The 57671-nt window shown below is 60.7% G+C and carries 48 protein-coding genes (1 of these 48 running past the window's edge); 29 read left to right on the forward strand and 19 right to left on the reverse strand.

What is annotated here, in order from left to right; genetic code table 11:
- On the forward strand, positions 1-2694 hold a 2694-nt coding region (locus R0J92_RS00005; RefSeq protein WP_411050283.1), incomplete at its 5' end, for an Ig-like domain-containing protein.
- A gap of 269 nt (positions 2695-2963) precedes the next feature.
- Complete coding sequence (locus R0J92_RS00010) at positions 2964-3257, forward strand: DUF6916 family protein (protein WP_411050284.1); 294 nt, start codon at positions 2964-2966, stop codon at positions 3255-3257.
- Here the strand turns inward: R0J92_RS00010 and R0J92_RS00015 are convergent.
- From R0J92_RS00015 to R0J92_RS00045, 7 genes are all read right to left on the reverse strand, one after another.
- Positions 3250-3696 (reverse strand): GNAT family N-acetyltransferase, encoded by a 447-nt coding sequence (locus R0J92_RS00015; protein WP_411050285.1) that lies wholly within the window; start codon positions 3694-3696, stop codon positions 3250-3252. The two genes, R0J92_RS00010 and R0J92_RS00015, sit on opposite strands and share 8 nt — an antisense overlap.
- A gap of 142 nt (positions 3697-3838) precedes the next feature.
- Complete coding sequence (locus R0J92_RS00020; protein WP_411050286.1) at positions 3839-4369, reverse strand: phage tail protein; 531 nt, start codon at positions 4367-4369, stop codon at positions 3839-3841.
- A gap of 12 nt (positions 4370-4381) precedes the next feature.
- Positions 4382-4900: a phage tail protein gene (locus R0J92_RS00025; protein ID WP_411050287.1), complete on the reverse strand. Its 519-nt coding sequence runs from the start codon at positions 4898-4900 to the stop codon at positions 4382-4384.
- A gap of 18 nt (positions 4901-4918) precedes the next feature.
- On the reverse strand, positions 4919-5431 hold the full coding sequence (locus R0J92_RS00030) for a phage tail protein (protein ID WP_411050288.1): 513 nt from the start codon (positions 5429-5431) through the stop codon (positions 4919-4921).
- 476 nt (positions 5432-5907) lie between these two features.
- Positions 5908-6681, reverse strand: a complete 774-nt coding sequence (locus R0J92_RS00035) for a TIM barrel protein (protein WP_411050289.1) — start codon at positions 6679-6681, stop codon at positions 5908-5910.
- Positions 6682-6684: 3 nt separating this feature from the next.
- Positions 6685-7686 carry an inositol 2-dehydrogenase gene (gene iolG / locus R0J92_RS00040; RefSeq protein WP_411050290.1) on the reverse strand — a complete coding sequence of 334 codons (1002 nt, stop codon included), beginning with the start codon at positions 7684-7686 and terminating at the stop codon, positions 6685-6687.
- A 24-nt stretch (positions 7687-7710) separates the two neighbouring features.
- Complete coding sequence (locus tag R0J92_RS00045) at positions 7711-8826, reverse strand: Gfo/Idh/MocA family protein (protein WP_411050291.1); 1116 nt, start codon at positions 8824-8826, stop codon at positions 7711-7713.
- Between the two features lie 80 nt (positions 8827-8906).
- On the opposite strand from R0J92_RS00045, the gene R0J92_RS00050 reads away from it, so the two are divergent.
- The 14 genes from R0J92_RS00050 to R0J92_RS00115 all read left to right on the forward strand — a co-directional run bounded on the left by R0J92_RS00050 (position 8907) and on the right by R0J92_RS00115 (position 26908).
- Positions 8907-9737, forward strand: coding sequence for a MurR/RpiR family transcriptional regulator (locus R0J92_RS00050; protein ID WP_411050292.1), 831 nt, complete (start codon positions 8907-8909; stop codon positions 9735-9737).
- Between the two features lie 161 nt (positions 9738-9898).
- Positions 9899-10825, forward strand: a complete 927-nt coding sequence (locus tag R0J92_RS00055) for a sugar ABC transporter substrate-binding protein (protein WP_106161953.1) — start codon at positions 9899-9901, stop codon at positions 10823-10825.
- A gap of 88 nt (positions 10826-10913) precedes the next feature.
- A complete protein-coding gene (locus R0J92_RS00060; RefSeq protein ID WP_411050293.1) occupies positions 10914-12020 on the forward strand; it encodes an ABC transporter permease in 1107 nt (368 codons plus the stop codon).
- 1 nt (position 12021) lies between these two features.
- Complete coding sequence (locus tag R0J92_RS00065) at positions 12022-12843, forward strand: ATP-binding cassette domain-containing protein (RefSeq protein ID WP_411050294.1); 822 nt, start codon at positions 12022-12024, stop codon at positions 12841-12843.
- On the forward strand, positions 12843-14756 hold the full coding sequence (locus R0J92_RS00070; RefSeq protein ID WP_411050295.1) for a bifunctional 5-dehydro-2-deoxygluconokinase/5-dehydro-2-deoxyphosphogluconate aldolase: 1914 nt from the start codon (positions 12843-12845) through the stop codon (positions 14754-14756). Before R0J92_RS00065 ends, R0J92_RS00070 begins: the two co-directional genes overlap by 1 nt.
- Complete coding sequence (iolD, locus tag R0J92_RS00075) at positions 14753-16582, forward strand: 3D-(3,5/4)-trihydroxycyclohexane-1,2-dione acylhydrolase (decyclizing) (protein ID WP_411050296.1); 1830 nt, start codon at positions 14753-14755, stop codon at positions 16580-16582. Before R0J92_RS00070 ends, iolD begins: the two co-directional genes overlap by 4 nt.
- Positions 16583-16684: 102 nt before the next feature.
- Entirely contained in the window at positions 16685-17590 is a 906-nt protein-coding gene (gene iolE / locus R0J92_RS00080) for a myo-inosose-2 dehydratase (protein WP_411050297.1), read from the forward strand.
- A gap of 32 nt (positions 17591-17622) precedes the next feature.
- Positions 17623-18429: a 5-deoxy-glucuronate isomerase gene (iolB, locus tag R0J92_RS00085; RefSeq protein WP_411050298.1), complete on the forward strand. Its 807-nt coding sequence runs from the start codon at positions 17623-17625 to the stop codon at positions 18427-18429.
- A 256-nt stretch (positions 18430-18685) separates the two neighbouring features.
- Positions 18686-19705: a GlxA family transcriptional regulator gene (locus tag R0J92_RS00090; RefSeq protein WP_106162309.1), complete on the forward strand. Its 1020-nt coding sequence runs from the start codon at positions 18686-18688 to the stop codon at positions 19703-19705.
- 169 nt (positions 19706-19874) lie between these two features.
- Complete coding sequence (gene doeB, locus R0J92_RS00095) at positions 19875-20867, forward strand: N(2)-acetyl-L-2,4-diaminobutanoate deacetylase DoeB (protein WP_411050299.1); 993 nt, start codon at positions 19875-19877, stop codon at positions 20865-20867.
- Position 20868: 1 nt separating this feature from the next.
- Positions 20869-21348 (forward strand): Lrp/AsnC family transcriptional regulator, encoded by a 480-nt coding sequence (locus tag R0J92_RS00100; RefSeq protein WP_106161961.1) that lies wholly within the window; start codon positions 20869-20871, stop codon positions 21346-21348.
- Positions 21349-21433: 85 nt separating this feature from the next.
- Positions 21434-22909: an NAD-dependent succinate-semialdehyde dehydrogenase gene (locus tag R0J92_RS00105; protein WP_317384253.1), complete on the forward strand. Its 1476-nt coding sequence runs from the start codon at positions 21434-21436 to the stop codon at positions 22907-22909.
- A 62-nt stretch (positions 22910-22971) separates the two neighbouring features.
- On the forward strand, positions 22972-24345 hold the full coding sequence (locus R0J92_RS00110) for an aspartate aminotransferase family protein (protein ID WP_411050300.1): 1374 nt from the start codon (positions 22972-22974) through the stop codon (positions 24343-24345).
- Between the two features lie 337 nt (positions 24346-24682).
- The gene (locus R0J92_RS00115) at positions 24683-26908 is read left to right on the forward strand and encodes a Hint domain-containing protein (RefSeq protein ID WP_411050301.1); all 2226 of its coding nucleotides are present in this window, start codon (positions 24683-24685) and stop codon (positions 26906-26908) included.
- A gap of 15 nt (positions 26909-26923) precedes the next feature.
- Here R0J92_RS00115 and R0J92_RS00120 read toward each other — a convergent pair whose 3' ends face one another.
- Entirely contained in the window at positions 26924-28114 is a 1191-nt protein-coding gene (locus R0J92_RS00120) for a M20 family metallo-hydrolase (protein ID WP_411050302.1), read from the reverse strand.
- Positions 28115-28237: 123 nt separating this feature from the next.
- Between R0J92_RS00120 and R0J92_RS00125 the strand changes: the two genes are divergently transcribed.
- A complete protein-coding gene (locus R0J92_RS00125) occupies positions 28238-29005 on the forward strand; it encodes a FadR/GntR family transcriptional regulator (RefSeq protein ID WP_317384249.1) in 768 nt (255 codons plus the stop codon).
- Here the strand turns inward: R0J92_RS00125 and R0J92_RS00130 are convergent.
- Positions 29002-29676 carry a DUF1028 domain-containing protein gene (locus R0J92_RS00130; RefSeq protein ID WP_411050303.1) on the reverse strand — a complete coding sequence of 225 codons (675 nt, stop codon included), beginning with the start codon at positions 29674-29676 and terminating at the stop codon, positions 29002-29004. The two genes, R0J92_RS00125 and R0J92_RS00130, sit on opposite strands and share 4 nt — an antisense overlap.
- Before the next feature lie 107 nt (positions 29677-29783).
- Between R0J92_RS00130 and R0J92_RS00135 the strand changes: the two genes are divergently transcribed.
- The 4 genes from R0J92_RS00135 (at position 29784) to R0J92_RS00150 (ending at position 35266) form a co-directional block, all read left to right on the forward strand.
- Entirely contained in the window at positions 29784-31370 is a 1587-nt protein-coding gene (locus tag R0J92_RS00135) for an ABC transporter substrate-binding protein (RefSeq protein WP_411050304.1), read from the forward strand.
- Positions 31371-31488: 118 nt separating this feature from the next.
- Positions 31489-32436: an ABC transporter permease gene (locus R0J92_RS00140; RefSeq protein ID WP_411050305.1), complete on the forward strand. Its 948-nt coding sequence runs from the start codon at positions 31489-31491 to the stop codon at positions 32434-32436.
- Entirely contained in the window at positions 32433-34316 is a 1884-nt protein-coding gene (locus R0J92_RS00145) for a dipeptide/oligopeptide/nickel ABC transporter permease/ATP-binding protein (protein WP_411050306.1), read from the forward strand. The genes R0J92_RS00140 and R0J92_RS00145 overlap by 4 nt, the downstream gene beginning before the upstream one ends.
- Positions 34313-35266 carry an ABC transporter ATP-binding protein gene (locus R0J92_RS00150; protein ID WP_411050307.1) on the forward strand — a complete coding sequence of 318 codons (954 nt, stop codon included), beginning with the start codon at positions 34313-34315 and terminating at the stop codon, positions 35264-35266. Before R0J92_RS00145 ends, R0J92_RS00150 begins: the two co-directional genes overlap by 4 nt.
- A 524-nt stretch (positions 35267-35790) precedes the next feature.
- Here the strand turns inward: R0J92_RS00150 and R0J92_RS00155 are convergent.
- From R0J92_RS00155 to R0J92_RS00190, 8 genes are all read right to left on the reverse strand, one after another.
- On the reverse strand, positions 35791-36609 hold the full coding sequence (locus R0J92_RS00155; protein ID WP_411050308.1) for a phosphodiesterase: 819 nt from the start codon (positions 36607-36609) through the stop codon (positions 35791-35793).
- Positions 36606-37637 (reverse strand): ABC transporter ATP-binding protein, encoded by a 1032-nt coding sequence (locus tag R0J92_RS00160; protein WP_411050309.1) that lies wholly within the window; start codon positions 37635-37637, stop codon positions 36606-36608. The genes R0J92_RS00155 and R0J92_RS00160 overlap by 4 nt, the downstream gene beginning before the upstream one ends.
- On the reverse strand, positions 37634-38425 hold the full coding sequence (locus R0J92_RS00165) for an ABC transporter permease (protein WP_317384242.1): 792 nt from the start codon (positions 38423-38425) through the stop codon (positions 37634-37636). Before R0J92_RS00165 ends, R0J92_RS00160 begins: the two co-directional genes overlap by 4 nt.
- A 1-nt stretch (position 38426) precedes the next feature.
- Positions 38427-39230 carry an ABC transporter permease gene (locus R0J92_RS00170; RefSeq protein ID WP_411050310.1) on the reverse strand — a complete coding sequence of 268 codons (804 nt, stop codon included), beginning with the start codon at positions 39228-39230 and terminating at the stop codon, positions 38427-38429.
- Between the two features lie 62 nt (positions 39231-39292).
- Positions 39293-40288, reverse strand: coding sequence for an ABC transporter substrate-binding protein (locus R0J92_RS00175; protein ID WP_411050311.1), 996 nt, complete (start codon positions 40286-40288; stop codon positions 39293-39295).
- A gap of 4 nt (positions 40289-40292) precedes the next feature.
- Positions 40293-41390, reverse strand: coding sequence for a LacI family DNA-binding transcriptional regulator (locus tag R0J92_RS00180; RefSeq protein ID WP_411050312.1), 1098 nt, complete (start codon positions 41388-41390; stop codon positions 40293-40295).
- 125 nt (positions 41391-41515) lie between these two features.
- A complete protein-coding gene (locus tag R0J92_RS00185) occupies positions 41516-42472 on the reverse strand; it encodes a FecCD family ABC transporter permease (RefSeq protein ID WP_411050313.1) in 957 nt (318 codons plus the stop codon).
- Complete coding sequence (locus R0J92_RS00190; protein WP_411050314.1) at positions 42469-43419, reverse strand: FecCD family ABC transporter permease; 951 nt, start codon at positions 43417-43419, stop codon at positions 42469-42471. The genes R0J92_RS00185 and R0J92_RS00190 overlap by 4 nt, the downstream gene beginning before the upstream one ends.
- Before the next feature lie 296 nt (positions 43420-43715).
- On the opposite strand from R0J92_RS00190, the gene R0J92_RS00195 reads away from it, so the two are divergent.
- The 3 genes from R0J92_RS00195 to R0J92_RS00205 all read left to right on the forward strand — a co-directional run bounded on the left by R0J92_RS00195 (position 43716) and on the right by R0J92_RS00205 (position 48222).
- A complete protein-coding gene (locus R0J92_RS00195; protein WP_411050315.1) occupies positions 43716-44672 on the forward strand; it encodes an ABC transporter substrate-binding protein in 957 nt (318 codons plus the stop codon).
- 203 nt (positions 44673-44875) lie between these two features.
- A complete protein-coding gene (locus tag R0J92_RS00200; protein ID WP_411050316.1) occupies positions 44876-47011 on the forward strand; it encodes a TonB-dependent siderophore receptor in 2136 nt (711 codons plus the stop codon).
- A 308-nt stretch (positions 47012-47319) separates the two neighbouring features.
- A complete protein-coding gene (locus R0J92_RS00205) occupies positions 47320-48222 on the forward strand; it encodes a LysR substrate-binding domain-containing protein (protein WP_411050317.1) in 903 nt (300 codons plus the stop codon).
- A gap of 41 nt (positions 48223-48263) precedes the next feature.
- Here the strand turns inward: R0J92_RS00205 and R0J92_RS00210 are convergent, their stop codons facing one another.
- The gene (locus R0J92_RS00210; protein ID WP_411050318.1) at positions 48264-52136 is read right to left on the reverse strand and encodes an amino acid adenylation domain-containing protein; all 3873 of its coding nucleotides are present in this window, start codon (positions 52134-52136) and stop codon (positions 48264-48266) included.
- Positions 52133-52330 carry an MbtH family NRPS accessory protein gene (locus R0J92_RS00215; RefSeq protein ID WP_126138330.1) on the reverse strand — a complete coding sequence of 66 codons (198 nt, stop codon included), beginning with the start codon at positions 52328-52330 and terminating at the stop codon, positions 52133-52135. The genes R0J92_RS00210 and R0J92_RS00215 overlap by 4 nt, the downstream gene beginning before the upstream one ends.
- A gap of 170 nt (positions 52331-52500) precedes the next feature.
- Between R0J92_RS00215 and R0J92_RS00220 the strand changes: the two genes are divergently transcribed.
- The 5 genes from R0J92_RS00220 to R0J92_RS00240 form a co-directional block, all read left to right on the forward strand.
- Positions 52501-53850, forward strand: coding sequence for an MATE family efflux transporter (locus R0J92_RS00220; RefSeq protein WP_411050319.1), 1350 nt, complete (start codon positions 52501-52503; stop codon positions 53848-53850).
- Positions 53847-55034: a PLP-dependent transferase gene (locus R0J92_RS00225; protein WP_411050320.1), complete on the forward strand. Its 1188-nt coding sequence runs from the start codon at positions 53847-53849 to the stop codon at positions 55032-55034. The genes R0J92_RS00220 and R0J92_RS00225 overlap by 4 nt, the downstream gene beginning before the upstream one ends.
- The gene (locus R0J92_RS00230) at positions 55031-55909 is read left to right on the forward strand and encodes an alpha/beta hydrolase (protein WP_411050321.1); all 879 of its coding nucleotides are present in this window, start codon (positions 55031-55033) and stop codon (positions 55907-55909) included. The genes R0J92_RS00225 and R0J92_RS00230 overlap by 4 nt, the downstream gene beginning before the upstream one ends.
- Before the next feature lie 126 nt (positions 55910-56035).
- Positions 56036-57112, forward strand: a complete 1077-nt coding sequence (locus R0J92_RS00235) for a GNAT family N-acetyltransferase (RefSeq protein ID WP_411050322.1) — start codon at positions 56036-56038, stop codon at positions 57110-57112.
- Positions 57109-57671, forward strand: the start of a protein-coding gene (locus R0J92_RS00240) for a lysine N(6)-hydroxylase/L-ornithine N(5)-oxygenase family protein (protein WP_411050323.1). Its footprint extends 733 nt past the window's final position; 563 of the gene's 1296 nt are visible here — the first part of the coding sequence; it begins with the start codon at positions 57109-57111; its stop codon lies off the right edge, out of view. The genes R0J92_RS00235 and R0J92_RS00240 overlap by 4 nt, the downstream gene beginning before the upstream one ends.

Genomic DNA, 57671 nt, shown 5'->3' on the forward strand with positions numbered 1-57671 from the left:
ACCGATGACGACGGCGCCACCTCCGTGGCGGATAGCGTGACGGTGACGATTACTCCGCCCGCCAACGCGGCGCCGACAGCGAATGCGGGTGCGGATCAGTCGGAGGTCTCGGGCACGGCGGTGACGCTGGACGGCAGCGGCAGCAGCGACAGTGACGGCACGATTGCAAGCTACGCCTGGAGCCGCACGGGCGGGACCGGGACGGCGGGCAATGCGGTGCTGTCGGATGCGACTGCGGTCAGCCCAAGCTTCACGGACGCCTCGCTGACCTCGAACGACGCGGCGGTGACGCATATCTTCGCGCTGGTGGTGACCGATGACGACGGCGCCACCTCCGTGGCGGATAGCGTGACGGTGACGATTACTCCGCCCGCCAACGCGGCGCCGACGGCGAATGCGGGTGCGGATCAGTCGGAGGTCTCGGGCACGGCGGTCACACTGGATGGCAGCGGCAGCAGTGACAGTGACGGCACGATTGCAAGCTACGCCTGGAGCCGCACGGGCGGGTCTGGGACAGCGGGCAATGCGGTGCTGTCGGATGCGACGGCGGTCAACCCAAGCTTCACGGACGCCTCGCTGACCTCGAACGACGCGGCGGTGACGCATGTCTTCGCGCTGGTGGTGACCGATGACGACGGCGCCACCTCCGTGGCGGATAGCGTGACGGTGACGATTACTCCGCCTCTCGACACGGAGCCCCCAGTCATTGACGAGATTGCGGATGTCGCGGTGGACACAGATTCCGGGGTCAATACGGCCTCGGTCGCGCTTGTCGCAAATGTCGCCGACAATTCCGGTGAAGTCATAGCCGCCGACTTTTCGATTGATGGCACAGTGGTTGCCAGCCCGTATGATTTCTCCGTCGGCACAACGCAGGTGACCGCGACGGCGCAGGACAGCGCGGGCAACGCGGCGACGCCGCAGACCTTCGAGGTGACGGTCACTGACACGACACCGCCCGAAGCTCCGGTCGTCGCAGCCCCGACCACAAGGTCGGACGGCCGAGCAGAGGTGGCCGGCACTGCCGAGCCGCTCAGCACCGTCACCGTTACCTTTCCTGACGCAAGCGTCGAGACTGCCGCGGCGGGCCCCGGTGGTACCTTCGAGGTCGTGTCCGCGACGGCCCAAAGCTCAGGCGAGATCAAGATTGTGGCCGAGGATTCCGCCGCAAACAGATCGGAGACAACGACCATAGCCTATGTTGGTGATGATACACGGCCAACACTCACCATCAGCGCGTTGACCGGGCCGAGCAACGGAACATTCAGTGCCGCGATCACCCTGTCCGAGGCGAGCACAAATTTCGATGCCAGCGATCTTACACTGACAAATGCCAGCGCAACTATGACTGGATCAGGAACGCAGTACTCCGTCGTCCTGACCCCGGATGCGGATGGCACAGTTGCTGTCTCAGTCGGCGCAAACAGGTTCAGCGATGCGGCCGGAAATGGCAATGAGGCGTCAAACACATCGAGTGTCGAGTACGACGGCACTGCCCCCACGGTCAGCATCACCGGGGCGCCAGAGGTTTTGGCTGGGGCCTCCTTGATGAACGTGAACGTCACATTCTCTGAAAGCGTAACAGGCTTCGCCGCTGGCGATATCACCACCACAAACGCAAATGTGGTCGGCCTAAGCGGCAGTGGTTCGGATTATGTGGCGACTCTTCGCGCATTCGGAACCGGGGCCGTCGGGATCACCGTTCCCGCCAATGTGGCCGTGGACGCGGCTGGCAACGGCAACCTGGAGTCCAATGCGGTTACGATCGAGGATCAAACAGTCGAACAAACACAGCGCCTCATCGCCTCGTTCATGCAAAGCCGGGCCAATCAGTTGATCAGCAATCAACCGGATCTCGTGCCCTTCCTGTCGGGGAATAAACAGGCGAGCTTTGGCCTGATGGCAACACGGGGTGTCGGCAATTTCAATGTGGCGACGGGGACGAAGTATCCGGTCTGGGCCCAGGTGAAAGGGGCGTGGTCAAGCAGTGGTGATAGCGATAGCTCTTATGTCTTCGGCGCGTTTGGCGTTCATCGGGCGATCAGTAAGAACGTGTTGCTCGGTGCGACGCTGCAATTCGACCATATTGCTCAGGACACCGGAGCCTCCACGGTCAGCGGAACCGGTTGGATGCTTGGGCCTTATTTCGTCGCGAAGAGCTTAAACCATCCGCTGTATTTCGAAGGGCGGCTTCTTTACGGCGAAACGACGAACGACATTTCTCCCTTCGGCACATATGAGGATCGGTTCTACACGACCCGTATGCTTGCCAACCTGAAAGTCGCGGGCGACCTGTCCATGGGCACCACGATCCTCAGTCCGTTTCTGGATGCCTCTTACTCGACAGAGGATCAGCACAGCTATGTGGATACCCTGGGCAACACGATTCCCGGACAGGACTTCAAGTTGGGCCAGGTCGAGGTCGGTCTTGATTTCAGCCAGATGCTTTCGGTGAACACGGGTGAGTTGGAGCTGTGGGGCGGGGTCTCTGGCATCTGGTCCTACAGCAACGGCACGGGATCGGTAACGACCGCGGATCCGGCGTATGAGGGCGGCCGCGCGCGGGTCGAGCTGGGGTTCAATCGCCAGATCACCGCAGGACAAAGCGTCACGGGGGCCGCCTTTTATGACGGCATCGGTGCAGCCGGGTTTGAGAGCTTTGGGTTGAGCCTGGGCTACCAGCTGCAGTTCTAGGCATCTCTGCGGAGCGGGGGGCGCCAAGCGCGGCCCCGCCCGTGAACCAGATCGTGGCGGCAAGCACACCCTGGCGTACTCCAAGCACGCAGGCGTCGAACCGGGAGGGCAAAATGGTGGGTAGAACGACGTCGAACCAACGTTCTATGCTGATGAGGCAAAGACCCGAAGCGATTTAAATGCAGCCTTGTACCGAAGCGCATATTAGGGCTCTTCGGATGAGGCAAAACAGACGCAGTCTTACGTCAAACTACGAAATGAGGATGTCCATGCCAGACCCGACGAATTTGACCGCAGCGGATTTTAGCCCGCTTGAAGGGGACACTGTAAAGGTTGAGGCCGACGGCATCGGGATCGAAGCGACGCTGTTGGAAATCACGACGGGGGGCAGCGCCTTGCGTGACGGCGGCGGTTTTGCACTGCTGTTTCAGGGGCCTGTCGAACCTGGTCTGCCACAGGCCACCTATCAGGTGTCGCATGCTGCCATTGGGACGCAGCAGCTCTTTCTCGTGCCGGTCGCCAAAACCGAGGCCGGTTATCAATATGAGGCGATTTTCACCTGATCGCTTTGGCGTCCGTTGACCGGCGTAGCAGGTCATAGACACCTTTGTCCTCGACGGTGACAAAGCCCAAGCGGTGGTAAAGCGCCATCGCTGGGTTCGCTTTTTCGACGTGGATGCCGACTGCTTTGTTTGCGGCAGACGCTTCGTCCATCAGGTCGCGCAGAATAGCGCCGCCGATACCGGCGCCGCGATGGGCGGGCAGTAGGGCGATGTCGATGATGCGGTGCTCGCTTTGCCAACGTTCAAGATAAAGACGGCCTATTACTTCGCCTGATCGCTGAATGATCAGCCAAAGCGCGTCGGGGTAGTGGGCCTGATAATGCTCGTGCTGCGCGCGAAATTGCATTGAAATGAAGGCATGCTTTTGGTCTTCATTCCACGGGGTAAGCGCCAGTTCCTCTTCGCGTGTCGAACGGTAGACCTGCGCCAGAAACTGCATATCACGCGCGGTCATCTCTCGGAGTGAGATCCCCAAGGATGCCGCGTGTGTCAAAGCCGGTATCAGCGTTGCCGATTTAAGGGTCATGGGTGCTTCCGACTGTATCGCCTTTCCACCGGATGCTGCAGCATTCGGGCCATGATTAGCCACGCGACGGATAGATGCCCTGAAGCGCGATGATGAAGTTCAGCGCAAGATAGGGCTGCATGTTGGCATGCGCCTGATTGCCGCCTGATGCTTGAAGTGTCTCATCTGCAAGCGGCACGAGATTGGAGGTGCCAGCGGAATAGAGGGCGTCGCCGCGTCCACCAGTTGCAGAAAGCGATGTCGCATTCGATGGCACAGCCTCGCCACCCGGAGACAGATTTGCGCGCACCGGGTGATTGTGCGACGGTATCTGACTTTCGTTCAGCGTCACGGTCGAAGCCCCTAATTCTTCACCCAGCCTTCGTGCGGTCAAACCGGGACCGCGCCCTTGTTCCATCGGCGCTCGGCCCTTCATATTGGGAAGGGCGGTGGTGTTTCTTCCATCGCCGCCATAGACTGTACCAATCAGCGAAAACAACGCAGTGTTGTTCGAAATGGGCAAAAGTTGCCCGTCGCAGAATGCCCAGCCTCTGGGCGCGAAATCACCTGCAAAAATGCGGATTTCGGCAATAAAAGGTTCTGACATGCCTTATATCTCCTAACTACGGCTGGGGTAGACGCCGAACAGTGCAATAATGAAGCTGACACAGAGCGATGGCATCATGTTGTTGTGGCTACGCGAGCCGCCTGAATTCGTTGTCGCGTTATGGGCGAACGACGTGTCCGGCGATGCATTGCTATAGAATGTCGTGCCAACGCCCTGGGCGACGACCTTGCCTTGCGGCGATTGATCGGTGGCAAGTTCGGTGTTGGCCAAGAAGTCATGAGTGTGGCTTGGCAACTGATTTGTGGTCAGCGTGTCATGCTCTGCGCCACTTTTGCTCCCCAAGCGGCGTTCGCTCAGACCGGGTCCGTGCCCCTTGTGAATAGGGATTCTGCCGCGCATATCGGGCAGACCGAATGTGGTGCGACCGTCTCCGCCGTAGATCGTTCCCAAGAGGGAAAAAAGCGCGTCGTTCTGTGAAACCGCAAGCAGTTGCCCGTCGCAAAAGGCCCAGCCGCGTGGGGCGAAATTCCCCGCAAACATGCGAATCTCACCTACATATGGTTCAGACATGGAATAATCTCCGGTATCTTAATTGCGCGAGGGGAATAGGCCGTGCATTGCTATGCAGAAGTTCAGCGTTTGATAGGGCTGCATGTTATTGTGTGCCTGTCCACCGCCAGACGCGGCCACAGTTGCGGACGTCAGCGGCGTCATATTGGCGGCCTCAGCGTCGCGATAGGCGGCGTCTGGTAGCACCTCCGCCGCCAGCACATGATCGGTCGGAGACCCGGACTGCGCCTGGTTCGCCGAGCACATCGCCGCGTGGGTATGGGTCGGAATTTCCGTCTTGGACAGCGTTACGCTCTCCTCGCCGGATTTGGCGCCCAGCCGGTAGTCGCTGTCTCTGTGAATCGGTGTGCGGCCCCTGAGATCAGGCAAAGCAAAGGTAGTGCTACCATCCCCGCCGTAGGTCGTGCCAAGCAGTGAGTAAAGCGACTGGTTCTGGTTGATCGGCAGGAGTTGCCCATCCAGAAACGCCCAGCCCCGTGGCGCAAAATCAAAGCCGAACATGCGAACTTCGGCAAGAAAGGGTTCGGACACGAAATTCTCCTTTAATAAACTGTCGGCGCGTTCAATTTATGGCGATAAAACACCGATATCTCTTATCAACCATGCGTTGCGTAAAAAATAAAGCAAGGAAAAAAGAAAATTTAGTTGGACTGAACAGTTTAGATTTCGGCTTTTGATGGGGATTCACTTTTATCGATGACTCTATGCCAAGCGCCTAATCTGGGCGGTGCTGAATGCGTTTGAGGAGTTGATGAGGGCGATGCCGACGTTGAATTCTGCGGCATGTCTGTCTGGGCTCAACGGTCGATGCGCGCGGAAGGACCAGAGGCATCGGATTTTCGCCGCGGGCCTGTTCTGTGAGTGATGGCCCGCCCCGCGCATCCAGATCGCGTGACCAAGGCAGCAGATCGCGCTCTTGGTAACCTTGCGGTGGGGGCAGCGCCCTCTTTTTTGGCTCGTGAAAGAGGCGCCGCCTTCTCCGTCTATGGAGGGCTGACGCGCTGCTTCTAAACTGAGAATGCAGCCTTGAATGCCGCAAGGGCATCTTCCTCAAGACCTGAGGCAAACGCCTCCATCGCGACGGGGCCGGTGTAGCCCATCGCGTTCAATGCACGCGCGATGCCGGGATAGTTGATTTCCCCGGTTCCGGGTTCAAAGCGGCCCGGTACGTCCGCAACCTGGATCTCGCCGACCCAGGGCAGGCACGCCCGGCAAAGCTCGATCAGGTTCCCTTCGCCGATCTGTGCGTGATACAGGTCCAGATTAAGGCGCAGTTCCGGCCGGTTGACCGCAGAGACCAGTGCCAGTGTGTCTTCCGCGCGGGCAAATGGGACGCCTGCATGGTCGGTCGGCAGGTTCAGGTTTTCGAGCGTGAAAACCACCTCCAGCTCTTCTGCAAGGTCACAGACGCGATTGAGCGTATCCAGTGCCTTCACCCATTTGAGTGGCGTTGCGGTCTCAGCTTGTTTGGGGCGTCCGCCGTCGCCAAGCCCGGTGCCGTGCAGGTTCAATCGCTGGACGCCGAGCCGTTTGCCAACAAGGGCGGCCTCTCTTGCCGATGCCAGTAGCGTGTCAGCGCCATCGTCGTCCGCCAGACGCCCGTCCAGATAGCCGTTCATGATCGAGAACGTCGCGCGCGACTTTGTCAGAGCTGCGATGTCGTGATCGGCCCAGTTCCACAAGCCGACCTCAAACCCCATCTCATCAAGGCGCGCGCAGCGCCAGTCTATCGGCCTGTCGCGCCAGAGCATTTCGGCGCAGGCGGCAAGGGTAAACGCCATGCCTCACACCTCCGACAGGAGCGGGGTCACCTCTACTGGCCGTCCTTCCGCCAAGGACCGATTGGCCGCCTCGGCCAGTGCCAGCGCGTTGACGCCGTCCTGGATTGTTGCGGGCACAGCCTTTCCATCCACGACGGCATCAACAAAGGCGGACCATTCGATGGAGAAGGCGCGCATGTAGCGTTCGAGAAAGAAATACACAGGTTTTGCCGAAGTGACGCCCGCGCTGGTGGATTTCACGACGGTGTTTTCCAGTTCGTTGTCGGCGGCCAGTGCGCCGTCAGAGCCCAGAACCTCAACCCGCTGATCGTATCCGTATGGAGCCCGGCGAGAGTTGCGGATCGTGGCGATCCGGCCGTCGGCGTAGGACAGCACGACGACAGCTGTGTCGATGTCCCCAGCTGCGCCGATTTCGGGGTCAACCAGGCAGGAGCCATGTGCTGTCACGGTCGTCGGCATGCCAAACAGAAACGAGCACATGTCGAAGTCATGAATCATCATGTCGCGATACAGCCCGCCGGATACCTTGATGTAACTGACGGGCGGCGGGGCAGGGTCGTAGGATGTAACCGAGAGCAGCTCACTGTTGCCGATTTCTCCCGCATCGAGTGCTGCCTTGAGTGCTGAGAAATTCGGATCGAACCGGCGGTTGAAGCCCATCATCATGGGTTTGTCATGATTGGCGGCAGTTGCGGACACTTGCAGCGCGCGCTCCAGCGACAGGTCTATCGGTTTCTCGCAAAAGATCGCCTTGCCAGCCTTCACGCCGGCTTCGATCAGGTCGGAGTGGGTGTTGGTCGAGGACGCGATCAGAATGGCGTCAATGCTGGTGTCGGCGAGGATGTCGTTGGCGCCGCGGGCCTCAATGCCATGGTCCTGTGCCAGAGCCTGCGCTGCCTCTTGCATGACGTCGGTGACCGCGACCAGCTCAGAGCGCGGATCCATCTTGATCGAAGCTGCGTGGACCTTGCCGATGCGACCGGCCCCGAAAAGAGCGACTTTCATATGCGTATTCCTTTCGTGGAAAAATCAGAGAGTGACGCGGCGGCCTTCGCGGGCCGATGTGTCGATAGCGTGGATGATGCGCTCGAATTCCAGAGCGTCGGTGAAGCTGGGGAACGCGTCCGTGCCAGCGGTGATGGCGCGCAGGAACGTGGCCACCTCGATGGTTTTCAGGTCGCCAAATCCCAGCTGATGGCCGGGTGCTGGGCAGAAGCTATCATAGGGTGCATGCTCCGGGCCCGTCAGGATCGTACGAAAGCCCTGCTGCGATTTTGGGCCGTCATTGGTGTAGAGCTGTAGCTCGTTCAGCCGTTCCTGACTGAAGGTGAGCATGCCTTTGGTGCCATGCAGTTCCCAGTCAAGCTTGTTCTTGCGGCCCCAGGCGGAGCGAGACGTGCAAACTGTTCCCTGCGCGCCCGTCTTGTAGCGCAGAATGGCAGAGGCGGTATCTTCATTCTCAACGGTGCCACGGCCCGACCCATCAGGCAGGGGGCGGGTGTCATGGATGATCTGTGTGTCTGCAATCAGGCTCTCGATCTCTCCCATCAGAATATGGGACATGGAGACGAGATGGCACCCGAGATCCCCCAGCGCACCAAGGCCGGCGTCCGCGCGTTTTGCGCGCCAGGTCCAGGGCAGGTCGGGGTCAGCTTGGTAGTCCTCATCCACCCAACCACGAAAATGAACCGGCTTGCCGATCACACCTTCACTGATGATGCGACGCGCGTGGGTGATGGCCGGATTATGGATGTAATTGTAGCCCACCATGGTGCGCACATCTGCGGCGCGCGCGGCGGCCTCCATCTCCTCTGCGTCGTTGATCGTCAGGGCGAGGGGTTTTTCGCAATGCACGTGTTTACCCGCGGCGATGGCGGCCAGTGCCATTTCCTTGTGGAGCGCGTTGGGGGTCGTGATGGAGACGATGTCCACGTCAGGCGCGGCGATCAGCGTGCGCCAATCGTCGGTGGCGACATCAAAGCCAAACTGTGTCGCATATCGCCTCGCATTTTCGACGGGCGTGTCACAGAGCCTTGCAAGCCGCACCGGCGGCACATCCCCAAAGACAGCTTCTGCGGCGCGATAGGCCAAGGCATGAGCCTTGCCCATGAAGCCTGTTCCGATCAAACCAAGGCCTAGAGACATGTTTCCCTCCGTTATGGAATTTTAATTCCAATTTCGGTGATGCGGGATTAGAGTGTCTCTGTCAAGCGAGAGGGGTGTAAATGATAGAACGCGAACCGCAACCAGAGACGCCGGAAAATGTGACGCAGACCATCGCGCGTCTGGATCATGTCATGGACACATTGCCAAAGCGGCTACGGCAATGTGCGGTCTTTACCCGGCATCACCTGCATCTCATTGCTGTGTCGACGGTCTCTGACATGGCGTCGGCGTCTGGTGTGGCGCCGTCTGCTTATATCCGCTTTTGTCAGGCGGTCGGCTTCTCCGGGTATTCCGAAATGCAGACCCTGTTTCGGGCGCAATACACCAGTTTTCGACCGGACTATGAGCAACGGCTTGCGCAGTTATCACCTGATGTGTCTCAGGGCAGTGGTGAGCTGTTGGCCGAGTTCGCGGAGTCAGGGCATCAATCCTTGATCGGTGTCGGTAATTCTATTGCAAATGAAGGGCTTGCGAGAGTTGCGTCCGGTATGGCGCAGGCGCGTATTGTTCATCTTGTCGGCCTGCGGCGGGCGTTCGCAGTGGTCAGTAACATGTCCTATCTTCTCGGTAAGTTGGACGTTCCAGCCGTGCTTCACTCCAACATCGGTAATCTGCATGCCGGGCTTGTGGCGGGGAGTGAGGATGTGATGTTTGCCATTACATTTGCGCCGTTCTCGGAGGAGACAGTCACGCAGGCGCGTGCTGCAGCGGAGCGGGGTGTGACGGTCTATGGGCTGACCGATGCCGACGACTGTCCGCTCTTTGATTTCGCCGCGGAGGTGCTGGTCGTGAAGGAGCACGAAGTAGCAGGGTTCCGGGCGCTCAATGCATCCATCACGCTGACCACAGCGCTGTCGGTTTTGGTTGGCGCGCAGCGCGCGAAAACTTGACACGGAGCGTCGAAAACGGAATGAATGTTCCATAGGTGTGATTCGAGGTTGAAGCGCATCGACCGGTGGGAGGCCGGTCTGGAGGAGGCCCGTTTGCGTGAAGGCATCGGATATCGGGCTAAGAGCCGGCTTGGCCGGTCAACTGTCTAAGGGAGGATAAATTGAAAACACTTATCAAAACTGCCGTTGCTGCTGCCAGCTTCGCACTGGCTGCCCCAGTTATGGCGCAGGACATCATCGTGGTCGCGCATGGTCAGGCCAACGATCCATTCTGGTCGGTCGTCAAAAATGGTGTCGAAAAAGCTGCTGCCGATACGGGTGCCAGCGTGGATTTCCGTTCGCCGGAGACGTTCGACATGGTGCAGATGAGCCAGCTCATCGATGCTGCTGTGAATCAGGAACCTGACGGCCTGGTGGTTTCTATCCCGGACGCGGATGCGCTGTCGCCATCGATCCGCCGTGCGGTCGAGGCTGGTATCCCGGTCATTTCCATGAACTCCGGTTCGGATGTGTCCAAGGATCTCGGTGCGCTGCTCCACGTGGGGCAGGACGAATACACGGCGGGCAAGGCCGCCGGCGAGAAACTGGCTTCGATGGGCGGTACCGTTGGCATCTGTGTGAACCAGGAAGTGGGCAACGTCGCGCTCGATCAGCGTTGCCAGGGTTTCTCTGACGGGTTCGGTGGTTCTGTCGAGGTGATCCCGACCCAGAACGACCCGGCCGAAGTCGAGGCGAAGGTGAAAGCGGCGCTGGAATCCAACCCCGACATCGACACCGTGATGGGTCTGGGTGCGTCGCTGGTGGGTGAGCCTGCCGTCCGTGCCGTGGCTGCCGTGGGCCGCACCGGTGAGGTGAACGTGGCGACCTTCGACCTGTCAGCCAGCTTCCTGGAAAGCGTGGCCAAGGGCGACGCGGCCTTTGCTATCGACCAGCAGCAGTTCCTGCAGGGCTACCTGCCGGTGTCCTTCCTCGCGCTCAACGCAAAGTTCGGCCTGATCCCGGGTGGCAACGTGCCGTCTGGCCCGAACCTCATCACGCAGGACAAGGCGTCCCAAGTGGTTGAGCTGAGCGCCCAGGGCATCCGCTAACCCACTAAGGCACAATGCTGAATCGCTGAAGGGGCCGTGGCGCAAATGCCGCGCCACGGCCCCTCTTTGTCTCAAGGAGGAGCACGCCATGGCCGACGCGGCCCAAATCGTCGATGACGAACGCCTGAAGAAAGAAGGGCTTGGTGCCCGGTTGATGAAGCGCCCCGAGCTTGGCGCGATCGCCGGTGTCATTCTTGTCACCACTTTCTTTTTGATCACCGCAGACAGCAGCATGTTCACGCTGTCCGGTATCATGAACTTCATGACCCCTGCGGCGCAGTTGGGCATTCTGGCCATCGGTGCGGCGATGCTGATGATCGGCGGCGAGTTCGACCTGTCGATCGGCTCCATGGTGGCCTTTGCGGGTCTGATCTTTGGCGCCTGCGTGGTGACGCTTGGGCTGCCGCTGATCCTGGCGATCCCGCTGACGCTGGCCGTTGCGGCTGGCCTTGGGGCGCTTAACGGGACCATCGTGCTGAAGACCGGCCTGCCGTCCTTCATCGTTACACTGGCCTTCCTGTTCATCCTGCGCGGCGCATCGCTGGTCGGGCTGAAACTGGCCTCCGGCGGCTCCACCCAGCTGCGCGGCGTGCGCGATGCGGTCGAGGGTGACTGGCTGGCGCCGATGTTCTCGGGCGATGCCTTTGGTCCTGTCTTTGCCTGGCTGGCACAAGTCGGGGTGATCGACACCTTCAAGAACGGCACCCCCAAGGTGCCCGGCATCCCGGTCGAGATCCTGTGGTTCGTGGCGCTGGCATTGGTGGCGACATATGTGCTGCTGCGCACGCCGCAGGGCAACTGGGTGTTTGCCTCCGGCGGTGACCGCACGGCGGCTTCAAACTCCGGTGTGCCGGTGCGCAAGGTGAAGATTTCGCTCTTCATGGTGACCGCCATGTGTGGCGCGCTGGTGGCGATCATCACGGTGATGGATGCCGGATCGACCGATGCGCGGCGTGGCTTCATGAAGGAGTTCGAGGCCATCATCGCAGCGGTGATCGGCGGCTGCCTGCTGACCGGCGGCTATGGATCTGCCATCGGGGCGTTCTTTGGCGCCATCATCTTTGGCATGGTGACGATCGGGCTGACCTACACCAACTTCGATCAGGACTGGTTCCAGATCTTCCTGGGCGGCATGCTTCTGATCGCGGTGCTCTTCAACAACTACATTCGCAAGCGCGTGACGGGGGAACGCTGAGATGACCCAGGACACGACATTCCACCACGGTGACCCGCAGGGCACGACCCAGCCGATCATCAAGATGCAGAACATCGAAAAGCACTTTGGCAACATCATCGCGCTGGCGGGCGTCAGCTTCGATGTGAGGCCGGGCGAATGCCACTGCCTGCTGGGCGACAATGGTGCTGGTAAGTCGACCTTCATCAAAACGATGTCAGGTGTACATAAGCCCACAAAGGGCAGCATCACCATCGACGACCAGCCGATGAATTTCGACAGTCCGCGCGATGCGATGGAAGCCGGGATTGCCACCGTCTTTCAGGATCTGGCGATGATCCCGCTGATGAGTGTGACGCGCAACTTCTTCATGGGGCGTGAGCCGGTGAAGGGACGCAAACCCTTCCGCCGCATGGATGTTGACATGATGAACGAGACCGCGGTGGAGGAGATGCGCAAGATGGGCATCAACCTGCGTGGTCCCGATCAGGCGGTAGGCACGCTCTCGGGCGGCGAACGCCAGACGGTGGCGATTGCCCGCGCGGTCTATTTTGGCGCACGGGTGCTGATCCTGGATGAGCCCACCTCGGCGCTGGGCGTGCGGCAGACCTCGAACGTGCTGGCGACCATTGACCGGGTGCGCAAGCAAGGGGTGGGGGTGGTCTTCATCAGCCACAACGTACGGCACGCGCTGGCCGTCGGGGACCGCTTTACAGTGCTCAATCGCGGCAAGACGCTGGGCACGGCGGAACGGGGCGACATCACGCCCGAGCAACTGCAGGACCTGATGGCGGGTGGCCAGGAAATGGCGCAGCTTGAAGGCTCGCTCGGGGGCACCGTGTAATGGCAAAGGATCTGGATCTCATCACCATCGGGCGCTCGTCGGTTGACCTTTACGGCGCGCAGATCGGTGGCCGTCTTGAAGACATGCGCAGTTTCGAGAAATACGTCGGCGGCTCGCCCACCAATATGGCGACGGGCACTGCCCGACTGGGGCTGCGCTCGGCCCTGCTGACCAAGGTCGGCGACGAGCACATGGGCCGCTTCCTGCGCGAGGAACTGGTGAAGGAGGGCGTCGACGTCACCGGCGTCCTCACCGATCCGGAACGGCTGACGGCGCTGGTGCTGCTGGGCATTCGCGATGAGGACCAGTTCCCGCTGATCTTCTACCGCGAGAATTGCGCCGATATGGCGCTGAGCGCGCAAGATGTGGATGAAGGGTTCATCTCCCGGGCGCGGGCGGTCGTGGCCACCGGCACCCACCTCAGTAATCCGCGTACCGAGGCAGCAGTGCTGAAGGCGCTGGAACTTGCCCGCAAACACGGCGCACAGACCGCGCTGGACATTGATTTCCGCCCCAACCTCTGGGGGCTCTCCGGCCATGGTGACGGTGAAAACCGCTTTATTGCCTCAGCAGCGGTGACGGAAAAACTGCAATCCACCCTGCATCTGTTTGACCTGATTGTCGGCACCGAAGAGGAATTCCACATCGCAGGCGGCACCACCAACACGGTCGCAGCACTGCGGGCGGTGCGCGCGGTCTCGGGTGCGACGCTGGTGTGCAAGCGCGGTGCCGATGGCGCGGTGGCCTTCACCGGCGCGATCCCGGACAGGCTGGACGAGGGCCAAAGCGGCCCCGGTTTTCCCATCGAGGTTTTTAACGTGCTCGGCGCGGGCGATGGCTTCATGTCCGGTCTTCTGAAGGGCTGGCTCGACGGTGAAGACTGGCCCACCTCGCTCAAATACGCCAATGCCTGCGGGGCCTTTGCCGTGAGCCGTCATGGCTGCACCCCCGCCTACCCCAGCTGGGAAGAACTGCAATTCTTCCTCCAGCGCGGCGTGGTGGAGAAAGCCTTGCGCAACGACACCGCGCTGGAGCAGATCCACTGGTCCACCACCCGCAAGCGTGACTGGGACGATCTGCGGGTCTTTGCCTTTGATCACCGCATGCAGATGGAAGAGATGGACGGCGCCACGCCCGAGCGCATCGGCGCGTTCAAGGAGCTTTGCCTCAGGGCCGCCGTTGCGCAGGCCGCAGGCCGCCCCGGTCACGGCATCCTCTGCGATGGTCGCCTTGGCGCACGCGCGCTCTATGCGGCAGCGGGGCAGGGGCTTTGGATCGGCAGGCCGGTCGAATGGCCCGGCTCGCGCCCCTTGCGGCTGGAACCGCAGGTGGGCGATGATGCAGGCGGGCTGAAGGAATGGCCCGGTGAACATGTGGTCAAATGCCTGTGCTTCCCGCATCCCGACGATGACGACGCGATGTGGGCCGATCAGATCGCCACCATCACCCGCGTGTTCCAATCCTGCCGCCGCAACGGGCTCGAGTTTCTGCTGGAGGTGATCCCCTCCAAGGTCGGCCCCGTTGATGATAAAACCACGCCAGATGTCATCCAGCGCGTGTACGATGCCGGCATCTACCCTGATTGGTGGAAGCTCGAACCCTTCCGCTCCGAAGCCGCATGGGCTGCAAGCTGCGATGCGATCGAGCGCAACGACAAACGCACCCGTGGTATCGTGGTGCTGGGTCTGGACGCCCCGGAGGACGAGCTGCGCGAGAGCTTTGCCCTCGCCGTGCGCTTCCCGCTGGTCAAAGGGTTTGCCGTCGGGCGGACGATCTTTGGCGATGTGGCCCGCGACTGGTTTGCAGACCGCATTGACGACGACAGCGCGGTGGCGCGCATGACAGAGAATTACGCCCGGCTTTGCGAGGTCTGGGCGCAGGCACGCGCACGCACAATGGAGGCGGCACAATGAGCACGATCCGGCTAACCGCAGCGCAGGCGATGGTGAAATATATCGCCGCACAACTGAACGAGGAGGGCGAGCCCTTCCTCGCCGGGATCTGGGCAATCTTTGGCCACGGGAATGTGGCCGGTCTGGGCGAGGCGCTGCATGGCGCGCGCGAAGAATTTCGCACCTATCGCGGCCACAATGAGCAGACCATGGCCCATGCGGCGATTGCCTATGCCAAGCAGTCCGCGCGCACGCGGGCGATGGCGGTCACCTCCTCCATCGGCCCCGGCGCCACCAATATGGTGACGGCGGCGGCGCTGGCGCATGTGAACCGGCTGCCGCTTTTGCTGATCCCCGGCGATGTCTTTGCCAACCGGGGTCCCGACCCGGTGTTGCAGCAGATCGAGGATTTCGGCGATGGCACCACCAGCGCCAATGATTGTTTCAAACCCGTCACGCGCTATTTCGACCGCATCACGCGCCCCGAACAGCTGCTGACCGCCCTGCCGCGCGCCTTTCGCACCATGACCGATCCGGCAGACTGCGGCCCGGTCTGCCTGTCCTTCTGTCAGGACGTGCAGGCTGAAGCCTATGACTGGCCCGAGGCCTTCTTTGCGCCGCGCATCTGGCGGACCCGCCGCCCCCGCCCGGATGAGGGCGAGTTGGCGCGGGTTGCCGACTTGCTGAAAGCCGCAAAATCGCCGGTGATCGTGGCCGGGGGTGGCGTGCATTACGCGGACGCTTGCGCCGCGCTGCAACGCTTTGCCGAGGCGCATCAGATCCCGGTTGTCGAAAGCCAGGCGGGTAAATCCGCCCTCGCGTGGGATCACCCGCTGAACCTCGGCCCCGTCGGCGTGACCGGGGCGGGCTCCGCCAATGAGGTCTGCGCCGGGGCTGATCTGGTTCTGGGTGTTGGCACAAGGTTTCAGGATTTCACCACCGGCTCGTGGAACCTATTTCAGAACCCGGATCGGTTGCTCGTCTCACTCAATGTTGCTGCCTATGATGCAATGAAACATGGCGCAGAGCCGCTCTGCTGCGATGCCCGCGTCGGGCTGGAGCTGCTGGGCGCGGCGCTTGGCGATCTGCAATTCGCCGCCCCCTCCGCCACACTCAAGGAGGCGTGGTTCAGCGCCGTTGACCCGCTCACCGCAGCCCCGCGCGAGGACATCCAGCTGCCGACCGACCAGCAGGTGATCGGCGCGGTGCAACGGGCCTCTGGTCCCGACACGGTGGTGATGTGCGCGGCAGGCACCATGCCGGGAGAGCTGCACAAACTCTGGAAAGCCCCGCGCCCCGGGGCCTATCACATGGAATACGGCTATTCCTGCATGGGCTACGAGATCGCCGGCGCCATGGGCATCAAGATGGCGCAGCCAGACCGCGATGTGGTCTGCATGATCGGCGACGGCAGCTATATGATGGCCAACTCGGAACTGGCGACGGCGGCGATGCTGGGCATCGACATGACCGTGGTGATCACCGACAATCGCGGCTACGGCTGCATCAACCGGCTGCAAATGGGCACCGGCGGGGCAGAGTTCAACAACCTCCTCGACCATTCCCATCACGTGACGCCGTCGAACATCGACTTTGCCGCCCATGCTGCGTCCATGGGGGCGGCGGCCGTACATGTCAGTAGCATCGCAGAGCTGGAAGAGGCCTTGAGCCGCGCCAAATCCGCCAAAGGGCCGTTTGTGGTGGTGATCGACACCGATCCCTACCCCTCGACGCCCGATGGCGGCCATTGGTGGGATGTGGCGGTGCCCGAAGTGTCCGAGCGGGCCGAGGTGCGCGCCAAACGCGCCGAATATGAAAAACAGATCAAGGCCCGCGCGCTCAACTGACGCCCGTGGCCTGCCTTTCCGGGGTGCGTCCTCCCGCGCGTCGGAAAGGCCCCAATTCTTGGATCAGGCGCGGACATGCGCCCACAACGAAAGACACCGTCCATGAGCGTCAAGATCGGCATCTCCCCCATTGCATGGCAGAACGACGACCTGCCCGACCTCACCGCCGCCTACACGATGGAACAGGCCCTGAGCGAAGCGCGCGAGATCGGCTATACCGGGGTCGAACGTGGCCGCCGCATGCCTCAGGATACCGAAGGGCTGCGCAAGTATCTGAACGAATACGACATTTCGATCTGCGGCGGCTGGTGCTCGGGCAATCTGTTGGTGAATGACGTCGAGACCGAAAAAGCCGCCATCGCAGAGCAGGTCGAGCAATTCGCCGCTTTGGGCGCGCCCTGTCTGGTCTATGCGGAATGCTCCAACACCGTGCAGGGCGACCGCACGACCCCGGTGAACAACCGCCCCAAGCTCGCGCGGGACGAGGTGCGCGCCTATGCGGCCAAGCTCTCTGAACTGGCCAAGTGGATGACCGACAAGGGCCTGCCTCTCGCCTATCACCACCATATGGGCGCCTTTATCGAGGATCAGGAGGATATCGACTGGCTGATGGAGGCCAGCAGCCCCGAGGTGACGCTGCTTTATGACACCGGGCATCTGGTCTTTGGCGGCGGCGATCTTCTGGGCACGCTCGACAAATGGGGCGACCGCATCCACCACGTCCACTACAAGGATCTGCGCGCCAATATCGCCGCGCAAGCCCGCACTGAGAGCTGGTCCTTTCTGGATGCGGTCATCGCCGGGGCCTTCACCGTGCCGGGGGATGCCGAAGGGTCCATCGACTTTGCGGCCGTGACCGAACGTCTGGCCAAAATGGGCTATCAGGGCTGGATCGTGGTCGAGGCCGAACAAGACCCCGCCAAGGTCGCGCCCTATGCGGCCTCAAAACTGGGCTATCAGACCATTCGCGACCTCTGCGCGCGCTATGGGCTAGAGGTTGCGGGTTAATCCCCGCGCCCCAACAACAGGAGGCAAGACCCATGAGCGATCTGCTGCGAAAACCCTTTGGCACCCATGGCGAGGTGCATCGCATCACACCCGAAAGTGCAGGCTGGCGCTACGTGGGCTTTGCCCTGCACCGTCTGCGCGCGGGCGAGAGGGTGGCTGATGTCACCGGCGACCGCGAGGTGATCCTCGTGATGGTAGAAGGCAAAGCCAATCTGACCGGCGCGGGACAGGACTGGGGCGAGCTGGGCGAGCGCATGTCGGTGTTCGAGAAAACCCCGCCCCATTGCCTTTATCTGCCCAATGGCAGCGACTGGAGCGCCGAGGCCACCACCGATTGCACCATCGCGGTCTGTTCCGCACCGGGCAAGGGCGGCCATGCGGCGCGCCGGATCGGCCCCGATGGCATCGCCCTCACCGAGCGGGGTAAAGGCACCAACACCCGCTACATCAACAATATCGCGATGGAGAACGAGGATTATTGCGACAGCCTGCTGGTCACCGAGGTCTTCACCCCCGCCGGCCACTGGTCGTCCTTCCCGAGCCACCGCCACGACGAGGATGATTTCCCCCGGATCACCTATCTGGAAGAGACCTATTATCACCGCCTGAACCCGGCGAGCGGCTTTGGCGTCCAGCGCGTCTATACCGATGACGGGCAGCTGGATGAAACCATGGCGGTCGCGGATGGCGATGTGGTCCTGGTGCCGCGCGGCCACCACCCCTGCGGCGCGCCTTATGGGTTCGAGATGTATTACCTCAACGTCATGGCAGGTCCCTTGCGCAAATGGCGCTTTGTCGCCGCGCCAGAGGTCGAATGGATCATGGAGCGCGACAGCTGACGGCGCACAGGCTTGGGTGGGACAGAAGCTTCCGCCATGTGAACCTGCGACGCGCGCTGAGCGGGCGCGCGTCGCAGATCAATCATCGGTCAGAAACCGGAACTGTGTCAGTGACGCGGAGACCACCTGCGTGGCGCCGCCTTGCCGCCCCGGCTGAGGGTGCGGCGGAGCAACGCGCTGCGGCAAAAAAACTCCGCGGATAATCCGGAGTTTGCTTGCCGACCCAACCGAAACGACGCTACCGTCTCGTTTCATCATGAACGCGACACATCACCCTTCATCTGACAACGAACAGCGCGAAGAGGCTTCTATCGGGCCCCGGCTGACCGTTGAACTGTTTGTACAGCCGGGATTCTCCCATTTGGAGCTGTCGTCGATCATCGCTGTCTTGGACGCTGCCAATACCCTTGATGCGGGCACTTGGTTTTCGTGGTGCATCACCTCGGACTCGCCCGGTATCGTTGCAAGCAATTCCGACCTGCTGGTGCGCGCAGATCCTGCGATCGGTGTCCAATACCTCAAGGACGTTCTGTTCGTCGTCGGGGGGCATAACTACGGCGGCGGGAGTTGGCTGGCACGGATCCGGGCCATGCAGAAACTGCGCCGTCCGGCGTTTCTGTTGTCCGAGGCCGCAACCTCTTATATCCGGCGCTCTGCACCGCTTTCAGGGCCGGCAACCACACATTGGCTTGATGTGCGCACGTTGCGCGAGGCTGGCGATTATCCGACGGTCAGCAATCGGTTGGTTGAAGACAATGCAGGAATTCTCACCTGTGCCGGTCGTTCACATACCGCTGAACTTGTCATTCGATTCCTCTCGCAATTCTTGTCCCCGCAGCACTGCGCAGAGTTGGCGAGCATTTTGATGATCGATACGGCGCGGGGCTATTCGGGTGAGCAGCCCAAGGGAGCCGCGCGCAACACCAACCTGTTGGAAGGGCGCCTGGTCAAGGCCATGGCGGTCATGGAAGAGTGTATTGAACACCCGTTGCCGACAGCAGAGATCGCGGAGCGGGCAGGGGTGTCGGTGCGCCACCTTGAAAGGCTGTTCCTTGCACATCTCAACACCACACCCGCAAAGCACTACATGCAGTTGCGGCTGAAGCTCGCAAACAAGCTGATCACCGATACCAATCTTCCGATTGCGGAGATCGCATTTGCCAGCGGCTTTGCGTCTTCGACATCGTTGTCGCGTGCTTATCGGCGTGAATACGGGATGACGCCCTATCAGGTGAGGGCGCGGGATCGTGCGGGGGCCAGCCTGCGCGGCGCATGATCGGAGTTGGCCGCGCGGCGTAAGGCTGAACGGGCTCCAGCTGCCATGCTTCGGGTGGGATATGCCCACACAAGACTTTGAATTCAGTGCAAGCATTCGTATTGATTGCAAGGAACACAAGTCAGGCGCTGTGTGTATCGACTGAAATAGGCTGGCAAAGGATAGAGACATGAAGGCAAACCCGATCTCCCCGACGATTCCACTGGATCAGGACGGTGTGCACCATGGGTTTCTGAAATTGCCCTACAGCCGCGACGACAGCGCCTGGGGCTCGGTGATGATCCCGATCACGGTGATCCAGAACGGGGCAGGCAAGACCGCGCTATTGACCGGCGCCAACCATGGCGACGAATACGAGGGGCCCGTGGCGCTGCAAGAGCTTGCGGCCACCACGCGCGCAGAGGATGTGACCGGGCGGCTGATCATCGTGCCCTATTTCAACTATCCCGCCTTTCGCGCCAGTGCGCGGACCTCGCCCATCGACCGGGGCAACCTGAACCGCGCGTTTCCGGGCCGCCCCGATGGTACGGTCACGGAAAAGATCGCCGACTATTTCCAACGCACGCTCCTGCCGATGGCAGATGTGGCGGTGGATTTCCACTCTGGCGGGAAAACGCTGGATTTCGTCCCCTTCGCTGCCGCGCATATCCTTGAGGACAAGGGCCTTCAGGAGGCCTGCTACGCCGCGATGCAGGCCTTTAACGCGCCCTATTCAGTGCAACTGTTGGAGATCGACAGCGAAGGCATGTACGACACTGCCGTCGAGGATATGGGCACGGTGCTGGTTACCACGGAACTGGGCGGCGGTGGCATGTCCACGGCGCGCAGCAATGCCATTGCCAAGAAGGGCCTGCGCAATGTGTTGATCCATTTTGGTATTCTGCAGGGCGAGATGGAGATTGATCCCTCCGTGACCCTCGATATGCCGGATGGGGACTGTTTTGTGTTCAGTGAGCACGACGGTCTTTTTGAGATCATGGTCGATCTTGGCGATCATGTGGAAAAGGATGATGTGGTCGCGCGCGTCTGGTCGCCGGATCGCACCGGGCAGGCACCGGTAGAGTATCGCGCGCGCCGCGGTGGCGTGCTGATCAGTCGCCATTTCCCGGGCATGATCAAATCCGGCGACTGTGCCGCCGTGATTGGTGTGGTCGAAGACTGACATGCATCTGGATCAGCGCGACCTCGAAATTCTCCGCATTCTGTCCCGCGATGGCCGCATCACCAAGGCGGCGCTGGCCGATCAGGTGGGCCTGTCGCCCACCCCCTGCTGGGAACGCCTGAAGAAGCTGGAGAAGGCCGGGCTGATCGAAGGCTATAACGCCCGCATCAACCTCAAGAAAATCGCTCCGCACGTCACCGTTTTTGTGGCTGCCGAACTGACCGATCACACCGCTGCCAGTTTTCAGTCCTTTGAGGCGGCGATGCAGCGCTATGATGAGGTCGTGGCTTGCTGGGCGCTGGGCGGTGGCTTCGACTATCTGCTGCAGATCGTCACCTGCGATATCGACGCCTATCAGAGATTGATCGATGCGATGCTGGATGCGCGCATCGGTCTGAGCCGCTATTTCACCTATATCGTGACCAAACCGGTAAAGGGGGCAGGTGTGCCGCCTTTGGAGATACTACTCAACGGCAGTTGAATCCTCTGCCTGCCGGGCAAACTTCAGTCACATCTTCTGAAAGGAACCCTGCACACTCCTTGATAGAATTTCAGGAGGAGCAGACATGTCGTTAACGGCCCTGTCCGCGCGTGCGGAGATCAATGACAAATCGCTGGTGCGCTCATTTTCCTACATAAACGGGAAATGGTGCGCTTCATCCAACGGTGAGGTTGTCGCCGTTCATGACCCCGCCACCGGGGATGTCATAGGTGATGTGACCGCAATGACGGCAGAAGATTCCTCTGCTGCGGTGGATGCGGCGCATGCGGCGTTTGCCAGCTGGGCGCTGATGCTGCCGCAGGACCGTTGCGCCATCCTGCGCCGTTGGTTCGAGCTGATGATCGAACACAAAGAGGACCTTGCCCGGCTGATGGTGCTTGAGCAGGGAAAACCCTTGTCCGAGGCACGCGGCGAGATCGACTACGGCGCAGCCTTCCTTGAATTTTATGCCGAGGAATCCAAACGTCCCAACATCGAGGGCGTCACCAGCCATCTGCCGGATGCGGAGGTTGAGCTGTGGCGCGAACCGGTGGGCGTGGCCGCACTGATCACGCCGTGGAATTTCCCGTCCGCGATGCTGACGCGCAAGGCCGCGGCGGCGCTGGCGGCGGGCTGCACGGTGGTGGCACACCCCTCAGGCGAGACGCCTTTCAGTGCGCTGGCGTTGGCGGAGCTTGCCGAACGGGCAGGCATCCCGAAGGGTGTCTTCAACGTGGTCACTGGCAAAGCCCCGGTGGTGGTGGAACCTTGGACGCGGGATGCGCGGGTGCGGGCTTTGTCCTTCACCGGGTCCACCGAGGTGGGCAAGCTCCTGTATCGTCAATCCGCAGAGACGGTTAAACGGCTGGTGATGGAACTGGGAGGCCATGCGCCGGTCATCGTCTTCAAGAATTGCGATCTGGATCGCGCGGTCGCCGAGACCATGAAGGCGAAATTCGCCACCTCCGGGCAGGATTGCCTCGGCGCGAACCGCATCTTTGTTGAGCGCGACATTTATGATGAGTTCTGCACCCGCTTTGTGACCGCCACGCAGGCGCTTACTGTGGGCAAGGGGATTGATGATCCCGACATTGGCCCCTTGATGAACGAAAAAGCGGTGCAAAAGCAGGAACAACATGTGGCCGACGCGCTGGAAAAAGGCGCCACATTGGCCTGCGGAGGCAATCGTCACCCGCTGGGGCCGCTGTTCTATGAACCGACCGTGTTGACCGATGTGCCTGCAGATGCGGCCATCCTGCACGAGGAAACCTTTGGCCCGGTCGCGCCGATCACGCCGTTTGACACCGAGGATGAGGTAATCCAGCGTGCGAACGACAGTGAATATGGCCTCGTCGCCTATGTGCACAGCCACGACCCGCGCCGGATCTATCGCCTGAGCCGCGCGTTGCAGTTCGGCATGGTGGCTGTCAATCGCACCAAGGTCACCGGCGCGCCGATCCCCTTTGGCGGCACCAAACAGTCCGGTATGGGGCGCGAGGGCGCTCGGCTGGGCATGGAGGAATTCACCGAGATTAAATACGTCTGTCGCGACTGGGCGTAACCCTCGGGCCACGCGAGACTTTCCACCCCGCGGGTGGAGCACGGAAATAGGAAGGACACGAAATGCTGAAGAACGATCAACTGGACCAATGGGACCGCGACAATTTCTTTCATCCCTCGACCCATCTGGCGCAGCACGCGCGCGGTGAGAGCGCAAACCGGGTGATCAAGACCGCCTCCGGCGTCTTTATCGAGGACCGTGACGGCAACAAGCTGTTGGATGCGTTTGCCGGTCTTTACTGTGTCAACGTCGGCTATGGCCGTCAGGAGATTGCCGAGGCGATCGCCGATCAGGCGCGCGAGCTGGCCTATTACCACTCCTATGTCGGTCACGGCACCGAGGCGTCGATCACGCTTGCCAAGATGATCTTGGATCGTGCGCCGAAGAATATGTCGAAGGTCTATTTCGGCCTTGGCGGCTCCGACGCCAATGAAACCAATGTCAAACTGATCTGGTACTACAACAACATCCTTGGCCGCCCCGAGAAGAAGAAAATCATCTCGCGCTGGCGCGGCTATCACGGCTCCGGGCTGGTCACTGGCTCCCTGACCGGGCTTGAGCTGTTCCACAAGAAATTCGACCTGCCCGTCGAGCAGGTGATCCACACCGAAGCGCCTTACTATTTCCGCCGCGAAGATCTGAACCAGACCGAAGAACAGTTCGTGGCCCATTGCGTGGCCGAGCTGGAAGTGTTGATCGAGCGTGAAGGCGCAGACACAATTGCGGCCTTCATCGGTGAGCCGATCCTGGGCACCGGGGGTATCGTGCCGCCGCCCGCAGGCTATTGGGAGGCGATCCAGACAGTCCTGAAGAAACACGACATTCTTCTGGTTGCGGATGAGGTTGTCACTGGCTTTGGCCGTCTTGGCACCATGTTCGGCTCTAACCATTACGGCATCGAGCCCGACATCATCACCATCGCCAAGGGCCTGACCTCGGCCTATGCGCCGCTTTCCGGCTCCATCGTTGGTGACAAGGTCTGGAAAGTGTTGGAGCAGGGCACCGATGAGAACGGCCCCATCGGCCACGGCTGGACCTACTCCGCGCACCCCATCGGCGCGGCAGCGGGTGTTGCCAACCTGAAACTCATCGACGAGCTGAACCTCGTGAGCAATGCTGGCGATGTCGGCACATACCTCAATGCCACCATGGCAGAGGCGCTGGGCGAACATGCCAATGTCGGTGATATACGCGGCGATGGCATGCTCTGCGCGGTGGAATTTGTCAAAGATCGCGACAGTCGCACCTTCTTTGACGCGGCTGACAAGATTGGCCCGCAGGTCTCCGCCAAACTGCTGGAGCAAGACAAGATCATCGCGCGTGCGATGCCGCAGGGCGATATCCTGGGCTTTGCGCCGCCCTTCTGCCTCACACGCGCCGAGGCCGATCAGGTGGTCGAGGGCACTGTCCGCGCGGTGAAATCCGTGCTGGGCTGATCTGCGGTTTCGACCCTGGTCTGATGTCAGAAAAACCGCCCACGCCCTTGGCGTGGGCGGTTTAGTCTATGCGACCCATGGGGTGCAGTTGATGTTTGAGGGGCGTGCGGTGTCTTGTTGTTGCGCCTCAAATATTCGGCTTTTGGTTTTTAACCGCTATTAACCGTTCTCCCCTATGGTTCTCAAAGCGGCATTCCGGTCTGCAGTAACCCTGCCTCCGGGGTGCCGCAGCGAAGTGTGGTTGACCCGGGGCGTGTTGGTGTCCCCTGTCAGGGCTGCCGCCCATTTGGATGTGAGCCCATGCAGTGCAGTGTGAAAGGGGGCGTGCGGAAATAAGATGACAACTTATGTCGTAACAGCCACCAACTATCAGGACCCTGCGTTCTGGTCTGCAATCGTGGAAGCGAGCAGCGGTCACACGCTGGATTTCAGTACCCTGCCTTCGGGGTATGAGCTGAGCATTGATGCTGAGGCCCATACGATCTCGATCTGGAATGGGTCCTCTTGGTATCGTGTCGGCGAAAGTGGGAATGCTGGTACTGATGCAACGCTGGGCAGCCCGACAAGTATTCAACATTTCACCACGATTGTCGGAACCGACGGTGGCGACTATGTCGAGGCGTCAGATAACGACGATAACCTGTTCGGAAACTCCGGCGATGATACCCTTTCGGGCGATCAGGGCGATGACACAATTCATGGCGGGGCGGGCAACGACATCCTTGCAGGAGGTGATGGACGAGACATTATCGTCGCGGGAAGCGGGAATGACTCGATCTATGGGGACAATGCCTGGGCAACCTTGGGATCTGCCGCGTCGGGGCCGGGGACGACCCCGACAACTTTGACGGTTACCAATTCAGCTGATGGCCCGATTGAACTGTGGTGGGTCGATACCAGCGGTCAGCTGCAATACTATGCAACGATTGAGCCTGGCGATACGTGGAACCAGAGCACCTTTGAAGATCACAACTGGGAGCTGCGGCATCCAGATGGCTGGTATCTCGAAATGATCGAGGGGGGCAGCAATCTTACGGTGGATTTTGGTGCTGAGGGTTTGAGCGACACCGTGATGGCTGGCGATGGGGATGATCTGGTCCTCGGAATGTACGGTGACGATATTCTCTATGGTGAAACGGGACGCGATACCATTCACGGGGACTATGGGAACGATACGATCTGGTCCGGCGCCGATGCTGACAGTGTGACCGGTGGAGAGGGCGATGACTACCTGTCAGGGCAGGAAGGCGACGACACGATATATGGCGGCGCTGGCGCTGATACGTTGGTCGGGGGCGCGGGAAACGATCAACTGAAGGGGGATGCAGACGCTGACACTTTTCAGGTTTTCGACAACTCTGGTGACGACACCATTCTGGGTGGCGAAACGGGAACCGATGATGATGCAATCGACCTGTCTGCTCGCAGCAGTAGCATCAATGTTGGCTATACCGGCAATGAGGCGGGCATTATTCAAGGTGGCGGGGATACCGCCTATTTTCAGGAGATTGAGCGACTTCGGCTGACCGATCACGATGACAGCCTCGACGCCAGCGCAGCCTCGTCCGGCGTGAATGTGGACGCAGGCGCCGGAGATGACACGCTGACCGGTAGCGGTGGTGACGATACGCTCACGGGGGGCGATGGGGACGACCGTTTTGTGATGACGACGTCCGGCGGAGCTGACACCGTATCTGACTTTGATGTAACGGACGATGACGCGGATGGCTTCTACAACGATCAGATCGATGTCAGCGGCCTAACCGGCGGCTCCGGATTGGGGGGGCTGGTCACCGCGGCCGATGTCGTGGTGACCGATGACGGGTTTGGCAATGCGACATTGACCTTCCCTGGGGGGGAGCAACTGGTTCTCACCGGGGTTGCCCCGAACCAAATCAATACACAACCTCAGCTCCATGCAGCGGGTATCCCCTGTTTCACACCGGGTATTCGTGTTGCAACGTCACGCGGTGCTGTGCCTGTCGAGGAGGTCCGCGTCGGCGACCTGCTGCAGACGGCAGACAATGGGTTTCAGCCGGTGATCTGGATCGGGCGACGGGACTTGAGCGCGCTGGAATTGGCTGAAAAGCCACATCTCCGCCCACTTTTGATCCGCCCCGGTGGTCTCCTCGCAAACGAACGCCCGCTTCTGGTGTCTCCACAGCATCGGTTTATGCTGAACCGTCGACGGCTTGGCGATCTTGGCTCCATGCATGAGGCCTTCGTGCGTGCCCGATTGCTGGAAAGCCTGACCCCAGCCTCTGTCGCGGTGACTGAAGGGGCTGCTGGTGTCAGTTATATACACCTCATGACAGAGCATCATCAGGTCATTTTTTCCGAAGGTGTTGCGACCGAGACGTTTTGGCCGGGACCAGAGGCGTTGCGTGGCATCTCAGCCGAAGGCCGCAGAGAGTTGTTCGACCTGTTTCCCGAACTTTTCTTGGCCAATAACCTCTGCGGAAAGCTCGGCCGACATTATGTGGCCGAGGCCTACTGCCAACTCGCTCGGGTGGATCTTGGACGTGGTGACTTGAAGGCGCTGCATGGCCGCACGGCGGCGTGAGGCGATGTGCGGGCACTACTGTGCAGCGAGGCGCCGCAAGTAGCTGCAGGTGACGCGAATCGCGGCATCCATATCCGCATCGGACGCATATTCTTCCGGACAATGGCTCACGCCATCCTTGCATCGTACAAAAAGCATCGAGATACCGCACAGGTCGGCCATCGCCGAGGCATCATGGGTCGCCCCCGAAGGCAGGCGTGGGGCATTGATGCCCTCGTCCGTTGCCGCCGCCTCGAGACAGGCCATCAAGTCGGGATCACAGGGCACTGCCGCCTGATCGTATGTGCGTGACATCGCAAAGGACACGCCGCGCGCGTTGGCGATTTCCGTGCCAAGCACCTGAGCGGAGGCGGCAAACTCCGTGCGAACCTGATCCGAAAGAGCGCGCACTTCCAGTGTGAGTTGGGCTTCTCGCGGGATTGCGTTCACGACGTCTGGCTTCAGGGAGAGGGTGCCAACTGTGGCGCGAAGCCCGTCGATCTGGCGGGCCGCATCATGGACGCGGGTGATGAACTCTGACGCCGCCACCAATGCATCACGTCGGCCATTCATCGGCACAGTGCCTGCGTGGCCTGTCTCGCCGCTGAAGGTCACGGTGTTGCGCTCAATGCCGCAGATCCCGGTGACGATACCGCAGGGGGCGTCGCTTTGCTCCAGAACTGGCCCTTGTTCGATATGTACCTCGAGATATGCGCGCACCGCGTCTTGCGCGCGCTGTTGCGTGGTGACTGCTTCCGGGGTGCCGCCAAAATCCGACAACGCGGACTGCAAGCTGACGCTGTTTGCATCCTGCATGTCCAAAACGGACGGGTCGAACCGACCGGACAGCGCGCGTGGACCTATGAGAGCAGTCGGGAAGCGAACGCCTTCCTCATCAGCGAAGGCCAGGACCTCGACCGGGAAGGGCAGTTCAACCCCCTCAGAGGCCAGACGTTCCAGCGCAAGGCAGCCGATCAAGACCCCCATGATGCCATCGTAGCGACCGCCCTCACGCACGCTGTCTTGATGTGATCCGATCAGCACGGCCGGTCCATTGGCAGCAGACGCGCTGGACCCAACCAATGTTGCCGCAGCGTCCAGTCGCGGTGTCAGGCCGGCCTGCCGCATCCAGTCACTGATGTGTTCCAATGCGCGCGCATGCTCAGGGGTGTAGGGGAGGCGGGTCACACCGGGGCCTGCCGTGCTGCATTGTGCGATTTTGCTCAAGCGATGCTGCGCTTCTTGTCCCCAGCTCATCTGTGACCTCGTAATTTATCGTGATTAATTAGAGGTCTATCGCCGGAACGCTTTCCCGTCTATATTTTTATCATGATAAAAGAGCGCCAATCTATGAGCATAAAAACATCATCCTCAGGTCAGCCAAAACGCTCACGCCCGGTGCGCGTTGCGGATGAAATCAAGACCTGGGTGGTGGAGCGAGATCTCCAGCAGGGCGACAAGCTGCCCAACGAAACCGAGATGATCGCGCAATTCGGCGTCTCCAAGGGCACCGTACGCGAGGCCATGCGCATTCTCGAAGCGCAAGGCCTGATCGTCACCCGTACCGGGCCCGGCGGCGGCAGCTTCGTCGACAAGGTCTCTGCCAGGCGCGCCCGGTCGCTGTTGGCGAATTATTTCTACTTTCAGAACCTGTCGATTGCCGACATCTACCAGATGCGCCGGGCGCTGGAGCCTGAGCTTGCAGCGAGCCTTGCGGGCCAGCTGAGTGATGCACAACTGACCGAGATGGAGGTCCTTGCGGCGCGCTATCCGGAACCGGCGCAGTCGGCAGAGGAGGAGAAGGAGCAACATGTCTCCTCGCTCGAATTCCATGCGCGGTTGGCGGAGTTTTCTGGCAATGCGCTGTTGGGATTTGTGATTTCCTTCATGGCGCGGGTGCTCACTGATATGACCATCTATCGCAAACTCTACGAGCCACCGAACCCGGAACTCTGGCGGCGCGGGCGCGAGCATCAGATGCAATTGGTGACAGCCCTGCGCGATGGCGATGCGGGGGCTGCGCGGCAGATCATGGCCTCGCATATGCAGGGCGCGGAGGAGCAAATGCAATCGCAAGAAGCGCAACTGGCGCGGCGTTTTATTGGCGAGCAGCGTTAGCTGGCGTCCGGCAGCACCGCGCGGTAGCGATCCTTCAAGACCGGAACCTCTGTAAGCCAGTCGTAATAGGGCGAGCGGTGCGCCCGCAGGCACAGGGTACGCAAGGCGGGTAGCGGGTCGTCGCTATAATCGATTCTCAGGTCCAGCGGCGGGCGCTCCGGTGACAGCACCAAAAGGGCTGCGGATTGCAGCCCGCGCGCGTCCCCCCCAACCGTTGCGGCGGCATCCAGAACTGCCAGCATCCGGTCAGATAGCGTGGCATATTCGCCCTCTGCGGCCTCATGCATCGCCGTCAAAACCTGAGGCCCTGCCAGCATATTGCCAGCGATCGCCAGATCGCGATCTGTCATATGGCCTGCGTAGCTTACGCTCTGCATGCCAGTGAACCCGCCAGTGCCACCGCAACGATCAATCGCCAGCAATTGCCGATGTCCGCGCCCCGGATCCGCATCTGTAACCTGCGCGACCGCCGCTTCTGCCCGGTCTCCGCTATACATCCGCCGCAGCACGTCATCGCGCCAGAATGTACTGGGTGCGGTTCCCTGCGAGGCCACCAGCCCTGATTCGATATCTCCGCGCAAAACCCAGCCCCCGACGCATAGGCTGCCGGTCGCCGCCGCCGCTGCAAAACTGCCTGTCTCACGGTCATACATCAGGATTGAAAAGGTCATTGTGGTCTCCGGACGGGGGTCTTGCAGGTTTAGACTTGTATTTATCATGAAAATTTGCGTGGATACAATTAATCATGAAAAATAAATCTCAGCAGAGAGGATCCGACATGAAATTTCTTGAGATGACGCGGCGCGGCGCGATGGCCGCAATGTTCGCGACGACGGCTCTGGCCGGGGTTTCGATGGGGGTGGCACCCGCGGCGGCGCAGACACCGCCGGGCGTGTTGATCGTCGGCCAGATCGCCGAGCCAAAGGCGCTTGATCCGGCGGCGGTGACGGCGGTGAATGACTTCCGTATCCTGATGAACGTTTATGACGGCCTCGTGCGCTACAAGGACGGCGCGCTGGAGGTGGAGCCCGCACTGGCCACCGACTGGAGCATTTCCGAGGATGGCACCGAATATACATTTACGCTGCGCGAGGGCGTATCCTTCCACGATGGCAGCGCCTTCAATGCCGAGGCGGTGGTGTTCAACTTCGAGCGGATGCTTAATGAAGACCACCCCTTCCACAACACCGGCCCGTTCCCGCTGGCCTTCTTCTTCTCCGCCGTCGAGAGCGTCGAGGCGGTCGATGACCTGACGGTGAAATTCAAGCTGAACGCGCCCTATGCGCCGTTCCTGTCGAACCTTGCCTACCCAACGGGCCTGATTGTATCGCCCGAGGCGGTCAAGACCCATGGCGCGGAGTTTGGCCGCAACCCCTCCGGCACCGGCGCATTCAAATTTGCCGAGTGGCGCTCGAACGAGGCCGTGGTGGTTGAGAAAAACCCTGATTACTGGGATGGCGCGGCAGAGCTGGACGCGGTGGTCTTCCGCCCGATCACCGATGCCAACACCCGCACGGCAGAAATGCTGGCCGGTGGTATTGATCTGATGGTTGAGGTGCCGCCGGTGGCGCTGTCGGAATTTCAGGGCGATGCTTTCACCGTGCATGAACAGGCCGGCCCGCACGTTTGGTTCCTGATCCTCAACGCCAAGGAAGGCCCCTTTGCCGACAAGCGCGTCCGCCAAGCGGCGAACTACGCGATCAACAAATCCGCGATCGTGAACGATGTGCTTGAGGGCACCGCTGAGGTGGCCGCAGGCCCGACCCCGCCCGCATTTGCCTGGGCGTATAATGAATCTCTGGAACCCTATCCATATGACCCCGACAAGGCGCGCGAACTCCTGGCCGAGGCGGGTGCAGAAGGGGCGGAGCTCACGTTCTATGTGACCGAGGGCGGCTCTGGTATGCTTGATCCTATCGCCATGGGCACCGCCATTCAGGCGGATCTGAGCGCGGTGGGGCTGGATGTGAAGATCGAAACCTACGAGTGGAACACGTTCCTGGGCGAGGTCAATCCGGGGCTGGAGGGCAAGGCCGACATGGCCGAGATGGCCTGGATGACCAATGACCCGGACACATTGCCCTTCCTTGCACTGCGCACGGATGCGTGGCCCGACAAGGGGGGCTTCAACTCCGGCTATTATTCCAACCCGAAGGTGGATGAGCTTTTGGAAGCGGCCCGCGTTGCGACGGATCAGGACGAGCGCGCCAAGCTCTATCAGGAGATGCAGACCATCGTGCAGGAAGATGCGCCTTGGGTCTTTGTCGCCAACTGGAAGCAGAACGCGGTGACCTCGGACCGGGTGGGGGATTTTGCCCTGCAGCCCTCGTTCTTCCTGCTGTTGGATGATGTGACCAAGAACTGATGAGAGGTTTCGGATCGGGCTTTGCCCGATCCGACCCGCGCGCGCCCCTGCGGGGCGCGCGCGGCCCCCGTTTCCTCGGAAACACGCTCCCCCAATCGGCAGAGCAGGAAGGCACGCCATGACTGGCTATATTATAAAAAGGCTCATCTCCGCGGTGCCGGTCCTTCTGGGGATCTCGGTCATCGTGTTTCTGATCATGGCGATGATCCCGGGCGACCCGGCCACGGCGATCCTTGGCTCTTATGCCACGCCCGAGAATGTGGAGAAGCTCAATCGCGATCTCGGTCTCGATAAGCCCTTGGTGCAGCGGTACTTTATCTGGCTTGGCAATATGTTGCAGGGCGATTTTGGCCGCAGCTTCTCTCTCAACCGTGCGGTTCTGGACGAGGTGCTGGAGCGATTTAATGCAACGCTGGTGCTGGCGGGCACATCCTTTGTGATCTGTTCGATCCTTGGCGTTGCAGCAGGTGTGGTCTCAGCGGCGCGCCAATACGGGCTGGCGGATAAGGCGATCACATTTGCGGTGCTTCTGGGCATTTCGATCCCGTCGTTTTTCCTCGGCATGATGATGATCCTGATATTTGCGGTGAATCTGCGCTGGTTCCCGGTGTCCGGCATGTGGCCGATCTACGGCGCGCGGGATCTCTCGGCCCTTGTCAGCCATCTGGCACTCCCCGCCATTGCGCTGGCGGTGGTGGCCACTGGCGTCATCGCCCGCCTGTCGCGTTCTGCCATGCTGGAGGTCCTGCGGCAGGATTTCATCCGCACCGCCCGCGCCAAAGGCGTGCATGAGCGCAGCGTGATCTGGCGCCATGGCCTGCGCGCGGCGATGGTGTCGATCATCCCGGTGCTGGGCATTCAGGCCGGGTTTGTGCTCTCGGGTGCGGTCTACATCGAGATGGTGTTTCAATGGCCCGGCGTCGGGCGCATGCTCGTTGATGCCATCCTCAAGCGCGACATTCTGCTGGTGCAGGGCGGCGTGGTCGTTGTCGCTGCCTGCTATGTGCTGTTCAACATTGCCGTCGATGTCGCCCAAAGCCTTCTGGACCCGAGGATCAAAGCATGAGCTTCCTGGGTCTTTTGTCCCGCAACCGCCTCGCGCTGGCGGGGCTCATCGTGATGTCGGTGGTGGTGCTGCTGGCGGTGTTGACACCCATTTTGCCGCTGCCCGACCCGGATGTGACCAACACGGCAGAGCGGTTCAAAAAACCCTTTAGCGAGGGGGCCTTGCTGGGCACCGATCACCTTGGTCGGGATCTCGCCAGCCGCCTGATGTGGGGCACGCGGCTGTCGCTGGCGGTGGGCTTTGCCGCAGCGGTGGCGGCGGCCACCATCGGGGCTGCCATTGGCGTGATCGCCGGGTTTTACGGCGGGCGCGTGGACAATGTGATCATGCGCGGCGTCGATATGCTGATGGGCTTTCCCTATATCCTGTTGGCGCTGGCGATTGTTGCAGCACTTGGTCCGGGGCTGCTGAACGCGCTGATCGCGGTAGCCGCCGTCAACATCCCCTTCTTTGCCCGCAACATTCGCGGTGTCACCGTCGGTATTGCGCATAAGGAATTTGTTGATGCGGCGCGGCTGTGCGGAATGTCGAATGCCCGCATCATTATCACCGAGGTGGTGCCAAACGTGATCCCGGTGATCGTGATCGCCATGTCCACCACCGTCGGCTGGATGATCCTTGAGACGGCAGGCCTCAGCTTCCTTGGTCTTGGCTCGCAACCGCCGCAGGCGGATCTGGGCTCCATGCTGGGGGAGGCACGCTCGGCGCTGATCACCAATCCGCATACCTCCGTGGTGCCCGGTGCGATGATCCTTGTGATCGTGATGGCGATCAATCTTCTGGGCGACGGCGTGCGCGACGCCCTTGATCCGCGTCTGAAATCCGGCGCGCTTAGCCGCCCGATGCCCACCACCATGGTGCGCCGCACAGACCCCGTGCCGCCGCCCGAAGGCGACGGCATCCTGAGCCTGCGCGGCCTGCAAACCCAGTTCCACGTGAAGGATCGCATCTACAAGGCCGTGGGCGGAGTTGATCTGTCGGTAAGGCCGGGCGAATGCCTTGGTATCATTGGTGAAAGTGGCTCTGGCAAGTCCGTGACGGCGCTGTCGATCATGGGGCTGGTGGCCTCGCCTCCCGGTGTCATCACCGGCGGTGCCGTGCATTACAAGGGCGAAGACCTGATCGGTGCCCCCTATGAGACGCTGCGCCGTCTGCGTGGTGATCGTGTGGCCTATATCTTTCAAGATCCTCTGGCGACGCTGCACCCCCTTTATACAGTTGGTGCGCAGCTCATCGAGGCGATCCAGAGCCATCATCGCACCAGCACCTCCGAGGCCCGCGCCCGCGCGATTGAACTTTTGAAATCCGTGCGCATCCCCAATGCCGAGGCGCGCGTGGACAATTACCCGCACGAGATGTCGGGCGGCATGCGTCAGCGGGTCGGCATCGCCATGGCGCTGGCCAATGACCCGGAGGTGATCATCGCGGATGAACCCACAACCGCGCTCGACGTGACGGTGCAGGCGCAGATCCTTGCGCTCCTCGATGATTTGCGGCGCGAGCGGGGCCTGGCGATCATCTTCATCACCCATGATTTTGGCGTGGTGGCGCAGCTTTGTGATCGGGTGGCGGTGATGTATGCGGGCCGCATTGTCGAGGAAGGCCCTACCGATGCCATCCTCAATGCGCCCGCCCATCCCTATACCGCGCGGCTGATGGCCTGCGTGCCGGAACTGGGTCAGGGCAGACGCCAATTGGCAGCCATTCCCGGCCTGCCGCCGGTGGTGGACAAACTGCCCGCGGGCTGTGCCTTTGCCGACCGCTGTCCCAAGGCCGCAAGTACCTGTCGCAGCGGTGACATTGACCTTGGCCCCTTTGGGCCTGCTCGCAAGATCCGCTGCATCGATCCTGAAATCCCAGTGCAGGAGGCCACGGCATGAGCGCGGCACTGAAACTCACCGACCTCAGCAAGACCTTTCCGGTGGGCAAACGCCTGTTCGGCGCACCCAAGGCGGGCGTCAAGGCGGTGCAGCCGCTCTCGCTGACGGTGGAAAAGGGCGAAACCCTCGGCATCGTAGGTGAGTCAGGTTGTGGAAAATCCACATTGGCGCGGATGCTGGTGGGCTTGCTGCCGCCCACCACCGGCCAGATTGAGATCGACGGAGCACCGCTTGATAACGCGGACCCGGCCACCTTTGGGCAGAAGATCCAATATGTCTTTCAGGACCCGATCAGCAGCCTCAACCCGCGCAAAACCATTCGCCAGATCATGGACGCGCCCCTGCGGCATCTGCACGGCATGGACACCAAGGCGCGGGCCGCCCGCATTGCGGAGATCTTTGCCGCGGTGAACCTGCGCGAAGAGTTTCTTGATCGCTACCCGCATGAATTCTCCGGCGGGCAGTCGCAGCGGATCGGCATTGCGCGCGCCTTGGCAGCGGAGGCGCGCATCCTGATCCTGGACGAGCCCGTCTCGGCGCTGGATGTCTCGGTGCAGGCGCAGGTGCTCAATCTTCTGGCTGATTTAAAGAAGAAATTTGGCCTGACCTATATCTTCATCAGCCATGATCTTGCGGTGGTGGAGGCTGTCAGTGATCGGGTTGCGGTGCTGTACTTTGGCTCTGTGGTGGAGGTCGGTCCAGCGGATCAGGTCTTTGCCGCCCCGCGCCATCCGTACACCAAGCTACTCGCTGACAGCGCACCTGTCGTGGGGCGCCCGCTTGCTGCGCCAGAAGCCAAGGAGACCGAATTGCCAGATCCGCTCAATCCACCACTGGGCTGTGCTTTCCGTGCGCGATGCCCCCGTGCGACGGAAGTTTGCGGCGTCGCTCCGCCGCCCCTAGAAACACATGATGATCGCGTGGCGAGCGCTTGTTTCTATCCCTATTGAACGTTGTCATGGGTTAGAAAACCGCATGTTGGGGCTCAGTCAGACTCGACGAAGGCTTCGCAATCTATGTGTTTGGATGAAGAATGCGAATGCTCAGGTATTTTCGCATAGGATCTTGATAGATCATTAGGGCTGGCATTCCCGGGCTGAGATCGCTTCCTCTCGCCCACTAACCCGGCTCCATGATCCGGGATGGATGGATGTGGAACCGGTGCGCAACTCAGGCGTCGCCAAGCGGTGCAGCTCACTGTTGGTCGAGTTGTAGATGGGAGTTCCTGTGGAGACGCGGCTGACGCAGGTTCGCCGGGTGTTAGCTTTGGCGACTGACGCACGCAAACTCTGCCATCTTGTAGGCGCGCATGCGGTTGAGATACGGTCAAGGTTATGCCCCCCCCGTTGCGAATGTCTTGTGTCGATGTAGACGGACCCCGCCTGATTGCGACGGTTTGTCTGTTTCTGGATCGAAGGTCGCGATTGCTGATCTATATCCGTCTCTTAGGGCGGTGTTTCGTCTCTGCGCGTGGTCAGGCCTCGAAGGGCCAAGGACCGGGGAACAGGCCCGTCGGGATGACCTCTGAAACCAGTCCTGCTCCGGGCTGGTCGAGCCATCGATGGACCGTCACGGCGCCCGGTTCGAGCACCAGGTGTGGGGCAGGCCCGGTCCGATGATCGGTCAGCACCGCGTGGCAGGTCGCGGGGGCGATCTGACAGGTTACGCGACCGATTTGCCCGGTCACCGCGCGGTGGACGTGGCCGGACAGCATGCGAACCGGCCCTCGATGCGCCCCAAGTCGCGTGATCATCGCAGCACCGTTGCGCAGATTGTCCGCATCCATTGCGGGAAGCCCTGCATGCATGAAGGGGTGATGCGTGGCCACGATGGCGGGTTGATCACCGATGGCGGCCAGTGTCGTGTCGAGAAAATCCATGCCCTCCTCGCAGAGCATCCCGTGATGAGCGCCTTCCAACAGCGTATCGAGGCCGATCACCGAGAAGGCGCCGAAGTCCCGCACCCAATGTAGGGGACCTGTACGGGGCATCCAGGGCGCATCCGAAAGCGCCGCGCGCATCGGTGCGCGCTGGTCGTGATTGCCGGGAATGGCAATCCACGGCAGGGCGAGGTCGTCCATGATCGACAGGAAATGCGCGTATTCCTCGGGCGTGCCATGATCGGTCAGATCGCCGGTGACGATGGCACAGTCGATCCCCTCCCACAGTGGCAGCTTCGCGTTGATCGTCTCGACCGCGCGGCGCAGTGCCTGTGCCGTATCCGAACGCCCGCAGACCAGGGTGCCGGGACCAACGATATGCGTGTCGGTAATCTGAATGAACCCATGTATCATGCGGCCATCTCCATCGGCAGAACCAATAGAGCCTCAGGTGGGATAGACAGGCGCACCTCGTCTCCGGGCTTTGGTGCGCTGAGCCCCGCGTGCAGCATAAACAGCGGCCCGGCCATTACGCCGGACAAGGCGATGCGGTAATGCGTGCCAAGAAAGGTCACGGTCTCGACACGGCCAGTGATCGGGCCTTGCGGATCGATGCTGATATCCTCGGCACGGACCAGGACCTGCTGACCGTCGCCCGCCTGAGGTAGGGTCAGAACACCCCCCGGAAGATGCATGTGAGCACGCTCTATGCGCCCCTCCAGAGGCATCGCATCGCCGACGAAGCGGGCCACAAAGCCGGTCGCGGGATTGCGGTAAAGCGCCTCGGGCGTGCCGATCTGCGCAACCTGGCCCTGGCTCATTACGGCCACGCGGTCCGCGATGGCCATTGCCTCGTCCTGATCGTGGGTCACGAAGATCGCGGTGATCCCGAACTGGCGCAACAGCAGCGCCAACTCGTCGCGCAGGTGGTTGCGCAGCGCGGCGTCCAGCGCCGACAGCGGCTCGTCCAGCAGCAGAACCCGAGGACGCGGCGCCATCGCGCGCGCCAGCGCGACGCGCTGCTTCTGACCACCCGAGAGCGCGGTGACGGACCGGTCGGCATAGGGGGCCAGCCGACACAGGCCAATGACCTCGTCTACCCGCGCGGCAATTTCCGCCTTCGGAAGCTTCTGCATCTTCAGGCCGTAGCCGATATTGCTGCGCACCGACATGTTCGGAAACAACGCATAGGACTGAAACACCATGCCGATCTTGCGGCTTTCGACGGATTGATGTGTCACGTCGTCGCCGTCAAAGACGATTGACGCACCGGGGTCCGGTGTCTCCAACCCTGCGATGATGCGCAGCAGGGTGGATTTGCCGCAACCGGACGGTCCAAGCAGCGACAGGATCTCGCCCTTGGCGATTTCCAGATCAGTGGGCAGCAATGCCTTCGTGCCGCCGGGGAAGGTCTTGGCGATATTGGTGAGTGTCAAAGTCATTGCATGATCCTTTGTGCGCGGGCGCTGGCCCATTGCATGGCCATCAGAAGCGGGACGATCATCACGAAGAAGACCAGCGTGTAGGCCGAGGCCACTTCGAGCCGCATCGAGGCATAGCTGTCGGCAAGACCGACGGGCAGCGTCTTGAGGTAGGGTGTGTGCAGCATCCACGTCAGGTTGAACTCGCCGATGGACAGGGTCACCACGGTCAGCGCACCGGCAAGGATGCCGGGCATGGCGTTGGGCACCACGACGTCGACGAAACGCCGTGCCGGGCCTGCACCAAGGCTGGCTGCCCCTTCCTCAAGCGTTCTGAGGTCGATGGCGGCCAGAACCGACAGGACAGAACGGACCATGAAGGGCAGCGTGTAGAGGACGTGCCCGACAAGGATGAAGGTCCAACTGGTGCGGAACCCCTGAACGGTCCCGTAAAGCTGCAGTAGCGCCAGCGCCAACGCGAGGCCCGGAATGGCCAGCGGCAGCGAGATGAATTCCTCCAGAACGCGGGTGATCCGGCCCGGGTTGCGCGCCAGCACATAGGCCGCAGGCACCCCGATGACGAGCGTCGCCGCGAGACAGGTCAATGCCAGCCAGATCGACAGGAATATGCTGTCGGAGTACAGCTCCCAGACTTGAACGATCCATTTCAACGTCAGGCCCGAGGACAGGCCACGGAAGTAATTGACCGTCAGCCCGGCCAGGATCGACTGGATGATCGGGATCAGCAGGAAGGCGCAGGCCAAAAGCGTGACGGCAAGCGGGACGTGGCGGGTTATAGGTCTCATCATATCAGCCCCCCGCCGCGACGGCGCCGCCAGAGAAGCTGCGCGCGATCAATAGCATCGCCCAGGTCACCAGCCCCAAAACCACCGACAGAGCCGAGGCCATGGCGATGTTCGCCGACAGGGTGAATTCGGTGTAGATCACCATTGGCAGCACGTCGATGTCGGTGGCCAGCGTAAAGGCGGTGCCAAAAGCCCCCATGGCGGTCGCAAAGGCGATGGCCCCGGCAGCGATCAGCGCGGGCGCGAGCGCCGGCAGCAGCACATCCGTCACAATCCGCCAAGGCGATGCACCAAGCGTGCGCGCGGCCTCTTCCAGCGCGGGGTCGATCTTTTCCGCCGCGGCCATGACCGTCAGCAACACCCGTGGGATCGAGAAATACAGATAGCCCAGGAACAGCCCAATGATCGAATAGGCAAAGACCCAGTACCCGGGCAACAGTTGGTTCACCAGGCCTTGTCGCCCGCCCAGCAGGATGATCATGAAGCCCACCACGACGCCGGGAAAGGCCAGCGGCAAGGTCAGGATCGACAACAGCACGTTGCGCCCAGGAAAGTGGTTGCGCACCAGGTAAAGCCCTGCCGTGGTCGAAATCGCGAGAGCCGCAACCGTAACGGCGAGCGAGACGACAACCGTCTGGCCCAGCGCCGACAGGTAGCGCGGGGTTTGCAGGATTTGCAGGTAGATCCCCCAGCCTGCCTCGCTTTCGCCTGACGCCAGGATCAACCGCCCGAGCGGGATCGCCAGCAAGGCCAGGGTAAAGATCGCCAAGGGCAGCAGGCAAAGCGATATGAAGTGTCGCTGTGTCATGAATGGTCCGATTTGAATAGGGCCGAGCAGGGAAAGGCCCCTGCTCGGCTGGCTGAGTGCCGTTACTTGACTTCGTTCAGGTAACGTTCGCCAAAGGCGGCCTGTGCGCGCTCCATTTCGGCGTAATCCACCGCGACGGCGCGTTCGTAGTCGGAGGCCGGCAGGAACTTCTCGGCCACTTCTGCGGGCAGCTCGACCGGGCGAGCAGGCTGAAGATAGGCGTTGGTCCAGATCGCCTGGCCCTCATCCGACAGAATGAAATCCAGAACGCGCTTGCCGGCATCCGGGTTGGGCGCGTCGGCGACGAGGCTCATGACATAAGGCACGCGGACCGAGCCTTCGCAGGGCAGCACGAATTCGAAGTTGCCGTCCTCTTCATACTTTCCGCGATAGGCGTTGAAATCGTAGTCGAACAGGATAGGGATTTCGCCCGACACCACGCGTGCATAGGATGTCTGCTTGGGCACGATCGGATCGTTCTCGGCCAGGGTGTTGAAGTACGCGATGGCCGGATCGAAATTGCCAAGATCGCCGCCATTGGCGAGGTTCACCGCCACTGCACCGGCATAGCCGACGAAGGCCGATGACGGGTCAAGGTAGCCCACCATGCCACGGTATTCAGGCTTGGTCAGGTCGGCCCAGCACTGCGGGACGGGCGCACCGGCCAGCGCGTCGACGTTCACGAACATCCCCAGCGTACCGTAGTGAATGGCGAACCAGTTGCCCTCCGGGTCTTTCAGGCCTTCGGGAATGTCGTCGAAGCCTTCGGGCTTGTAGGGCTGAACGACCCCTTCGGTGCCTGCCTTGATGCCGGTGGTGACGCCGTAATAGGCCACGTCGGCCACTGGTGCGGCGCGTTCAGCCAGAAGCTGGCTCAGGGTCTGGCCCGAGTTCTTGTTGTCATGCGGCATCTGGATGTCGAGCTTGTCGTCGATGGCTTCAAGCATCGAAGCCCAGTCGGCCCACTGCGGCGGGCAGTTGTAGCAGATGGCATCCTCGGCCAGCACCGGCGCGGCGATGACGGTTGCGAAAAGCGCGGTCAATACAGTATGTTTCATGGGTTCATCCTTGTTTGAGATCGGTCTCGAGCGAGTGAACTGACGGCGGCCAGGTGGTACCCTGGTCGTCGTCGCGGAATTCCGGGCGGGGCGGCGCAAGCGTAGCGCCCGCACGGAAATTGAAGGGCAAGGGCGGCTGCTGTGCGCAGTCCTTGCCTTGGATCAGGTCCAGAAGGGTCTGCGCGGCCTGACGGCCAATTGCGTCCGGCGCGGTTTCGATCGTGGCAAGGGGCACATCAAGAAGCCGCCCAATCTCGATTCCGTCGAACCCGACAACCGACAAATCCTGCGGCACCTTCTTGCCTCGCAGGCGCACGGCCTTTTGCACGGCGATGGCCAGGAAATCGTTGGAGGCAAAGATTGCCGTCAGCCCGTCCAACTTCCCAAGAAGAGTGGCCAGCAGTTCGGGTGTGTTGGCCTCTGCCTCGCTCAGCTCGATCAGCGCGGGGTCTGGCAGACCACACGCCCGGCAAGCGTCGCAAAACCCCGTATAGCGGTTGCGCGACCGGTCCGAACTGGAGAACCTCAACGCCAGAAAGGCCGTGCGCCTGTGACCCAGATCGGCAAAGCGGCGGGCCACCTCGCGCGCAGCTTCGAAATTGTCGACATGGGCGGTGGGCAGGCCATCAATCGGGTCGTGGAACATCAGCGACAGCGGGATGCCACGCGCACGCGCCCGGTCGAGCGCGGCGCTGCGCTCGGGTGCGACCATGGTCAGCACCAGGCCCTCGACGCCTTTGTCCAGCAGGGTCGAAATGGCCGCACAATCTGCCTCACCGTCGTAGTTCGAGCTTGCGATTAAAAGCTGGTAGCCGGTCTTGCTCAGAGCCTCCTGCACGCCCTGAACGGCTTCGGCAAAGACCGGGTTGGCCAACGAAGGCACAAGGCAGCCGATGGTCATGCTGCGACTGCTCTGCAACGCTCGCCCGATTGCGCTGAAGGAAAACCCCAGTTCGCGCGCTGCCTCCTCGACCCGTCGGCGTGCCTCGGCGCTGGTGGGCCCGGATCGGTTCAGCACCCGGCTCGCCGTCGCAATGCCGCAGTCGGCCTTCCGCGCAACGTCCTTGATGGTGATCTTCTGCCTTGAGTTCACGTGCGTCATCCGTGTGAAAACGTTTCCACACGTCTGCTAAAGGACATTCGTCACAAGAGTATGACAGCGAAGTTTGGACACCGAACCACCTCACCCAGTGGCCAAGATCGCCGGAAACGTCACCTGCGCTCTGATCAGATTTGGTCGCGAGTAACTTTTTGGTGGAGGATCAGCACCAGCAAAGGGGCGCCGATCAAAGAGGTGTAAATACCAGCGGGCATTAGGGCTGAGGGGGCGAATATGCGTGTCGCGATATCGGCGAGCGTGACCAATCCAGCACCGCAAGCTGCTGCCGCGACCAAGTTGACCTGTCCCCGCCCCATTTTTCGCGCAAGTGGGCCTGATACAAACGCGACAAAGCTAAAAGTACCGGCCAACGCCACCATAGCCGAAGCGAGAAGAGCCGCGCTCAATAGAAGGAGGGGGCGCAATCGGTGGATTGCAAGACCCCAGCCACGCGCCGGGTCATCACCGAATTCCAAGCGGTCAAGGGAGTGGGATGCGGGCAGTAAGACGAGCGCGCCTACCGCAAGTGAGAGAGCGGCAATCTGAACCTCTTGCCAGCCCATAGCGTTAAGGGACCCTGCGAGCCATGCCATAGCCTGTCCTGCTGCCGCGTCGCCAGCCCGGATCAACAGGATGCTGAGAGCGGCGGAGCAGGTGATACCAACTCCAATCCCGTAGAGGATCAACCTGCGTGGATCGAGGCCGGCCCTACGAGAAAGCGACAGCGCAAAAATCAAAGCCGTGGCCAACACACCTCCGCTCAGCGCACCCAGCATCGTAACGACACCGGCAAGTTGGGCGGCCACCCCACCCAGCGCCGCACCCTGAGAAACGCCGATGATGTCGGGCGAAGCAAGCGAATTACGCAGCAATGACTGAAACACTGCGCCCGCCAAGCCCAGGCCCGCGCCTATAAAAAGCCCGGCGAGGGCGCGCGGCATTCGCAAATGCCACAGCAACACATCTTCCTCAGGTCCGGCGCGTAGGCTCACCAGAAGCTGATCGGGCGAAAGCCAAAGTCGCCCTGCGGAGAGCGCGAGCATGAACAGGCCAAACAGGGCGGCGATGCCAAGTGCGGTTTTCATGTCCGTTTCCCCAGAATTTTCGAAAGCAGGACCATAAATGCGGGGCCGCCGATCAAGGCCAGAACCAGTCCTATCGGAACTTCCGAGGGGCGCGCAGCGACGCGGCCAATTGTGTCACACGCCAGCACAAGTATAGCGCCCATCGGACCGGCAAACGCGAGGGTGGTACCAAGACTGGCTCCGGAGATTGCGCGCGCGATATGCGGGATGACGAGGCCGACAAAACCGATAGGCCCAGCCAAGGCAACGGCGCCCCCCGACAGAAGCGTTATTGAAATAAGGGCGAGGGTTGCGACCAATGCGGGATGCACCCCAAGACCGTATGCAATATCCCCCCCAAGCGCCATTGCGTTCAGACCTCGGCAGCAGAGAGCTGCAAGTCCAATGCCAAACAAAAGGAATGGTAAAACAAAAGTTAGGGTCTCAAAATCAGTTTGCCCGAGCGCTCCCACCATCCAAAACCGATAAAGTTCGCGACTTTCGGTTTGCAGGAGGACAATGGCTGCAACCAGAGACAGACACAGGCTGCTGATTGCAGTACCCGCAAGGGGGAGCCGGATTGAGAGGCCACTACCAACCGTCGATTTTGTGCCACCCGCCAGCAACCATACTGTCAGCGCGGCAATCCCCGCGCCAAAGCTGGCGGTCAGTGTCAGGATTGTTGTGGGTTGCGGTCCAAGGCTCCAGGTCAACAAAACCACAGAGAGAGCAGCGCCAGCATTGACCCCCATCAGCCCTGGATCTGCCAGCGGATTGCGCGTGAGGCTTTGCATCAGCACACCCGCAATGGCAAGGGCAGCACCACAGGCAGCAGCGGTGAGGGCACGTTGTAGTCGTAGGCCACGCACCAACGCATGCAGTGGATCAGAGGCGTCGAAGTGAATTAGAGCATGCCAGACCACGGCGGCTGGTACATCTCTTGCACCAAAGCTCAGGGATGCGATCATCCCCAGCCCGAGGGCCGTCAGGCAAAGACTGCCTTGAAGAGGGATCGCGATTTTGGAGCGAGAGACTGAGCCGCGCAATACCAGAGAACCTGTCTGACAATTCTTGAGAGGGAAGCTGGCGAAAGCTGGCCGCGCCTGAGTGAACCAAAGGTGTGGTGCGGTCAAGCAAGATGGCAGCGCAGGTGTGGCTGGGCAGGGCTTGACCCGTGCTGTGTCGCCACGTAGCCGTTACCCGTTCCCAGCCAGCGCGAGACTGCGCATCGCTAGGTCTGCTTGATGCTTCATTGGGAACGGCTATGCGGATCTTTATCTTCCTATTTTTATCGCTCGCGGCCTCTGCTCAGGCTGCAGATTTCCCGGCTCGGATCGAACACGCCTATGGCGAGACGGTTGTGCAGGCCGCGCCTCAACGCGTGGTTTCCGTTGGGTATCATGAGCAGGATTTCCTTTATGCACTGGGGGTTGCGCCGGTTGGCGTGCATGAGTGGTTTGGCGGGCACGCTTATGCGACATGGCCTTGGGCAGAGCCTGCCCGGTCTGAGCTCGCCGCGACGCCGGAGGTGCAGAGGGGGTTTGAGATCGACCTTGAGTGGGTGTTGTTGCAGAAACCGGATTTGATTGTCGCAACATTTGCGCCACTGGATGAGCGCACCTACGCGATGTTGTCGCGTATTGCGCCAGTGGTGGGGCCGCCCGCAAATTTCGCGATGTGGGGGGCACCTTGGGAGGAGGAGCTGCGATTGATTGCGGCGGCGACGGGGAAAGCGTTGACCGCAGAAAGGATCATAGCCGATCTGGATCAACGTATATCGGCAATTGCGGCACAACATCCGCAGCTGCAAGGGCTGAGCGGCACGGTGGCGCATTTTGCCGGGGGGCAGATCGTGGGGTATCGATCTGAGGATGGCGGCAATCGTTTACTGCACCGTCTGGGAGTGGAGACCCCAGCCACCTTTGACCAGATGGCCGGGCCGGGGGGCAATTTTACAGTCAGCCCGGAGCGGATCGATCTCTTTGATCTCGACGTTGTGCTTTGGCTGACGGACGAACCTGCGCGTGCAAAGATCGAGAGCCTGCCGGGCTATGACGCATTAAGGATCACGCGGGAAGGGCGGTCTATTTGGGCAGATGAAACGCTGACCGGCGCGCTCAGCTTTCAGTCGCCATTGTCGATAGAATGGGCGCTGGATCAACTGGTCCCGGCATTGGTGGCTGCGACAGATGGCAGTCCAAACACTGAAGCGACAGAATAGTCCCGTCGACGTCATGAGATGCGTTGACCGCATAGGGATAGTGCAATAGCACCGGCTCAACCGAGGCGCGGAAACGATATCCCACCAAGGCAGTCCTGAGGGCATGCGTGCCCTGAAATGCAACTGCCACTGGCCCGGTATTCTCCCACTCTTGCGACCTTGTCGTGGAGACACCCAGTCGGCTTGATTGAGACTGGATCGAAATGACCAATAATTCTATCACCCGCGCCCGCCCGCGCGTTTCCAAACTGGTGCTGTTTATGGGCACCACTTTGTTGAGCAGCGCAGCGTTTGCGCAGGACACGCCAATTGTACTGGACCCTATCGTGGTGACGCGCGCCGATGAGGCGTCGCCACTGTCGGGTGGTACCGGATATACAGCGGAAGAAACCACCGCAGGTTTCAAGGGTGGGGTGCCACTCGTTGAGGTTCCGCGTTCGGTCTCCGTGGTCACCGCACAGGAAATCGCCGCCCGTGCGCCCGTGCAGATTGAGGATGCGCTGGCCTATACGCCGGGTGTCAGTGCCTCCAATTGGGGGGTGGATGACCGTTATGATCAATTCACCATCCGTGGTTTTGACACCGGATCTAAGGGGATCTACCGCGACGGGCTGATCCAGAAGAGCATCAACTTCTCTGGTTTCAAAACCGACCCGTGGATGGTGGAACGCATCGATGTGCTGCGTGGTCCGACCGGTGTCATGTATGGCCCGGGCGAGGCTGGCGGGATGGTCAATATCGTCAGCAAACGTCCGCGGTTTGAAACATTCGCCGAAGGGCGCTTGCAATATGGCTCTCATGACACTGCACAGGCAGCGATTGATCTGGGCGATAGCAATGCCGCAGGGACCCTTGCCTGGCGCTTGACGGGGCTCATGCGCAATGGCGGCAATGAGGTGAAGGACGCACAGGATGACCGTTTGCTTGGTGCATTTGGTGTGACGTGGGCGCCGACCGATCGCACCGAAGTGACGTTCCTCGGTCACTATCAGGAAGATAACCTTGCACCAAATATGTTCCTGCCTGTCGCAGGCGAAGACTATGATGCGAGCTTTGGTGCTTTGCCGCAGAGCTTTGCCGACAGTCAGCACGACTTCAATCAGCTTGATACCGAAGGCTGGTCCATCGGCTATCAGGCGCGCCATGAGGTAAACAGCCAACTTACCCTGCGCCAAAACCTGCGCTACAGCGAGCAGGATACGACCTATCGCCACCTCTATTATAGCGGTATGGCCAGCGCCACGCAGATGCAGTTTTACGATTTCACTGTGTTTGAGACGGCATCGACTTTCGCAGTGGACACGCAGGTCGAATATCGCGCGACTTTGGGTGCCGCTGAAAACACTCTGGTCGCGGGGCTCGATTATACCCGTCAGGTTGTGGATGGCACCCAAGGTTTCGGCGCTGGCTACCTGATTGATGTGACCAATCCGAGCTATGGTTTTGGTGTCAGTGATCCGGGAAATTACATCGACCGCAAGACCACCGAAGATCAGACCGGCCTCTATGTGCAAAACCACACACGGTTTGAGAATGGCGTTGCCCTGACAGCGGGTCTGCGCAAATCATGGGTCGAAACCGAGACCGAAAACCGCCTCACCAATACCACCAGCACGCAGGATGATGATGCCCTGACCATGTCACTTGGGGCAACTTGGGATCTCGGCAATGGCTATGTGCCGTTTGCCTCTTATGCCGAAGGGTTCACGACAAACATCGGGAGCAGCTTTGACGGGACCGCCTTCAAACCAACCGAGAGTGAACAATTCGAGGTTGGTCTGCGCTATCAGCCGGTGGGGCGGAACCTGATGCTATCGGCGGCGGTGTTTGACGTGACAAAGACCAATGTTCTGACCGCTGACCCTTTCAATTCGAATTTTCAGGTGCAGACTGGTGAGGTCCGACACAGGGGCGTGGAAATGGAAGCGCGTGGTCAGTTGACTGAGCAACTGGCGGCGATCTTCAGCTATTCGTACATTGATGCAAAGATCACCGAGTCCAACAACGGCGACAAGGACAACACTGCTGCCAAAGTGCCTGAACACCTCGCGTCGCTATGGCTGGACTACGCTTTTGCCGGAGGGCTCGAAGGGCTGAAATTGGGCGGTGGTGTGCGCTATGTCGGCGAGAGCTGGGGCGACAACGCCAACAGCCGCAAAGTCGATGACTACATCCTCGCGGATGTCGCTGTCAGCTACGCGTGGGATGATTATCGGGTGTCGCTTGGCGTGACCAATCTCTTTGACAAGGATTATGCGGCCACATGTGAAACCGTTTCTTACGGTTGTATCAGTGGCGAAGGGCGTGAACTGACCCTGGCCCTGAACCGCAAATTCTAATTCCAGCCCTGCGGAAGCAACGGCCTCCGGTGTAAAGACCGGGGGTCTTTTGCGTTTAATCCCTGAGGATGCGTTCAGGGCAAAACGGCAGGTCTGCTTTTTCGCGTTCGGTCATCCGAGCAATGTCCGGGTGCGACAGTGGATCACGATCATACACTGATCTGCTCGGGTAGGTTTTTATGTGCGTTTTGCATCTCAACCAGAGGGCCATAAAGCGGAAGAAAGAAACCTGTGTCATGGGTCCACGCTGGCTCAGATGGGCATGGATGGCTATCGACTTCGCGAAGGCCAGTGTTTAGTTTTTCTAAATGCATAATCTGAACAGCATTCCCCTCTCTGCGTTACGCACCATTGAGGCAATCGCGCGTCATGGAACTCTGCGCGCAGCCGCTGAGGAGCTGGGCGTCACCTCCGGCGCGCTGAGCCAGCGTCTTGGTAAGGCGGAAGAGATTTTGGGGCAGGTGCTGTTTCACCGGACCTCAAAGGGTCTGCACCCAACAGAGATTTGCACGCGGATCGCCCCCCGGCTGTCCGCCGCAATGGCAGAGCTGTCTGCCGTATTGAGCGAGGTGCGAAACCGGCAGGGTGATGCGCTGACGCTGACGGTGGCACCGATCTTCGCCAGCCGATGGTTGATCTGGCGGTTGCGGCGCTTCAATGACACCAATCCGCACATCCGGCTCAGCGTTATACCCACCGCGGATGTGATTGATCTGAATACCTCTGACGTCGATATCGGTATCCGGGTCGGCGAAAGCGGTCCACTGGGCGCAGAGGCGACGCCGCTGTTGGTGCAGCGGGTGTTTCCGGTTTGCGCGCCTGAGATCGCAGCGCAGATCCGCGCACCAGAAGATCTGTTTCGTTTTCCAGTGATCCGGGAGGATGCGCGGCTCTATGGCTGGGCCCCCTGGCTTGCGCACATTGGAATGGCGGAGCAGGAAATCCCTGCCGGACCAACGTTTGCGGATTCCTCGCTCTGCCTTGATGCGGCGATGACCGGGCAGGGTGTGTTCATGGCATGGGAAACTCTGGCGTGCGACGCGCTGGAGCGGGGGCAGGTTGCCGCTCCTCTTGCGCATCGCGCCGACACAAAGGCCACCTATTGGTTTGCCGTCGCACCCCATGCCGCGCGCAACCCAGCGGTAAAGGTATTTCGGGTGTGGTTGGAGGCAGAACTGGCATGTTCGATGGCGTTCTGGGGCCAATCTTAATTCAGCGGGCCCAGAGATTAAGGCCCGCTGAATTAGCGACATCACACATCGAATGCCTGGTCCAGATCTGTGCGGAATTGTGCGTGGAACATCTGATCGCCAATGATGTGCAGATGGTTGGTTCCCGGCACCACCGTGGCTGCTGACGCACGCGGGGAGTAGCGCCGCCAGTCTACCAGATTGAGGCCGCGGCTCAGACTGTCTCCGGCACTGTAAGAACGCACCGGGACATCCAGGCGCGACACCTGATAGCGCCGAAATACCAACGCGTTGTCGATCAGCACCCAAAAGGTGTGCTCTCGGCTCGACACCTCTGGCCCATCAACGGGTAAAGGGTCCGCCTCATTGCCGATAAAGCGCAGGAATTGCGCATAACACAGCTCATCCATCGCATCGATCAGCGCATCCCACTGAGGGCGCATCCGGGTCTGAGCCAGCCAGCGCCGCAGGTCCACCTCCAGTTGCTCCCGTTCGCCGGGAGCGAACTCTGGCACTGCGCCCGGCGCAAAATCGCGACCCAGATCGCAGACATCCACCATTCCCACCATCTGAATATCGACGTCATCGTGCAACTGCCGGGCCGCTTCCCAAGCAAGAAGGCCACCCCAACTCCAGCCAAGGAAAGCACAAGGATGCCCTTTGCTCTCGCGGCGAATGTGATCAACGTAGTCCGCAACGACCTCCGGTACCGAGACATTGAGGCGCTTTTCCTCGTTGAGCGAGTGGCAGAGAAAACCCGTGACAGGCTGATCCGCGTCCAATGCAGCGGTGAGGCGCATGTATTCGCGGGTGGAAACCAAAAGCCCCGGAAAACAATAAAGCATCGGCCGATGGCCAGTGCCGCGCAGTGCAATGGCCTGCCGTCCTGTGGAACGTCCCGTTGCGATCCGCGCGGCCAGTTGCCGCACAGTGGGCGCATCAAACAGATCCGCGATGGTCAACGGTGTTGCCGGCCAGTGCTTGCGCATTTCGGCAATCACTTTAAGTGCGATCAGGGATTTGCCACCACACGCAAAAAAGTCATCGGTGACGCCTAGCGCTGAATTGCCGATCTGCGTGCGCCAAATCCTGAGCATTGTGGTCTCGGTCTCGCCTTCTGATGCCACATTTTTGGTGGCGTTCTGGCGCGTTCCGGGTAAGGGCAGGGCGGTGCGGTCAAGTTTGGCATTGGGGTTGGTCGGCATCCGGTCCAGTACCACAATCGCTGCAGGGAGCATGTGGCGAGGCAGTCGCGCCTCCAACGCCCGCATCAGATCTTCTTCCTGCACCTGAGGCGGCGCGACTACATAACCGACCAGACGTTTGTGACCGTCATCTTCGCGCAGCAGAACCAGAGCTTCAGAAACATCTGTCTGTTCCAACAATGCGGCCTCTATTTCACCGGGTTCAATACGATACCCGTTGAGTTTGACCTGCAGGTCGACGCGGCCCAGAAACTCGATGGTGCCATCCTCACGCCAGCGTCCAAGGTCGCCGGATTTGTAAAGACGCGCAGCTTCACGTCCGTCCAGATCGGGTGCAAATGGATCGGGAATGAACCGCTCTGCGGTGGTGCCGGGGCGGTTTATATAGCCGCGGGCAATACCTTCGCCACCGAGATGGATCTCACCCACGACACCGATCGGGCAGGGCATCATGTTTGCATCAAGAACATAGGCGCGGCGGTGCCCCACAGCGCGACCTAGAGGGGCGTAGGCACCCTCGAATTTAGTGCCCGCCCGCACCTTCCAGACCATCGGCGTCATAATGGTCTCTGTTGGTCCGTAACCATTGATCAATAGGGGCGCGCGCAGTTCATCTGACAGCAGATCAAAGGTGCTTTGAGCGAGCCCTTCACCGCCAAAGGAGTAAAGCCGCATATCCGGAGCTTCGCCAGTTTCGCGCGCCCATTCGGCCAGTTGCTGCAGGTATGTCGTCGGGATCGAGGCATTATTGCAGCCATGAGTTCGCATCGCGGCCAAGGTTTGCTCAGGCGTCCAGAGCGGGCCATGCGGGATCACTGCTGAACCGCCCATCATCAACGGGTTCATCCAGCGTTCGTGGCCACCGTCAGAGGAAAACGGCAAGAAGGGCAGTTCTCGGCTCTCGGCGCTCATCTCGTAGACACGAGCAGTATCTTGGAGATGGTCGCTCAGCGGGCCGTGTTCCACCGCGACCCCCTTCGGTTTGCCGGTAGAGCCGGAGGTATACATGATGTAAGCGATTTGATCGCGGTGGATGGGGACCTCGGGATTATGCTCTGGCTGGTCCGCGCCGGGTTCATCATCAAGGCACAAGACATGCGCCGCGATCCCCTGCGGGAGGCGGTTCAGATAGCGGCGACGGGTCACCACAACAGCGACACTCGCATCCGTCAAAATATGGTGATTGCGGCTCTCCGGGTGGTCGGGTTCGACTGGAATATAGGCGCCACCCGCCTTCAGCGCGGCGAGGATTGCCATCACAGCGTCGATCCCGCGTTCCACCATAATCGCCACTGGCACTTCTGCGCGCACACCACGCGCGATGAGGTGGTGAGCCAATTGATTGGCGCTGCGGTTCAGGCGATCGTGGCTCCAGGACGCGCCATCTGAAATCAGCGCGGTTTTTTCTGGTGTCAGGCGTGCATGGTCTGCGATCAGGTCATGAACCGGACGGGGATCGTTCTCCGCGTAGTCTGCATAAGGCGCAGAGAGGTGGTCAAGCTCATCCTCCATAAGAAGTGGAATGCGCGCCACCGGGAGTTCGGGCTCCTTGAGGCCGGTGCACAAAACCCGCGCCAGATGGGTGAGCAGCCGCTCGATAAGCGCGGGTTCGAACAGATCACGAGCATAATTGGCGTGTAATGTGAGACCGCCGTCTTGGTGCAGCTGTGCAATCAACTGGCACTCGCCCTGTGTGGCAGGCTGCGGCGGATCAAGGCGGCGCAGCCCCTCCGGCAGGGATTGATCACCCAGGACATGCAGCGTGACCGCCCCCATAACATGACGACCTGCCCCATCCCTGCGCAACATGTCCTGTACCAGTTGCGCAGACGAAAGGGTCCGCGCGCGTGCCTCTGATATAGCGCCTGCCGTGTGGCGCAGCGCTGAGGGGAGTGATGCATAAGGGTTTAGCGCAAGACAAAGCGGCAGGACATCCTCGCTGCGGCGCTGGCTGAAGGGGCGGGTCTCACCAAGCGCAAAGCGCAGGCGGCTTTGACCGCTGTAGCGCATCAGCACAATGCCAAGCGCGGTAGCTACTGCGGTTTCCGCAGTGGTGGCGTCAGTCCCAAACTGGGAGAGGGTCTCCGCGTCAATCGAAAGCTGTGCATGGCCGCGGAAGGTGCCTTCTTTGCCGTTGTAACGTTGTGGCAAGCGGACATTCAGGATCTCCGGGTCTTGCAGCAGCTTACGCCAGTGTTCAAGGCGCTTGCGTTCTGTTTCGGTTGATACGGGGATCGGTTCCGGCTGATCTTCAGAAGGCGTGCTTTCTTGGGTCAAGGCCTGCGCAAAATGGGCTGCGATTTGATTAAGGACACCCTGATCCGCCAGAACCGGATGTAAGGCGACGCCGAGGAGGCTGCCTGTCTCACTACTGCCGACGTAAACGGCGGCCAGCGGCCCCGCGTCGAGAGAGAAACGCGCCTTCGTAAGGGTGGCTTCAAACTCCTCTATCGGGACTTCGCTCACCGCGATCTGATGAGAGGCAGTCTCCTTGCGCCGAAAGGCGCCCCCTGCCTGGCGGCTCAGCCGGGTGGCAAAAACCGGATTATTCGCAATCATCTCCGTCGCAGCGCGGCAGATATCGGATGCACTCCATCGAGGATCAATAGCAAGACGCAGGCGCTGGATTACAAAAGGCGCCAGTTGCCCCACTTGATCATGGGCGCAAATCTGCGCCTCCGCGTGCGAGAGTGCATCATGCGTGTGGGGGAGGGTGGTATCCGTCGTCATGCCATAGCCTCCTTTAGCGCAGCAGGGCGGGGATCCCGCCAGTTCTGCTCCACCCTCGCAAGGCAATCGGCGTGACATTCGGGCGCGCCTTGTGCCTGCCAGCCTGCAGGCACCGGTAGCGCGGCGGGCCAGATCGACCAGCGGTCTTCGGTGTTTTTCACGCAGATCCAGAGTTCGGGGTCAGGGTGCGTCATCGGGCTCTCCCATTAAAAACGTATCGGGTCTGAGACGTCAGCAGCCGCGTGAAATTCACCCTTCGGGAGAGGTTTTCTCGGGCCAGAGTGAATTTTCGGGCCGCTCTTGCGTCCTATTGAGACGAAACCCGCGCCGCGCGACCCGATGCCCATATTTGGATTCTGCTCCCATGCCGCACCTGAGCCCTATTGACCTTGGCAGCCCGCGACTGGGGCGCACCTTGTTGCGGATTGCATTGCCAACAGTTGGAGGTCTAACGATCAACGCGACCCATCAGGGGGTGGATGCCTATTTTGTTGGGCAGCTGGGACCCGAAGCTCTGGCCGCTGTCAGCCTGGCATTGCCGCTTGCGGGGGTGACTGCAGCGCTTGGGGTCGGGTTGGGGGTAGGCTGTGCCACTCATGTTGCGCGCGCACTCGGCGCGGGGAAACGGGCCAAAGCCGGGCAGGTGGCATCTGCGGCAATGGGACTGTGTCTGCTTCTTGCGACGATCCTAGCTGCTGTCCTTTGGAGCGGGCGTGGGGTGCTGCCGGATCTGCTTGGCGCGGCAGAGGGCGTCGCAGCTCCGGCGCAGGCCTACCTTTCGATCATGGCGTTTTCTGCCGCTTTGGGCATGGTGCAAATCCTGTGTGATTTCATAGCGATAGGCGAGGGAAATGCACGATTTAGCTTGCTGACGCTTTGCCTGTGCTTTGGTCTCAATATCTTGCTCGACCCGCTTTTGATCTTTACCGCAGGGCTCGGCGTTTCGGGCGCAGCCCTTGCCACGGTGCTGGCGCAGCTTGCGACGTTGATGCTTTATGTGTGGTATTTCGCGCGCCAGCGCGGCGCATTGCGTCTGCGCCCCAGCCTCAACCCTGCGGCGCGGGCGTGGCTTTGGCCGGTGTTGCGTGTCGGGTTGCCAGAGGCGGGGTCGGTCCTGCTGACGAGCCTTGCGTTTGTGGTGATGTACCACATGGCAGGCCGGCTTGAGGCGGCAGAAGGGCAGGCGGCGATGGGGATCGCGCTGCGGCTCTGGCTGATGGCGAGCCTTCCGGTTGAGGGTTTTTGCCTCGGAGCGCAGCCGTTGCTGTCACATGCGGCCGGGGCTGGAAATCTGCACCGATTGAGCCGCGCGATGTTCTGGATCGCGGGTGTCTCCGTTTCTGGCGGCCTGCTGATGGCGATATCAGGGCTGCTGGTACCTCTACCGCTCGTGCAGTTCTTTACAGACAACGAGACCGTCACAGCGCTTGCCGTGCCCGCTGTCTGCCTGTTGTCGATCTCGCTGCCTGCCGTCGCCCTGCGGCACGCCACGCAAGTGCTGTTGCAGGCCACGCTCAGAGTGCGGCTCGCTGCTGTATTGGCACTGGCTCCACTGGGTTGGTTGCTTTTGCCGCTGCTCATCTGGTTGGTTCCGCGATTTGGCTTTGACGCTCTCGCGCTCAGCCTCGCTGTCGCAACGCTTTTGACCGGCGTCGGTGCGGCGCTGATCCTGTGGCGCATGCCACGCCCCTCAAACTCCGGAGTTCTCGCATGAAAGATCACGAAATCCAGCAGCTGAGCGATCTGGATCGCCTGACTGAAACCTTGATTGGACCAGAGACCGCGATGCCTCATGATGCCAGTTCAGTGCCAATCTTCCAGACGTCCTCTTTCCTGTTTGATCGCTATGAAGACATGGCCGCAGTCTTTGCAGGTCAATCTGATCGCTACATTTATACCCGAGGCAACAATCCCACTGTGGCAGAACTCGAGGCGCTGATCGCCCGCATGGAAGGGGTCGAGGCCGCGCGTGGTTTCGCCTCTGGCATGGCGGCGATTGCATCTGCGGTGCTGCCGTTTGTAGAGGCGGGCAGCCGGGTGGTGGCTGTCAATAATCTCTATTCTGATGCCTTCCGCCTGTTTGAGTGCGTGCTGAAAAAATTCGGTGTTACCACCGATTACGTGGACGGCACCGATACAGAAGCTGTTCTGGCAGCCTTGCCCGGTGCCAGCCTGATTTATCTGGAAAGCCCCACCTCATGGAGTTTCACCACGCAGGATCTTCGCGCCATAGGGGCCGAAGCACGTAGGCTCGGGGTGGTCTCGGTGATCGATAACAGCTGGGCGACACCGCTGTTTCAGCGACCGGCAGAGTTTGGCATCGACCTCATCGTACACGCGGCATCCAAATATCTCGCCGGACATTCCGACACCATCGCCGGGCTGGTGGCAGGGCCAAAGGCCCTGATGGACCGGATCAATCATGAGGCTTATCACTACCTTGGTGGCAAAATGTCTCCCTTTGACGCGTGGTTGGTGCTGCGCGGTATGCGCAGCTTGCACCTGCGAATGGCGCGCCATTGTGCAAACGGTCTGGCGTTGGGGCGCGCTCTGAGTGCCCATCCCGCGGTGACTCATGTGCGTCATCCGGCCTTTGAGGCGAACTCCGGCAACGCCTGCCTTTCAGGCTATGGCGGGCTCTTCGCCTTTGATCTGGATGACAGCGTCGATATCGCGCGATTTACCAACGCCTTGCGGGTGGTGAAAATCGGCGTGAGTTGGGGTGGACCAGAGAGTTTGGTGATCCCGGCGCAGGCTGCATTGGGGCTATCTGGTGCGGCCAATGTGTTCCAGCGTTTTGGCACTCCGGCGGGATCGGTGCGCATCGCGGCAGGGCTTGAACAAACAGAGACCTTGGTAGAGGACGTGCTGAACGCCATTGAGGAGGGTCGCAGGTGACAGAAACCAAACCGCTAGCCGAGGGCGAGGCATGGGCCGGAGCAAAATGGTACGACCTTGCAGATCGCGAAAGCGGCGCGGTGCGACGTGTCTTCCTCTGGGTGCCGCCTGAGGCCGCAGGACAAGCACCGGCCGAGGGTTGGCCTGTTCTCTATATGACCGACGGCAATGCGGTGATCGCGACGGCTATCGATGCAATGCGCGCACAGGCCTGCTACCCTTCGGGAACCAACACCGGCTGGGGTGTTCTGGTGGCGATTGGTTATCCCACCGACGACGCCTATGATCCTTTTCGTCGAAGCTGGGACCTCGGCCCGCCACCGGGGCAAAATTACCCGCCCTTCTGGGATGACGGTGAGGAGGTTCGCACCGGCGGCGGCGGCGAAATGGCACGTTTCCTGCTGGAGGATGTGCGTTCTTTCGTGGCCGCCAAGGTCCGGGTCAATCCAGAGCATCAGGGGTTATTTGGTCACTCCTTTGGTGGTCTGTTTGCGCTCTGGCTGCTGTTTCAGAACCCCAAGGCCTTTAGCCACTGGATCGCGGCCAGCCCGGCGATCACCTGGGAGGAGAGTTTCCTGCTGGATCATTTGTCTCGCTTTGATGCGGGTGCGGCGCAAGCCTATGTGCATTTGTCAGCGGGCGAATGGGAGGGCGACCACCTGGCCCCCTTTCAGGCCCAAGCACCCGATGCTGCTGAGCGTTTGAAAGAGAAGGCAAAGACCCGCACAATTGCCGCCGCACAAGAGATGGCTGCTGCCCTGTCAAAACATCCGGGCCTAACCACAGACTACGAGACCTATGGCGGGGAAAACCACATGTCGGTGCTGCCCGTGGCTGTGAACCGTGCGATCCAGCGGGTGTTTGCCTTGAGTTGACGTCTGCGCAGAAGGTCGGGTGTAAGTCTCATATTTTCTGCGTGGTGTGACTGAATTTCTGCCAACTTCCTCCGTCCCTTTAGCAAGCCTGCGCGATTGAGCAGGCGATTGCGAACGGAGGATGATTTGTCACTGGATACACTCACTTCACAGCCCTTGCCGATCCACGCCCGACGACACGGCGATGTGGTTCATGTTCGTGGCAACGAAAGAGAGATCAACCTGCCGGTTGCCCATCTGGGCGGTGGGCGGCTGGCGCTGAGACCCGCTTCAGAGGGTGTGCCAACCCACAATGAGACACTTGCGGCCTGTGAAGCTCTGAGCAATCACGCCACCGAAGAGGTATTGGTGGTTCTGGACCGTGTGCTTTGGAGCGCGCGCGAGGCGCAACTGCTGAAATCCGGCTGTGCTCAGGTTCTGGATGGCGACACTCTTGGTGTTTTTCCTGAGCTCTTGTGGCAATTGCCGGATCTCTGGCTCCCCGAGCCACAACCAGTGTTTCCACAGGTGATGATGCCGGATCCGCATGGCGCGCATCCGCTGCGCCCGGCAAAGCCTACTGGCACGCTGTATCACCGGTATATCCCTTGGCTCGATCAGGTGTTCAGCCTGCGCGCATTGGAGCGCGAAGCGGATCTTCCACTGTTTCACCGCTGGATGAACGACACCCGAGTGGCCGCTTTCTTTGACGAGGCCGGCACGATGGCGGAACACCAAGGCTACTTGGCGCGCATGGCTGATGATCCGCATATGATGCCGGTGTTTGGGTGCCTGGACGGGGTGCCGCTGTTTTACTTTGAGCTCTATTGGGCGCGCGAAAATCGCATTGGTGCCCATTATGAGGCCGGGGCCTGGGATCGCGGTTGGCATGTTCTGGTCGGTGAAGAGCACGCCCGTGGTGCTGACTATATCACCGCATGGCTGCCGTCCCTGATGCACTACATGTTCCTTGCAGAGCCTCGGACTCAGGCGTTGGTCGGAGAGCCTGCAGCGAGCCATCACCAGCAGATCCGTAACCTGACGCGGTCGGGCTTTGCCCGTGTGAAAGATTTCGATTTTGCGCATAAGCGCGCGACGCTTGTGCGTCTGGAACGTGACTATTTCTTCAAATCCCGCCTTTGGGCGCGCCCGGATCCAGAAGACCCCGGTCGCCCGTTCCGCCTGTCCTGTTCTGCCCTGTTGACCCGAGGAAATACGAAATGACAGATCTCCACACGCCCTACGACATGATTGGGATTGGGTTTGGCCCGTCGAACCTCGCCCTTGCGATTGCACTGCAGGAATGTGCCGCACCGCTCAACGCCTTGTTCCTTGAGGCCAAGCCTGAGTTTGCTTGGCATCCGGGCATGCTGTTGGATAATTCCGACATGCAGGTGTCCTTCATCAAGGACTTGGTGACATTGCGAAACCCGACAAGCCCGTTCTCTTTCCTCAGCTACCTCCATGCCAAGGGCCGGATGGAGCGGTTCGTGAACCGCAAGACCTTTTTTCCAAGCCGCCATGAGTTCAACGACTACTTCACATGGGCGGCGGACCAGATGCAGGACGTCTGCGCCTATGACCAACGCGTTGAGGCAGTTGCGCCTGTTCAGGGAAACAGCGGCACGGTTGAACTGCTGGACGTCGTGACGACGGATGCAAGCGGCAGAGAAAGCCGCCGCCGCACCAAAGATCTGGTTCTGGCCATCGGTGGCGCACCTAATATTCCAGAAGCCTTTGCCAACTTGCGGCGAAATTCAGCGGTTTTGCACAGTTCGTCCTA

The organism is Tritonibacter sp. SIMBA_163 (assembly GCF_046535935.1).
GTDB classification, from domain to species: Bacteria; Pseudomonadota; Alphaproteobacteria; order Rhodobacterales; family Rhodobacteraceae; genus Epibacterium; species Epibacterium scottomollicae.

Excerpts from the sequence above, each read along its gene's own strand:
- R0J92_RS00010 (WP_411050284.1), top strand. The coding sequence starts at position 2,964 with ATGCCAGACCCGACGAATTTGACCGCAGCGGATTTTAGCCCGCTTGAA.
- R0J92_RS00015 (WP_411050285.1), bottom strand. The coding sequence starts at position 3,696 with ATGCAGTTTCTGGCGCAGGTCTACCGTTCGACACGCGAAGAGGAACTG.
- R0J92_RS00020 (WP_411050286.1), bottom strand. The coding sequence starts at position 4,369 with ATGTCAGAACCTTTTATTGCCGAAATCCGCATTTTTGCAGGTGATTTC.
- R0J92_RS00025 (WP_411050287.1), bottom strand. The coding sequence starts at position 4,900 with ATGTCTGAACCATATGTAGGTGAGATTCGCATGTTTGCGGGGAATTTC.
- R0J92_RS00035 (WP_411050289.1), bottom strand. The coding sequence starts at position 6,681 with ATGGCGTTTACCCTTGCCGCCTGCGCCGAAATGCTCTGGCGCGACAGG.
- iolG (WP_411050290.1), bottom strand. The coding sequence starts at position 7,686 with ATGAAAGTCGCTCTTTTCGGGGCCGGTCGCATCGGCAAGGTCCACGCA.
- R0J92_RS00045 (WP_411050291.1), bottom strand. The coding sequence starts at position 8,826 with ATGTCTCTAGGCCTTGGTTTGATCGGAACAGGCTTCATGGGCAAGGCT.
- R0J92_RS00050 (WP_411050292.1), top strand. The coding sequence starts at position 8,907 with ATGATAGAACGCGAACCGCAACCAGAGACGCCGGAAAATGTGACGCAG.
- R0J92_RS00060 (WP_411050293.1), top strand. The coding sequence starts at position 10,914 with ATGGCCGACGCGGCCCAAATCGTCGATGACGAACGCCTGAAGAAAGAA.
- R0J92_RS00065 (WP_411050294.1), top strand. The coding sequence starts at position 12,022 with ATGACCCAGGACACGACATTCCACCACGGTGACCCGCAGGGCACGACC.
- R0J92_RS00070 (WP_411050295.1), top strand. The coding sequence starts at position 12,843 with ATGGCAAAGGATCTGGATCTCATCACCATCGGGCGCTCGTCGGTTGAC.
- iolD (WP_411050296.1), top strand. The coding sequence starts at position 14,753 with ATGAGCACGATCCGGCTAACCGCAGCGCAGGCGATGGTGAAATATATC.
- iolE (WP_411050297.1), top strand. The coding sequence starts at position 16,685 with ATGAGCGTCAAGATCGGCATCTCCCCCATTGCATGGCAGAACGACGAC.
- iolB (WP_411050298.1), top strand. The coding sequence starts at position 17,623 with ATGAGCGATCTGCTGCGAAAACCCTTTGGCACCCATGGCGAGGTGCAT.
- R0J92_RS00090 (WP_106162309.1), top strand. The coding sequence starts at position 18,686 with ATGAACGCGACACATCACCCTTCATCTGACAACGAACAGCGCGAAGAG.
- doeB (WP_411050299.1), top strand. The coding sequence starts at position 19,875 with ATGAAGGCAAACCCGATCTCCCCGACGATTCCACTGGATCAGGACGGT.
- R0J92_RS00100 (WP_106161961.1), top strand. The coding sequence starts at position 20,869 with ATGCATCTGGATCAGCGCGACCTCGAAATTCTCCGCATTCTGTCCCGC.
- R0J92_RS00105 (WP_317384253.1), top strand. The coding sequence starts at position 21,434 with ATGTCGTTAACGGCCCTGTCCGCGCGTGCGGAGATCAATGACAAATCG.
- R0J92_RS00110 (WP_411050300.1), top strand. The coding sequence starts at position 22,972 with ATGCTGAAGAACGATCAACTGGACCAATGGGACCGCGACAATTTCTTT.
- R0J92_RS00115 (WP_411050301.1), top strand. The coding sequence starts at position 24,683 with ATGACAACTTATGTCGTAACAGCCACCAACTATCAGGACCCTGCGTTC.
- R0J92_RS00125 (WP_317384249.1), top strand. The coding sequence starts at position 28,238 with ATGAGCATAAAAACATCATCCTCAGGTCAGCCAAAACGCTCACGCCCG.
- R0J92_RS00130 (WP_411050303.1), bottom strand. The coding sequence starts at position 29,676 with ATGACCTTTTCAATCCTGATGTATGACCGTGAGACAGGCAGTTTTGCA.
- R0J92_RS00135 (WP_411050304.1), top strand. The coding sequence starts at position 29,784 with ATGAAATTTCTTGAGATGACGCGGCGCGGCGCGATGGCCGCAATGTTC.
- R0J92_RS00140 (WP_411050305.1), top strand. The coding sequence starts at position 31,489 with ATGACTGGCTATATTATAAAAAGGCTCATCTCCGCGGTGCCGGTCCTT.
- R0J92_RS00145 (WP_411050306.1), top strand. The coding sequence starts at position 32,433 with ATGAGCTTCCTGGGTCTTTTGTCCCGCAACCGCCTCGCGCTGGCGGGG.
- R0J92_RS00150 (WP_411050307.1), top strand. The coding sequence starts at position 34,313 with ATGAGCGCGGCACTGAAACTCACCGACCTCAGCAAGACCTTTCCGGTG.
- R0J92_RS00155 (WP_411050308.1), bottom strand. The coding sequence starts at position 36,609 with ATGATACATGGGTTCATTCAGATTACCGACACGCATATCGTTGGTCCC.
- R0J92_RS00160 (WP_411050309.1), bottom strand. The coding sequence starts at position 37,637 with ATGACTTTGACACTCACCAATATCGCCAAGACCTTCCCCGGCGGCACG.
- R0J92_RS00165 (WP_317384242.1), bottom strand. The coding sequence starts at position 38,425 with ATGATGAGACCTATAACCCGCCACGTCCCGCTTGCCGTCACGCTTTTG.
- R0J92_RS00170 (WP_411050310.1), bottom strand. The coding sequence starts at position 39,230 with ATGACACAGCGACACTTCATATCGCTTTGCCTGCTGCCCTTGGCGATC.
- R0J92_RS00175 (WP_411050311.1), bottom strand. The coding sequence starts at position 40,288 with ATGAAACATACTGTATTGACCGCGCTTTTCGCAACCGTCATCGCCGCG.
- R0J92_RS00180 (WP_411050312.1), bottom strand. The coding sequence starts at position 41,390 with ATGACGCACGTGAACTCAAGGCAGAAGATCACCATCAAGGACGTTGCG.
- R0J92_RS00185 (WP_411050313.1), bottom strand. The coding sequence starts at position 42,472 with ATGAAAACCGCACTTGGCATCGCCGCCCTGTTTGGCCTGTTCATGCTC.
- R0J92_RS00190 (WP_411050314.1), bottom strand. The coding sequence starts at position 43,419 with ATGATCGCATCCCTGAGCTTTGGTGCAAGAGATGTACCAGCCGCCGTG.
- R0J92_RS00195 (WP_411050315.1), top strand. The coding sequence starts at position 43,716 with ATGCGGATCTTTATCTTCCTATTTTTATCGCTCGCGGCCTCTGCTCAG.
- R0J92_RS00200 (WP_411050316.1), top strand. The coding sequence starts at position 44,876 with ATGACCAATAATTCTATCACCCGCGCCCGCCCGCGCGTTTCCAAACTG.
- R0J92_RS00205 (WP_411050317.1), top strand. The coding sequence starts at position 47,320 with ATGCATAATCTGAACAGCATTCCCCTCTCTGCGTTACGCACCATTGAG.
- R0J92_RS00210 (WP_411050318.1), bottom strand. The coding sequence starts at position 52,136 with ATGACGACGGATACCACCCTCCCCCACACGCATGATGCACTCTCGCAC.
- R0J92_RS00215 (WP_126138330.1), bottom strand. The coding sequence starts at position 52,330 with ATGACGCACCCTGACCCCGAACTCTGGATCTGCGTGAAAAACACCGAA.
- R0J92_RS00220 (WP_411050319.1), top strand. The coding sequence starts at position 52,501 with ATGCCGCACCTGAGCCCTATTGACCTTGGCAGCCCGCGACTGGGGCGC.
- R0J92_RS00225 (WP_411050320.1), top strand. The coding sequence starts at position 53,847 with ATGAAAGATCACGAAATCCAGCAGCTGAGCGATCTGGATCGCCTGACT.